Source organism: Sphaerochaeta associata (assembly GCF_022869165.1).
In the GTDB taxonomy this organism is placed as follows: Bacteria; Spirochaetota; Spirochaetia; order Sphaerochaetales; family Sphaerochaetaceae; genus Sphaerochaeta; species Sphaerochaeta associata.
Genome location: NZ_CP094929.1, coordinates 115,343 through 172,525 on the forward strand (window position 1 = coordinate 115,343; position 57,183 = coordinate 172,525).

Below are 57,183 nucleotides of genomic sequence, written 5' to 3' on the forward strand. Positions count from 1 at the left end.
CAAACTATGGATCTGAGCTTGGCAACCAGGCCGAGCAGGTCGAAATGGCCCGCACCGGGTCGTTGGAGATGGTCGTAGCAGCACCCGGTACCGGTCCCGGCACTTGGGTTCCTCAGCTGATGATGTTCGAGTTCCCGTACATCTTCAAGGACAACGACCACTATCGCAGAGTGCTCAAGGGTCTGGAAGGTGAAGTAAGCAAGCTGGTGCAGCCCTATGGTTTCATCGCTCTTGCCGGACAGAGCCAGGGTTCACGGCATATGCTGACCAAAAAGCCTGTAACCAAGCTTGAGGATCTGGCAAACATGAAGATGCGCGGCCCCAATGCCGTCTACATCAGCATGTTCAAGCACCTTGGTGCTGCCGGAACCACGATGGACTGGAACGAGATCTATACCGCTCTGCAGACCGGTGTCGTCGATGGGATGGAAGCCTCCCCGAGCATGATCAACTCGATGAAGTTCCAGGATGTTGCCAAGAACCTGACCATCACCGACCACATCATCGCCTGCACGTACTACTTCTTCAACGAGAAGTGGTTCAACTCCCTGCCTTCCGACCTGCAGGCAGTGGTGCGCGAGGCAGCCGATGAAGCAGCCGCTTATCAGGCCGTCATCGATGATGAGGACCAGAAGGCCTCCTTGGAGAAGATGAGAGCCGAGGGTGTTGCCATCCATGTTCCCGCCGACCGTGCAAAGTGGGTTGAAGCCTGCAGCCCGATGCTCGCCGAGTATCGTGCGAAGGGTGAAGGCTGGAACAGTTTCATCGACAAGATGCTTGCCATCCAGTAATGATTCCCATTGTGTTGAGGGTGTCCGTATGGGCACCCTCATCGTAGGTGGACTCATGATTATTGAAACAAAACAACCAAAGGAAACAGCTGCAGAATATGCCTTGCGTGTACTCAAGGAGAACATAATCTCTTTGGATCTTGCTCCGGGGAGTATGGTCAGCGAGAACGAGATAGCAGCCCAGCTGGGTATCTCACGCACTCCTGTGCGGGAAGCCCTGATCGAATTGAGCCGGGTGGGAATCGTTCAGATCATGCCGCAGAAGGGAAGCCGCATCAATCTCATCGACTACGGGATGGTGGAGGAATCGCGCTTCCTTCGCTTGGTTCTTGAGCGTGAAGTCGTCAAGCTTATCTGTATGAACGAGACGAGAGCCGACCTGTCCTCCTTGGAGGAGAATCTTCGGCTGCAGAACTTCTATGTGGAACATGCCAAGCCTGAGAAATTACTTGAGCTGGACAATCAGTTTCATGCATTGCTGTTTTTACTTGCCGACAAAGTACAGTGCTACGGGTGGATGATGGAGGGCCTTACCATCCATTTCGACCGGGTGCGCAGTATGAGCCTGAGTGCGGTAAAGGACATCAAGATAGTGGGCGACCACCAAGCGATTGTTCAGGCATTGAACGACCGGGATGCCGAATTGGCACAGCAGCTGATGGAGAAACACCTTTCCCGTTACAAGATCGATGAGCAGGCGATCAGGGAATTGTACCCAACCTACTTCTGCTAAAAGCCGTCTCTTGCTACACTCTGAACATGAATACTATTCTCTGTTATGGTGATTCCAATACCTTCGGCACCAACCCCGGCGGGGGAAGGTGGGACATCGATCAGCGCTGGACGGGCCTTCTGTCTGCCATGCTTGGTCCTTCGTACCGCATCATCGAGGAGGGCCTTGGCGGCCGGACCACGGTCTTTGACGACCCCCTGGAACCCAAACGCAATGGGTTGGAATACCTTCCGGTCTCCCTGCAAAGTCATCGTCCTTTGGACCTGGTCATACTCAGTCTGGGTACCAATGACTGCAAGAGCCTCAACAATGCCAATGAACGCATCATCGCCAAGGGTCTGGAAAAATTGGTTGCCATGGTAAGAAACCATCCCTATGGTCCTGGATATCCCATTCCCCAGGTTCTGGTCATCTCCCCGATTCATATCGGAGACGACATTGAATCTTCCATCTTTGCCTCATTCGACAAGAGCTCTGCCGCACTCAGCAAGCGTCTTGCCGATCCCATCAGGGTAATGGCAGAACAGCAGCATGTACATTTCTTCGATGCTGCAACGGTGGCTTCGAGCAGTCCCATCGACCAGCTTCATATGGACAAGGAGAGCCATGCTTCGCTTGCCCAAGCCCTTCTTCCACTCATTCTCGCCTGCTTTAGGGAGATGGCAAAACCTCACCTTTTAGGCGAAGGGGAGAAAGAGCTCTCTCGTTCAAAGCTGTTCGGTTTCCTAAGGCGTTAATCTAACCTATCTGTACATCCATATAATGTTTACTCTGCTTCTTAATTTTCTTCAGTTCACGGTTCTGTGAGCGTGCCCATTCTTTACGGCTGATCAAGGCTACCTGTTCGACCGGCCTTCCTCCGATGAACTGGATGATCGCGCACTCGGTCTCCTCTGTTCCTGTCGCCTTGGGATAGTTTATGAAACCGTGAACGGTTTTCTTGACCTCCAGGTATTTGACCGGGGTGTCCGCCGAAGCGAGGGCATCGGCATAGAGCATGCCGTCATCGTGCAAGGGGTCGAACTCGGCTCCGATGATCAGTGTCTGGGGAAGCCTGCTGTGGTCCTTGCCCAGAAGAGGAGAGAAGCTGGGATTGAGAATGTCCTTCGGTTCGCGCTGGTAGTTGTTGATGAAGAAGGCCATCTGCTTGTCGGTCAGCGTCGGAGAATCCTTGTACTTTTCGTAGCTCTGGGTGCGCATGCGCCCGTCGGTGACCGGATAGAGAAGGACTTGGCCTGCGATGGCCGGACCTTTGCGGTCGCGCGCCAATCGGCTTACCACTGCGGCAAGGTTCCCTCCGGCGCTGTCGCCCACCAGATAGATGCGGTCGGGATCGGTTTTCCAGTATCTGCATCCCGATGCAGCCCATAGCAGCGTGTCATAACAGTCCTCCACTGCGGTGGGGAACTTGTATTTGGGGGCCAGGCGGTAATCGACCGAGAGCACTGCCGCCCCGGTTATGTCGGCCAGATGTGCGCAGAGGAAGTTGTACAGGTCCATGTTACCCCAGACCCAGCCCCCGCCGTGGTAGAAGATGATCAGGGGGGTCAGGTCGCTGATGCCCCTCGAGCCTTGTCGTTCAAAGAAATATCCTGTGACCATCCCATCGGTGACGGGGATGATGAAGGTTTTGGTCGCAATGTTTCTCGCACTCTTGCCAAGAAGTTTGCGGATCAGGATATTGTTGGGAATCGATATATCGTTCAGCTCCTCGATGCGTTTGGGAGTCAGCCCTTCAGGATCGCTAATTGCGACCTTGTTTATCAGGGCGACCAGCCGTTTCATCCTCGGAGACAAGTCATAGTCAGCCATAGTGGACACATCGTAGTATATCCAGCTTCAGCGCGCAAGTCGCTTGCAGGGAACCAGCAGTGATTTTTGCATACAGTATGCATCCTTTGGTGCTGCACCTTCCAGCCGGTGGAAGCGTATTTTCATGGTTTACAAGGAGAAATCAAATATGTTATGTATGAATAAGTCTTGCATACACGAAAAATCCTGTCATGCCGGACCGACTTTTTTCAACGTCGGCTGGCCTTGATTTCTTGTGCAGGAGCATAGGTGTTGCTATACTTATGCAATGAATGACAAAGTAATCACCCTCGACCAAACACGGTTCGGCTACGATTTCATTACGGCTCCCTTTCTTCCCGCAGGAAAGGATGAGTACTACATCAGAGACCGACAAAACAAGCGCCTCAGCTCTTCATATCGGAAGCTGACCAAAACAGAAATCAAGAGCTTGGAGGAGAACCTCAACTCCTCACCGTGCTGGAACGATGTCCTGGTTACCGACCCCTTCGACCCTTCGTTGATTCGCAACAGCGAGTTCTACGGCCTGATCCGTATCGGGAAAATGGATAAGAGCATTGTAAGCTTTCATGATTTCAGTGTGCCGGTCGGTATTGCCAACAGCCGCATCGTCAGTTGCGATATCGGCGACCATTGCGCCATTCTCGATTGTGCCTACCTCAGCCACTACATCATCGACCATCATGTCATTCTCTACCGCATCGGGGAGATGCAGACCACCAACCATGCCAAGTTCGGCAGCGGCATTCTCAAGGAAGGCGAGGATGAGGATGTGCGCATCACCATCGATATCATGAATGAGGCGGGAGGCAGGACCATCCGCCCCTTCGATGGCATTCTTCCTTCCGATGCTTTTTTGTGGGGTACCTACCGTGACGACCAGGCTCTGATGCGCACATTCGAAGAGCTTACCGAGAAAACGATGGACAATCGCCGCGGATATTACGGGTATGTGGGGGAGCAGTCGGTCGTCAAGTCCTGCGATACCATCAAGGATGTCTGGATCGGCCCCGGTTCCTATATAAAAGGTGCGAATAAACTGAAGAATTTGATGCTGCGCTCCACACTTGCCGAACCGGTACAAATCGGAGAGGGCGTAGAGTTGGTGAACGGAATCATCGGTTCAGGGTCCCGCATCTTCTACGGTTGCAAGGCGATCCGCTTCATCATGGGGGATAACTGCAACCTCAAGTATGGAGCGCGCTTGATCCACTCCTTCCTTGGGGACAACTCGACGGTCAGTTGCTGCGAGCTCTTGAGCAATCTGGTGTTCTCCGGCCATGAACAGCACCACAACAACTCCTTCCTCATTGCCAGCCTGATTATGGGGCAGTCGAACATGGCCGCCGGGGCAAACATCGGCTCGAACCACAACAGCAGGGGAAACGACGGGGAGATGGTTGCCGGCAGGGGCTTCTGGCCGGCTCTTTCCAGTACCCTCAAGTACGACTGCAAATTTGCAAGTTATGTCCTGATAACCAAGGGAAACTATCCTCATGAGCTGAATATTGCGCTTCCATTCAGCCTGCTCAGTGCCGACACCAAGGAGAGCCGCCGCGTCGTGATGCCGGCCTACTGGTGGATGTACAACCTCTATGCCTTGGAGAGAAACAGTTACAAGTACCGCAAGCGGGACAAGCGCAAGGTCATCCGCCAGCACATCGAAACCGAGTATCTGGCACCCGATACGGTCAATGAGATCTTCCATGCGTGCGATCTGCTCTGCCTTTGGGTGGCCCAGAATTTCAACAGGGCCCATGCCTCCAACGAGGAACAGAAGAACCTGATTCGTATGGGAAAGGAGTTGATACTGAACAAAGCCTCTGAAGTAAGCTCGCTTCATGTCTATGCCTGGGGTCTTGAGAACAGCAATGAACCGGTGGAAATCCTAAAGGTGGTGGAAGCGTATCAAGCCTATCAGGAGATGTTGCTGTACTACGGGGTGAAGACTCTTTCGGCGTACTGTCTCGCCACAGGGCAAAGCATCGCCTCTTTCCAGGAAAAAGAGTCGATCCGGCGTGAGGATTGGTTGAATGTAGGCGGCCAGCTTGTTCCTGCAAGCCGGGTGGAGACATTGAAAGCCGACTTGAAAGCCAAGGTCGTCACCAGTTGGGATGAGGTTCACCAAATCTACGAGACTTGGTTTGCAAGCTATGAAGAGGATCGGGCAATTCATGCGCTGGCTACGCTCTACCAAGCCCTGGGCACGAAGCAGGTCAACAGCGGGCAGTGGGAGGACTTGGTAGAGGAAGTTGTAAGGATTCGGCTGCATATAGAGAATCAGGTGTTCAAGACCAAGGAGAAGGATTTCAACAATCGCTTCCGCGAGAGCACCTATCGAAACCTTGCCGAGCGTGATGCCGTCCTTGGCAGCTTGGATGACAATCCATTCATCCAGGAGTCTCGTCAGATCACCGAACAGGTGCTTTCCCAGATTCGTTCGGTCTCGTTCGCCTGAAGACGGTATAGGCATCATCGCCGAGGCTGATCAGGGTGAGGATCAGCAGCACGACGCATGCAGCCTTGACGATGATCTGCCATTGATTGATGTTGCCGGAAAAGAAGGCCAGGAAGTCGGGGTTGTAGATATGCCATCTGGTACTCAGGAAGATGAAGTAGCATAGTCCCAAGAGGTCTGCCACTGCACTGATGACGAACAGCTGCGTGCTCCAGACTTTTTTGGCGAACTTGATTACCGCAACGCAGAATGTCAGGATTGTGGTGATCATCCAACCGATGATATAGGGCTTGAGAGCGGAAGAGACGAAAAGGGGAATGGGGCCTGCTCCCTTGCGATAGATGGCGATAAGATCCGATCGGCTGTACAACACGATCAAGAGCACGAAGAAAATGGAGAGACCTACCATGTCACCGATGCTGTCGCTCTTCTTGATGCGCCGAGTGGGCGCTTGTTCAAGGGAGTGCAGGGCTTTGAGGTTCCACTCCTCCAATTCAGTATTGACCTGATAGTAAGACATGATGGCAAAGGTGATCGTGACCCAGAGGAATGCTCCTGAAAGGCCAGAGAATACCGATGCCAGCACCTTGGATATCATTACTCCGATGGAGGTTGGCTCGGAGGCGAAGAACAGCGAGACAAAGGTGATGACCATGGTGACCAGAGCGACCACCAGGCTTACAATCTTAAGGACCATAAGGTACAGATCGAAAGTTTCAGGACCGATGAGATAGCGTTCCTTGCCCCGATACTGCCTTGCAAGGGTTGCAGGAGAGCCGAGAGCGAGCAGTGTTTCTTCGATTTTCCCTGTTGAGTCATCGCCTGCAAGCATATCCTGAATATTCGCTTCAAGTTCCAACGCTACGTCTTCCCTCTCTTTGACAGGAAGATGCCGTACTGTTTCCTCTACATATCGTACAATGAGATCATGCATGTGATTCCTCCTCAAGTAGTGTGGCGATTTGTGAAGTCTGCTCCCTCCACGCGGCGGCGAGGTCGCTGAGCAAGGACCTTCCCTTGTCGCTCAATGCGTAGAATTTCCTCGGTCTGGCTTCGCTGGTGTCCCAGCTGCTTTGCAGAAGGCCTTGGCTTTCCAGCCGGCGAAGCAACGGGTAAAGCGTATTTGCCTCGATGGCAATCTGCTTGTCACAGAGCACCTGCAACAACGAATACCCATACTGGGGCTCTGTGAGCTGACTCAGTACACACAATGTCAGCGTTCCTCGCTTCAGTTCGGTGATCAGATTGGTGAGAATCGGGTCTTCTTTCATAATTCAACAATAATGTATGACACACACTATTGTCAAGAACAAAGCATACCCGACAGAAAGAAAAAATTGACGGGTCCTCCCTTCAGTGGTACGATGAGGTTGTGGTGGCGAAGAAGGGGAATAACCGAAGGAAACAACCCTGAGTAGCCAAGGAACCCTCCAGGGCGGAGGGTTTTATTATGCTTGATGACGTTTGCAGCAAAAGCTTCATAAAACAAGTACTAAAACATTTGTTGAAATAGAGTAACGGCCTATGATCAAAATCATATGATTGTATTGTGTTTCTCCGCTTGCTGTATGTTGAGATTCCCTTAACCATCCAGGTAGCTACAGGTGACATCGATGAGATGCCCGAGCCTGCCTCAGACGATGTTTTTAATGCACTCTAGCCTGCGGTTTGGGGTTCCACCAACGATTGGTGCATCCGGATCACCAGAAGCGTGGGGGATGCCTTTGGTGTGCGTATTGCAGCGCTTTCCCATACGTGGGACGATGCGGATGCATTGCAAGTCATACAGGACTTCGTGAGCTTAATGAGTAGAAAGTAGCACCATACAAGGACACCCGTCTTCCTGATTGGAAAACGGGTGTTCTCTGGAGCCAAAGGGACTCGAACCCTCCACCTACTGATTGCGAACCAGTCGCTCTACCAGATGAGCTATGGCCCCTGGATTTGCATACACAAACCTACAGCAGAGCGGCAAAACTGTCAACTCGTAAGGCCCAGTGAAGAAGCAATGAAAAGACTGAAAAGCGGATGCGGCCTGTTCGGTCGGCTCTTGAATTCCGGATGATACTGCACACCAACGAAGAACGGATGGTCTCTCAGTTCCACCGCCTCCACCAGTGTACCATCCGGGCTTGTACCGCTGATGACCAGGCCCTTGTCGGTCAGGCTTTGGCGGAAGTCGTTGTTGAACTCATAGCGGTGGCGGTGACGCTCAGCGATGATCCGCTCGCTGTGGTAGGCTTTGCTTAGGTTGGTATCATCGGAAATCACGCAGGGATATGTTCCCAGCCTCATCGTTCCCCCTTTGGGGATGTTTCCGCGTTGGTCGGGCATCAGGGCGATGACCGGATGGGTGGAGGCGGGATTGAACTCGCTGGAGTGTGCATCTCTATACCCCAGGATGCTGCGTGCATATTCAATGACCGCAATCTGCATACCTAGACAAATACCCAAATAGGGAATCTTATGCTCCCTGGCATAGCGGGCGGCAAGAATTTTGCCCTCGATGCCGCGGTCTCCGAATCCTCCGGGAACCAGGATGCCATCGGCCTTTGCAAGGAGGTCATGTGCCGAGTTTTCGTTGACCAGCTCACTGTCGATCCAGTCGATATGTACCTGGGAGCCCAAGGCCCACGAGGCGTGCTTGAGTGCTTCCATAACTGAAAGGTAGGCGTCATGCAGTTGGATGTATTTGCCGACCAAAGCAATTCTCACGTGGTTTTTTGCTGCTTTGATGGTAGTAAGCATAGCTTCCCATTCAATCAGGTCGGGCTCTTTGGTGGTGAGGTTGAGTTCCCTGCAGACAATGGTGTCCAACTGCTCGTCATGGAGCATGAGAGGAGCTTCATAGAGAACCGGAACTGTCTTGTTTTCGATGACACAGTCACGCTTCACATTGCAAAAGAGGGCGATTTTGTCCTTGATGCTCTGCTCCAACGGCTCATCGGAGCGGGTGACGATGATATCGGGGAAAATACCGGAAGCCATAAGTTCCTTGACCGAATGCTGGGTGGGCTTGCTCTTGTGCTCGGCGCTGCTCTTAAGGAAGGGAACCAAGGTAACGTGGATGAAGAGGCAGTTCGTACGTCCGACTTCGTGGCCGATCTGCCTGATCGCCTCCAAAAACGGTTGGCTTTCGATGTCACCGGTGGTTCCTCCGATCTCGGTTATCACCACATCGGCCTCTGTCTTCTTGGCCAATGAGTAGATGGCGTCCTTGATCTCACCGGTTACGTGCGGAATGATCTGCACCGTAGAGCCCAGGTATGCACCGCTGCGCTCCTTGGTCAAGACATTCCAGTACACCCTGCCGCTGGTCAGGTTGGAGAACTTGTTCAAATCCTCATCGATGAACCGCTCGTAGTGTCCCAAATCGAGGTCGGTCTCCGACCCGTCCTCGGTGACGAACACCTCCCCGTGCTGGTAGGGACTCATCGTTCCCGGGTCGATATTCATATAGGGATCGAGTTTCTGCGCCGCGATTTTCAGTCCCCTTGCCTTGAGCAGCCTTCCTAAGGATGCTGCCGTTATTCCCTTGCCAAGGCCCGAAACGACCCCGCCAGTCACAAAAACATGTTTGGCCATATGCTCTCTCCTCATACTCTCTTACATCTGATACGTTTTCAAAATCAGGGAAGCGACATCATATCTGCTCTTGCGCAGATCCATCGCCTGCTTCTCAATGTGGCGGTGCGCCTGATTCTCATCCATTCCCAAGTTCTCGATCAAAGCCCATTTGGCGCGGTCGATGAGCTTGATCTCTTCAATCTTGCGATGAAGCTTCTCGTTCTCGTTATGCATCGCAGAGATTCGTTTTCGCATTGACATGCCCAGGCTCAGGGCTTGGAAAAACATCTGGCGGATGACCGGTTTGGAAACCACCAGAATTCCTTGGTCGCAGTACAGCGATTGTTCCTGTTCAAAATACTCGGCTTTCACCACCAGAATCGAGGTGGCGAGACTCTGCTGCGTTACCATGACGGCAAGCTCTTCACCCGACTCATCGAGCAGGGGTGCATTGACTATGACCAAGTCCAATTCAGAGTCAAGAATGATGCGCCTCGCCTGGGATGCACTCTGGCATTTGGTGATGTCGACCCGTCTCTCATGTTCTACGATGAGATTACACAGGGATTCACATCCCTTTTCGGTCGGCGAAACCACCAGTACGCGCATCACTGAACCCCCTAGGTAGTCAAGAAGAAGGGGAAGCGGCTGGCAAGGTTTTTGTCGCCGGCATCCTCGTAAGCACGCCAGTCGGCGAGCTTGGCCTCCAAGAAATACTCGAGCAGTCGCTTGGGAACAATCGAAGAGACAAACTCGCTGTTCTTTGCCAGTTCGATGGCATCGAACAGCGTCTCCGGCAGTGTTTTTCCACTCTGTTTCTGATAAGCCGAACCCACATACTCCTCAGAAGGAACCATATGGTTCTGAATCCCTTCCAACGCCGCATTGAGCAGCAACGTGATGGCCAGATAGGGATTGCAGGCAGGGTCAGCCGAGCGGACCTCGATTCTCCGATATTCAGGACTTGATTGGGGAAGCCTGATCAGCAGTGAGCGGTTCGCCCTACCCCAGCCGATATAGCGTGGAGCCTCAAAGCAGCCCAGCCTCTCATATGAGTTGACCAGAGGATTGAGGAACAGGGAAATCTCATTGATGCGGTTCAGGATGCCGGCGGTCATCTGCTGCTCAAGGACCCTGCTTTGCTTTCCTTCCTGAGTGATGGAGAGATTGATATGCAGTCCGCTGCCGCTCTCTTGGGCGAGTGGTTTGGGCATGAACGAGGCAAACAACCCGCTTCGGTCGGCGATGGTTTTTACCACCGACTTGAAAGTGATGAAGTTGTCCGCCGCCTCCAAGGGCGAGCCGTACTTGAAGTCGATCTCATGCTGGCCCGGACCTGATTCATGGTGGCTTCGTTCGGTATAAAAGCCCATCTGCTCGAGGGTCAAACAGATTTCACGCCTGACGTTCTCCCCCTTGTCCAGAGGTGCCACATCCAGGTAGGAGCCCCTGTCCATCGGTTGGAACGAAGGATGCCCCTCGTCGTCCAGCTTGAACAGATAGAACTCGCACTCAGGCCCGACTCCAAACTGGTAGCCCTGGAGGGCGGCTTTCTGCACCGTCTCTGCAAGCAGGGACCTTCCATCCCCCTCGAAAGGAGTTCCATCGGGGCGCTTGATGGAGCAGAAGAAGCGTACAACCCGGCCCTGGGCCGGTCTCCAAGGGAGAATAGAGAGGGTGGAGGCGTCGGGAAAGAGCAGCAGGTCACTCTCATCCACCTGCAAAAATCCCTTTACAGCCGATGCATCGAAGGAGATGCCACTGGTAAAAGCCCGGTCCAATTCATCGGCGGAAATGGAAATATTCTTGATCTGACCAAAGATGTCACAGAACACAAGGCGCACGAAGCGTACATCCTGTTCCTTGATGAAGGTCATCACTTCGCTATGGGTATTGGTCATTTGTAACCTCCCTCTCTCAAACATGGGTGTATAACATCCTATAAGGTGTCGCAGAGTTCGCCTGCAGTATAAAAAAGTGGGACGCAAGCAGCTGCTGCTTGTCAAAGGAAAAAATCGCGCAATACTCATCCAGAAGTTCGCTCAGCACTTCCTTGTCGCCGTCCACCGCATCTCGGGCGGAAACCTGCTTGGGCAGGCTCACCGGAAGTGTATCACAGCGAAGATACATTATTCCACCGTGCATACCCGTTCCGCAGAAATATCCTACCGGAGGTTTTCCCTCCTGGTTACGTCCCAGTACAATAATCGTTCCCCCTGCCTGATATTCTCCCAGGAAGCTTCCCGCCCTGTCGCCGATGATCAGAAGCGGTTGTTTCTCCTGGTACGCTTTCATATGGATGCCCGAACGATAGCCCGAGCTGTCGCGGATGTAGATGGCACCTCCGCGCATCGCATAGCCCGTTCCATCACCACAACTGCCATGGATGATGATTTTACCATCATTCATGGTATCGCCGGTGGCATCCTGGCCATTCCCATGAACGGTGATCGTCCCCCCATCCAGAAAGCATCCCAGGGCGTTGCCGGCCGTTCCATTGATGAACAGCTGCTTGTCAGCGAGGGCCGAGCCGATATACCGCTGCCCGGTCGCCCTTTCGATTGTTATCTGGTCATCATCCGTGTCTCTGATGGCCTTGTTCAAGGCTTCGTACTCCATGAAGCCTGCAGGTATGGTTGTCATACTGGCCCTCCCAAGTGCAGTTGCCGTACATTCTTTGCGAAAGCCATCAAGAGAGGCTCCTCGCAAATAAGGGTGAAATCGAGTGAATCAAGTTCGACTCTATTGCGGATCATCGCCGTGTAGATACCGGCTCTCTTGCATGCTTCCCCTATCAAGATGCACCCGACCAGATGATTGTCCTTGACGAACAAGCGCTTGTATCCTTCCTGGCAGGCAATCAAGTGGGACGTTCCCTCGTACCGTCCTACGGTGATAAGGTGCAGACCCATAAGTGAAAGGGCATTCATGGCGACGGCCCTGTCAAAGGAAGCTTCGCCTCCGGCCATATTGGTTCCGGCAGTCTCTCCTTGGAGGTATGCATTGGGAAGCAGGGCAAGCACCGCCTTTTGGCCGCTTATCATCTCAGGCCCTTCGGTGCAGTCGCCTGCAGCAAAGACATCTGCATCGCTGGTTCTTCCCCCCTCGTCTACGAGAATGCCGCGATTGACATCGAGGCCTGCTTCTTTGGCCAGTTGGATGTTCGGCTTGACTCCCACGGCGATGACCAACAAGTCGAAACCAATGACGCTGCCGCTTTGCAGCAAGGCTTCGTTGGCGGTGCATTCACGGATGCTGTCGCCCAAAAAGAAGCGAAGACCCTGCTCTTGGAGGTGTTTTCGAACCTGCTCGGAGGCAGCATCATCGAGCACACTCATCAGAACCCTCGGTGCGAGATCCACCACACTGACCGAATGCACCTTGTCAATGATTGCCTCGGCACATTTAAGGCCGATGAGTCCTGCACCCAGAATGAGGACGCGGCTCTCTTTTCTCAAATGAGCCTGCAGGCGCTTGGCTTCATCAAGGGCGAGGAAGGTGAAGCAGTTCTTCACCTCCTCCAGTCCTTTGATCGGGGGGATGAAAGGAGAAGAGCCGGTTGCCAAGAGCAGTTTGTCATAGGCAAGGACTGCTTCGGAATCGAGAAGAACAGTCTTCTTCTCCTTGTCGATGCTTGTTGCACGAATACCCTGCAGTACCGTCACCGAGTTCTCTTCATAAAAGGCGGCGGCGCGATAGGCCAAACGGGCTTCATCGGTCTTTCCCTGCAATAAGTAGGAGATCAGGGGCCGGCTGTAGCACGGGTGGTTCTCCTCTCCGATTACAGTGATCGGTCCCTCCGTATCAATGGTCCTGATAGCCTCGATGCAGGCGGTGCTTGCTATGGAATTCCCTATCATTACGTAGTGCATATCAACGCTCCTCGAAGACGATGGCCTTGTTGGGACAGCCTTGGATGCAGGCAGGCTGTCCTTGTGAATTGGTGGTGCAAAGTTCGCACTTTTGCATCACTCCCTCCACAGCCGGTGTCAAAGCCCCGTAGGGGCAGGCCATGATGCAGGAATAACACAGGACGCAACGACTTTGGTCGATGACGATCACCCCGTCCTTGCTCGTTATCGCCCCGCCGATGCAACTTTTGACACACAGCGGCTCGGTGCAGTGACGGCAGTTGACGGCAAAGCTGATGGCCCCGCGTTGTTCGACGGTGATTCGGGCCTGGATTTGTTTGTCTTTCAATGCCTTGACCATATCCTTCACACCCGAATTGGCATACGCGCAGTAGTACTCGCACAGGTGGCAGCCCAGACACCACATTTCATTGACATAGATGCGTTTCATGGTTTGCCTCCTATTGGCCGGCATGTGCTATGCCGAGAATCTTCAGCTCGGTCTCGTTCAGGCCGATGCCTCTGAGCATCAGGCGATTGCCACGAAGCGCCTCGATGCTGTTGATGCCCATGCCTCCCATCATCTCCTTGATCTCATGGTTCCATGCGGTGAGGAGATTGACCAGATGATTGCTTCCCACCTCTGGGTTAAGTCGCTTCACCAGCTCGGGATTCTGCGTAGCGATACCCCAGTTGCACTTGCCGCTGTGGCACGTACGGCACAGATGGCAACCCAAGGCGATCAAGGCGCTGGTGGCGATGTAGATTGCATCGGCTCCCAGGGCGATGGCCTTGATGACATCGCTGCTGCTACGGATCGAGCCTCCCACGACCAAGCTGACGTTGCCCCTGATGCCCTCTTGGCGCAGTCTCTGGTCGACACTGGCCAGTGCCAATTCGATGGGGATGCCGACATTGTCACGAATCCGGGCCGGAGCAGCACCTGTGCCTCCGCGAAACCCATCGATGGCGATGATGTCCGCACCGCTGCGGGCGATGCCGCTGGCGATGGCCGAGATGTTATGCACCGCTGCTACTTTTACAATGACCGGCTTGGTGTAACGGGTCGCTTCCTTGAGGGCGTAGACGAGCTGTCTCAGGTCCTCGATGGAGTAGATGTCGTGATGGGGTGCAGGACTTATGGCATCGGCATGCAGGGGGATCATGCGGGTGGCGGAGATGTCCTCTCCAATCTTTGAACCCGGCAGGTGCCCTCCGATACCCGGCTTGGCTCCCTGTCCCATCTTGATCTCAATCGCCGCCCCGGCGTTCAGGTACTCGGGGTGTACACCGAAGCGGCCCGAGGCAACCTGGACGATGGTATTCTTTCCATAGTGATAGAAGTCCTTGTGCAGGCCCCCTTCGCCGGTGTTGTAGAAGGTGCCCAGTTCGCTGGCCGCCATGGCAAGACTCTTGTGGACGTTGTAGGAGATCGAGCCGTAGGACATGGCACTGAACATGATCGGGATATCGAGCTTCAATTGTCCTGACGAATTGGGTATGATTCGACCTTCTGCATCCCGGCTGATTTTGGAGCTCTTCCTTCCCAGGTAGGTCCGTGTTTCCATAGGTTCGCGCAGCGGGTCGATGGAAGGGTTGGTCACCTGACTCGCATTGATCAGCATCTTATCCCAGTACACCGGATAATCCTTTGGTGTTCCCATGGAGGCCAGCAGTACTCCTCCGGTTCCTGCCTGACGGTAGATGTCCTCGATGACCTCCGTCTTCCAGTTTGCATTCTCCTTGAAGATGTGGTCGGTCTTTACAATCTTCAGGGCCCGGGTGGGGCAGAGGGAGACACAGCGATGGCAGTTGACGCAGAGGCTCTCATCGGCAGTCATGCGTTTCTTATCCTCGTCGTAGTGATGCACCAAATTGGCACACTGCCGCTCGCAGACCCGACAGGTGATGCACCTGTCCTGGTTGCGCATAATCTCAAAGGGCGGATACAGGTAGTTGATGCCCATGTGCTTCTCCTTCTTGCATGCTGTCCAAGGTGACGATGACCGCTTTTCCTCCGCTGGGATACCAGAGTCGGTCGGGATCGGGTTCAATGACCCGGATTGCTGCTTCCTCACTGGCCAGGTAGACCCTGTCTCCCTTTTCGGCGGCCACCAGGCTGCGCAGCTTGAGTCGATCGTTGAGGGCCATGAGACCGCCGTTGAAACCAAGGATGATCGAGAAAGGCCCGGTGATGAGCATGCTGGCGAAAGTGTTGCGCAGGTATGAGTACTCTTCGCGCTCCTTGGGCTCCTTTTGTTCGATTGTCGACCAGAAGGGGGCGGCGAGTACGTGGGAGACCTCTTCGAGGGTGAGACCCATCCTGCGGTGAAGATAGTCGATCATGTAGGTGATGACCTCGGTATCGGTCTGCAGCGTGCATGAATAGCCGTACATTTCTATATGTCGGCGGTTTGCATCGTAACTTGAGATCTCACCATTGTGCACCACACTGTAGGAGAGCAGACTGAAAGGGTGGCTACCGCCCCACCAACCAGGAGTGTTGGTGGGGTAGCGGCCGTGAACTGTCCAACTATAGCCTTCGTATTCGTCAAGCATGTAGAACTCGCCTACATCCTCGGGGAATCCGACGGCCTTGAAGACCCCCATGTCCTTGCCCGAGGAGAAGACATAGGCACCTTCGATTTCCCGGTTTATACGGATGACGCACCGGGCGGTATACTCATCCTCGTCCAACTGGCTGAAGGAGAGCTTGGTGGGAAGTGCGGTTACAAAATACCGCCAAATGAGGGGCACATCGGTGATGGCCGGATGCTTCTTGGTAGGAATCTTGGAGAGATTGATCAAGTCGAAGTGTTCTTCCAGGAACTCCTCGCATGTGCGTTTTGCCTCGGATGAGTAGTAAAAGATGTGCAAGGCCGTATAGTCCTTGTACTCGGGATAAATCCCATATCCTGCAAATCCTCCTCCCAGTCCGTTGCTTCTGTCGTGCATGACCGAGATGGAGGTGATGGCCTCTCGTGCCGAGAAGCGCTTGCCGCTGCGGTCGATGATGCCGCTGATGGCGCATCCGCTTGGTATACGGACCTCTCCTTCCAAAGGCATTCGCTGGTGATAGCCGTCCATGGTGTGTACTCCCCGGGAATGAAAAAGGCGTCCACCATCGATAGCTTGCTCATGAAGCTACCGTTGGTGGACGCCTTTGTCCCTGTGGTAATTTTGCACAGTGTATCCAAGAAAAGGGAGTTTGTCACGGGGGTGGGAGAAATTTGTCCGATTGCAAAGCTACAGTGATGTATGGAATGGGTTTCCTACCTCTTCGAAGCCCGCTTTCCTACAGGCAATGCAAGGTCCTGCAATTTCCTTCCCAGAATGTCGTCCTTTGCGATGAGAAGAATATCATCCACCATTCCGATGGCAAGCAGGACCTGCACATAGGCACCCATCGAAACCGATGGGGATCCTTTTTCTACAGCCCAGAGTGTCGCTCTGCTGATGCCGGCACGCTCGGCTACCAGTTCAACAGGCAGACTTCTTCTGAGGCGGGCAAGTTTAATTTGATATCCCATTGTTTCAAGCTTGGCCGCGACGCTTGGAAGCAGGACGACTGTTTTCTGTCCCATGTGGGTAATATAGGGGTGATAGTATGTATACGCAAGTCTTATTGTTTATATTATTGAACAAAATAGTGAATAAGTCTTATAATTTAAACATTATCAACTAACAATCTATAGCTGTTGTTACGAGTCCATCCTCTTGAGGTGAAAATCCGACGCACCCTAGTTGACAGCAATCGGCTCTTGGGTGTACAAAGTGCCATCAGCAAAGGCGCTGTAGTCCGTTATGGGCTACAGCGCCTTTCTCTTTTTCCGGCATATATGTCGGAATTGGGTTGGTGGGCACCTCCTTTTCTGGCGGCCGAACGGTGACAAGGCCAGGAGGGGAGTGTGCCGAGAACCCGTGAGAACCACCACAGGAGGCAGTATATGACAGAACGTGTTGATCAGTATTTCGGGAGCATGGTGTTCGGCGATAGAATGATGCGCGAATATCTGGCTAAAGATACCTATCGTGAGTTGAAACAGACCATCCGCGAGGGCAAGGAGCTTGACATCACCATAGCCAACCAAGTCGCCCATGCCATGAAGGAGTGGGCATTGAGCAAAGGTGCAACCCATTTCACCCATTGGTTCCAGCCCATGACGGGAATCACCGCTGAGAAACACGAGAGCTTCATCTCCCCTGCAAAGGACGGCTCGGCCCTGCTTGAGTTCAGCGGCAAGGAGCTCATCAAGGGTGAGCCCGATGCTTCCTCCTTCCCCTCCGGAGGGCTCAGGGCCACCTTCGAAGCACGGGGATATACCGCCTGGGACCCCTCAAGCTATGCCTTCATCAAGGAAAACACCTTGTGCATCCCCACCGCCTTCTGTTCCTACAGCGGTGAAGTATTGGATAAGAAAACGCCGCTGTTGCGTTCCATGGAGGTCATCAGCACCCAGGCCTTGAGAATTCTCAAGCTTTTCGGAAAGACAGAAGTGAAACGGGTGGTGACCACCGTCGGACCCGAACAGGAGTACTTTCTCATCGATAAGAGCCTGTACCTCAAGCGCAAGGACTTGATTCATACCGGTCGAACCCTCCTCGGCGCACGGCCTCCCAAAGGACAGGAGCTGGAAGACCACTATTTCGGCAACCTCAAGAGCCGTGTTTCGGCCTTCATGCGTGAGTTGGATGAAGAACTGTGGAAGCTCGGCATCCTTGCAAAAACCGAGCATAACGAAGTCGCCCCCAGCCAGCATGAACTCGCCCCCATCTTCACCACCAGCAACCTCGCCGTCGACCACAACCAGCTGACCATGGAGATGATGAAAAAGACTGCCGACAAGCATGGCTTGGTCTGCCTGCTGCATGAAAAACCGTTTGCCGGGGTGAATGGATCAGGCAAGCACAACAACTGGTCCATCTCCACCGATACCGGGATCAACCTGCTGGAACCCGGGGACAATCCTAAGGACAATGCCCAGTTCCTGCTCTTTTTGGTCGCTGTCATTGCAGCGGTTGATGAGTATCAGGATCTGCTGAGGGTTTCTGTTGCCAGTGCCGGCAACGATCACCGACTCGGTGCCAACGAAGCACCGCCTGCAATCGTCTCCATGTTCCTGGGTGAAGAGCTCACCAACATCCTGGACTCCTTGGCCGACGGCACCGACTGCCCCTGCAAGGCTCCCTCGTCGATGTTGCTGGGAGTGAACCTGCTGCCTCCACTGCCCAAGGATACCACCGACCGAAACAGGACCAGCCCGTTCGCCTTTACCGGCAACAAGTTCGAGTTCAGGATGCTGGGCTCCTCCTTCTCCGTCAGCGGTCCGAACTTTGTGCTCAATACCATCATCGCCGACAAGCTCTCCCTCTTCGCAGATCAACTGGAGAACGAGCAGGATTTCTCCTGCGCCCTTTCCAAGCTGGTCAAGGAGACCTATCAGAAGCACCGCAGGATTGTCTTCAACGGGAACAACTATGCCCAGGCTTGGGTGGAGGAAGCCCAGAAACGGGGCTTGTCGAACCTCAAGTCCACCGTTGACGCCCTTCCGGCCTTCATCTCCAGAAAAAGCATCGACCTTTTCTCCAAGTTCGGCGTACTCAACGAGACGGAGATCCACAGCCGCTATGAGATTGTGCTTGAGAACTATTGCAAGACGATCAACATCGAGGCTCTTACCATGACCGACATGGTTCGCAAGCAGATTCTTCCCGCGCTCAGTTCCTTCAGCGGCAGTCTGGCCCGCTCTGCACAAGACAAACTGGCCCTGGTTCCTGCTCTCACCCTCTCGTACGAGAAGTCTACCGTTGCCTCTTTGAGCAGATTGGCCGACAGCCTCGACTCTGCTGTGGTTGAACTTGAGAAGCGGGTGGTCGATGCGCGTATGCTCAGTGAAGTACTGCAGGCCGCACGGTATTACCATGATGAAGTGCTGCCTGCCATGGCCGAAGTTCGGTCGCTCAGCGACTGTGCCGAGCTCTTAATGGGTGAAGCCTCCTATCCGATACCCACCTACGAACAACTGCTGTACTCCGTATAACCGAAAGGACTCCTCCTAGGTTTGGGAACCCCTCGCAAAATCGAGGGGTTCCCTGTTGTCGATGGGCAAATTCATGGTAGAGTATGGGTGTTCCCACCTTGGAGGCAGGATGTATCAGGAGAATCTTTCCGAGCTGCTTTACTCATTGTTCAACACCATTCCCGATCCATTTATGGTCATCGGCGAGGATGGTACGTACCTTGAGGTGTTCGGAGGAACCGAGCGAAGCCTTTATGATGATGGAAAACCGATGCAGGGTAAGAATATTTATGAGTTCATGCCCAAGGAGTTTGCCGATTTCTACATGCAGCAGGTACACCATACCCTGGAAATGAACTGCCTCAACTCGTTCGATTATCAACTTGAGACAGACAAGGTAATCCTCCCTGAATTCAATGGACCGGGAGGAACCCAGTGGTTTGAAACCAGGATGTTTCCGCTTAAAACACCATATAAGGGTCAGCGTGCGGTTACTGCACAAATCATCAACATCACCGAGCGACGAAACCTGCATAAAAAATTGCGAGAGCTCTCCTACGTCGACCCGCTGACAGGTCTTTACAACCGTCGATATTTTCTTGAACGGGTGAGAATCCATCTGATGGAGAAGGGCAGGGCCCACATCATGCTCTGTGACATCGACCGGTTCAAGGGGGTGAATGACCGGTATGGCCACCTCGCCGGTGATGCCGTTTTGAAGGAATTTGCCAATATTACCAAGCAAGTGTTGAAGCACAACCATGCCATTGCCCGCTTGGGAGGTGATGAGTTTGTCATGGCCCTGACAGACCTGACCGACGAGGAGGCGGTTGCGATGGGCGAACAGTTGAGAAAACAGGTGGAAGCGACGCCGTTCCATTACCAGACCCAGGTGCTTTCGATTCAGATCAGCGTCGGCATAGCAAAGCTCAGCTATGAGGACCTTGAGAAAAGCGAATTGATCGCCGATGCCGACCGCGCCCTCTATCAAGCGAAGGCTGGTGGAAAAAATCGGGTCTGCTTGTTCAACGATGGAACAAGGGGGTTGTGATGTTCAATATCCTGTTCAATATCGCCCTGCTTCTGGCTCTTACCATCTTCTTCGCAACCTATCCGTTTCGTGATCTGAAGCGCCTCACTTCCCATAAGGTATTGGTTGGTGTGACCATCGGCGTTGTTGGCATTCTGGTCATGCTCAATCCCCTTACGCTCTATGAAGGGGTTATCTTTGATTCGAGAACCATTCTGCTGACCGTCTCGGGTATGGTGTTCGGCCTTCTGCCGACAGCCATCGGAGCGGCTATGATGGCAATCTATCGGCTGATGATCGGCGGCGGGGGCATCTACACCGGCCTTACAACCATTCTTCTCAGTAGTGTGATAGGGGTGTGGTGGCACAAAAAGCGCTACCAGAAGGTACTGAAGAAGCATGAACACTTTGGGTTGGAGTACTATCTGATAGGTGTAATCACCCATGTGGGTATGCTGCTGGCCACGCTTCTCATGCCGTCTGATATACGCAGGACGGTAGTCGCAGTCATGGCTTTTCCCGTCTTGGTAATCTATCCGGTGGGAACCTACCTGCTCAGCCTGTTGCTCTTCAGCCAAGCTAGGCGCGTTGTCTCCTTAACCGAGCTTGAAAAGAGTGAACGATTGTTCAAGACCATGTTCGAGGAAGCTCCGATCGGCATGTCCCTCACCGACCTTGAGACCGGCAGGATCGAGAACATCAACCAAAGCTATTCCGATATGCTCGGATACACCAAAGAGGAGCTGCTGGGAAGAAAGTGGGAGGATTTCACCCATCCTGAAGATAAAGAACTCAGCAAAGCGGCTACTGCCAGTCTGCATGAGCAGACGAATGGTCCCCTTTCGCTGGACAAGCGATTCATCCGCAAGGATGGGCAGATACTCTGGGCCAACCTCTCCCTCTCAATTTTTACCACCAGGGATACGGAAAAGACCGAGTCCTTGTGTATGACCGTCGATATCACCGAACGCAAGCACTATGAGCAGAAGATTCTGTATGCCTCAAACCACGATGCCCTGACCGGCTTATACAATCGTGTTCACTTTGAGGAGTATGTGCGTGATATGCGAATCCCTGACGATCAGGTCCTGACAATTGCATTCGGGGATGTGAACGGACTGAGAATCCTCAACGAGGCGTTCGGCCGTGAAGAAGGCAACCGCCTGCTCGTTCGTATAGCACGGATTCTGCAGAGGCATCTGAGTCAGGACGACTACGTCAGCCGTGTGGGAGGCGATGAGTTCGCCTTGTTCTTCTTTCAACGCACTCCTGATCAGATTGAAACCATTCTTGGCAAGGTGGCCGTCGACATTGCCTCCCTTGAGATGATGGGGTCTGTCGTTCCCTCAATGAGCTTCGGGCTCTCTTCTTTGAGCGCCTCCCAGGGCAACATCAACGAAGCGATCAAGCAGGCGGAGAAGGACCTGGCTACGCGAAAACTTGTCGACAGTCCTCATACCCAAGGCAAGGCCGTCTATGCAATCATCAACACCCTTCATGAGAAGAACAAACGGGAGGAGAATCACTCTCGACGCGTAAGCGAGTTGTGTGAACGCCTTGCCAAGGCCTACGGAATGGGTGATATGGCTGCCAGTGAACTCAGGCTCGTAGGCCTTTTGCATGACATCGGCAAAATCGCCATTCCTGAATCCATACTCAACAAGGAGGGCAGACTGACCGCCGAGGAATGGAAGGAGATGAAACGCCACGCAGAGATCGGATACCGCATTCTCAACTCCGTCGAGGATATGGCAGGTCTTGCCCAGTATGTGCTGGCCCATCACGAGCATTACGACGGCAACGGCTATCCAAAGGGTCTCAAAGGAGAAGAGATTCCCCTGCAGTCGAGGATTATCTGCATAGCCGATGCATATGATGCCATGACGGCCTCCCGCCCGTACCGCAAGACGGTGACCGCCGAACAGGCGGCTTCTGAAATCAAGCGGTGCAGCCGGACCCAATTCGATCCAGCGCTTGTAAAGGTTTTCATCGAGGATGTGTTGGCTTTAGACTACGAGGGCGTGTAGGCAGTTTCCTTGACAGCTGGTAATTTCAAGTATACCATGAAAATACCAGAAGGGGGTGCCTATGGGAGTCATTACTGTTTCCCGTCAGATTGGCAGTGAGGGAACCTTCATTGCCAAACGGGTTGCCGAACAACTGGGTTTGTCCTGTATTGACAAGGAGGACATCGAGAAGGTCATGCATGCCTACGGCTTCAGTGCCTTCGAAGAAGTGTACAACACACGTCCCGGTTTTTGGGAACGCTTTGATTTGCAACGTACAGCGACGATTGACTTTCTTCTTACCGCCATGCGTGCCTTTGCAAAGGTTGGCAATGTGGTACTGCTCGGCCGCGGAGGATTCGGCCTGTTCCAGGGATATACCGACATTCTCAACATTCGCCTGAGGGCTCCGCTTGCAGTACGGCTTGAACGCAAGCAGAAGGAGTATGGATCAACCGACCAGGAGGCCCGAAAGGCTATGATCGAGCAAGAGCTGATCCGAACCAGCTTTGTGCAGACGGACCTGCAGTACAACCAGAATGATGCCGCACTTTTTGACCTTGTCATCGATACCTCCATCGTTCCTCCTGAAACTGCAAGCCTGTGGATTTGTGATGCCTATCGACAGTTGATGAAGAATCCCCGCATCGACGCAAAGCACACCCGTGCCGACCTGGTGGTGGACGATGTACTGCTTAAACTGGTGACCACCATGCTGGGAAGGAACGAGACATGAAAACGCAAGGCGGGGCAAAAGCATTTCTGCTGATAGGAACGCTGCTCTTGGCGATGGTCCGGCTTTCTCCCTTTGTATTCTCGGTGATATCGCTCATTGTCAATTCTGAACCCGTCTTCGATTACTTGATGACAGCAGAATTGGGCTTTGTCGCCATCATCGCCCTTTTGTTTCTCATGGTGGGAACCTTTTTGGCGAAAGGTCCTTTCATGCTCTTCGTCGTGAGTTCGGTTGTATCAGTCGTCTCATTGGTCATACTCATGCTGCTCTCCGACCCTCCCATGTTCCTCGCGGTTTCTGTGTTGATTCTCTACAACCTGTCGTTGGTTTCGCTGTTGTTGCATGGAGTCCTCAGCTTGAAGTGACAATCCTTGCGTGATTGTTGTAAACTGTGGAGCATGGATATCGTTTCATTCTTACAGGAAAAAGGGGAGATCACCTACATCGATCTCATCGAGCCGCTGCGCGAGGGGACTGCCGAGGTGCTCCTTGCCTCCGAAGCGGGAGTGTTGATTCGCATCAATGGCAATACGCTCTGCTCTGCCTTGTTCGACGAGTGCTCCCTCCCGGATTTTGCACGGCACATGATTGGCAGCAATCACGCCATCTGTGTGCATGATGGTCCTTTGGTTGGGTATCTGAAAGAGAAGGGCTTGGTCTATCACCTTGGCTGTGTCCAGGCGGTCTACACCAGCAAACAGAAATGTACGCTCTCCTCACAGTTCTCCATCCAGATAGTGGGGCCTGATGACCTGAACATTGTCCTTGAGCACTACAAGCATGCCGACAAAGAGTACATTACCGACCGGGTGGCCTCTGGTTGCATGAGAAAGGCGGTGGTCGACGGCCGGCTTGCCGCCTTCATCGGGCGGCATGCCGAAGGAACGATCGGCATGCTGCAGGTTTTGCCCGATTTCCGAAGAAGGCACATCGGAGAGGAGCTGGAAAAAGCCTACATCAACCTGTTGCTTGAGGAAGGTCGTACTCCCTACTGTCATGTGGATACGAATAATGCAGCCTCCCTTGCATTGCAGAAAAAGCTTGGAATGAGCTTCTCACAAGAGATTGTTCATTGGTTTAATTAATATTTATACATAATCTTCTGAAATTATATGCATAGATACTGGTCAAGCAAGGGAATTTCTGTATAATTATACCACTATTGTAAGAAGTGGAGGATGATATGCTGCAATGCGGAGTAATTGGTGCTACAGGATATGCAGGATCGGCCCTGGTGTCCCTGCTGGCCGCTCACCCCAAGGTTGAGATCACCTACCTGGCTTCCCACTCGTATGCAGGCAAGCGTTTTTCCGATATCTATCCATCGCTGAAAGGTGCATGCGACCTGGTTCTGCAAGAGGAGGATGTGCAGGAGGCGAGCAAGCTCTGTTCGGTTCTCTTTCTTGCGCTTCCCCATGGACTGGCAAGCAGCAAGATCACCGAGGAGATTCTCAGCCGATGCATCATCATCGATCTGGGGGCGGACTACCGCCTCAAGGACAGCAGCGTCTATGAGTCATGGTACAAGACGGAGCACGGCAGCAAGTCTCTCTTGGAGCAGAGTGTCTACGGCTTGTGCGAGCTGCATCGTGATGCGATAGTGAATGCCAACCTGATCGCCAACCCCGGTTGCTATACCACGTGCTCCATCCTCACCCTCGCCCCTCTTTTGGCTGAAGGCCTCGTCGATCCCACCAGCTTGATCATCGACAGTGCAAGTGGAGTAAGTGGAGCGGGACGCAGCGAAAAGATCGATTCGCTGTTCTGTGAATGCAACGAATCCTACAAGGCCTACGGGGTGACCAATCACCGTCATACCCCTGAGATCGAGCAGGAGCTGAGCTTGATTCTCGGATCCGATGTGTTGGTGCAGTTCACCCCCCACTTGGTTCCGATGAACCGAGGCATCCTGTCCACCTGTTATGCAAATCTCAAGGCCGGGGTGAGCGAAGCCGATATCGAATCTGCCTACCACAAGCACTATGGCAATGAGCCCTGCATCCGCCTCATGGGCTCCTCTCTTCCTGAGACCCGTTTTGTACGGGGGACCAACATCTGTGCGATCGGATGGAAGTTCGATGCAAGAACGAGGCGCGTCATCGCCATCGGATCGATTGACAATTTGATCAAGGGCGCCGCAGGTCAGGCGGTGCAGAACATGAATATTCGGTGTAATTTTGAGGAGACCCTCGGTCTTCCGCTCTTTGTGAGCAACCCCCTCTAGGAGGCGTGTATGCAGATTATCGACGGTTCGGTTACCGTAAGCAAGGGATTTTCAGCCAATGGCGTAGCCTGCGGCATCAAGAAGCGGAAGAAAGACATGGCCCTGGTGGTCAGTGAGGTTCAGTGCTCGTTTGCAGGTTCGTTCACCACCAATCTGGTGAAAGCCGCACCTGTGCTCTGGGACCAGAAACTGGTGGCAAGCCAGGACCACGTAAAGGCCATTGTCATCAACAGCGGCAATGCGAACGCCTGTACAGCCGAGCAAGGCCTGAAGGACACCGAGGCCACTGCAGCCTATGCAGGCTCTGTGTTGGGTTGCAAGGCCGAAGAGGTGTTGGTCTGCTCCACCGGTGTCATCGGCGTACCGCTTCCCATGGACAAGGTGAAGGAGGGCATCGAGCTGTGCAGCAAGGAGCTCTCCACAAGCCGTGAGGCTTCAGGCGAGGCTGCCTTGGCCATCTGTACAACCGACACCTTCAAGAAGGAAGTTGCGGTCAGTGTACAAATCGAGGGCAGGACGGTGCACATCGGAGGCATGGCCAAGGGTTCGGGTATGATTCATCCCAACATGGCCACCATGCTCAGCTTCATCACCACCGATGCAGCCATAGGCAAGCAGACGCTTCAAGCTCTTCTGGGCTCTTCAATCGTCGATACCTACAACATGATCAGTGTCGACGGCGATACATCGACCAATGACACGGTTCTGGTTCTTGCCAACGGCATGAGCGGGACAACGATGCTCGGTCCCGATCATCCTGAGTGGGAAACGTTCACCCAAGCCTTTCTCTATGTCCATACCGAGCTGGCCAAGGCAATCGTACGCGACGGCGAAGGTGCGGGTAAATTCCTCGAGGTGAAGGTGACCGGGGCCAAAGACAAGCAGACCGCCCAAACACTTGCACGCAGCGTCATCACCAGCAACCTGGTGAAGACCGCTTTTTTCGGCAGTGATGCCAACTGGGGAAGGATTCTCTGCGCCATGGGCTACAGCGGGGCCGATTTCAATCCATCCGCCCTGAATTTGTCCTTCTCCTCGGCAAAGGGAACCATCCAAGTGGTGGAGAATGGAGTGCCGCTTGCCTTTGACGAGCACCTTGCCAAGGGTATTCTTATGGAGCGGGAAATTACAACGCTGGCTCAACTCAAGGATGGCAACGGCGAAGGCACCGCCTGGGGTTGCGACCTCTCCTACGAGTATGTCAGGATCAATGGAGATTATAGAAGCTGATGAAACACCAAATGCAAACAGAAATACTCAAGGCCGAGGTGCTTATAGAGGCGATTCCCTATATCCGGCGCTTTGCCGGCAGCATCGTGGTAGTCAAGTACGGCGGTTCGGCCATGGTCGACGAGAACCTGAAGAAGTCCGTAATTCAGGACATCGCCATGCTCAAGTACATCGGGCTCAAGCCGGTGGTGGTACATGGCGGGGGCAAGGAGATCACCAGCCTGCTCGACCGCCTGGGCAAGAAAAGCGAGTTTCTCGACGGGCTTCGGGTCACCGACGAAGAGACAGCCCAAGTGGCTGAGATGGTCCTTTCCGGTTCCATCGCCAAGGCGTTGGTTGATGAACTGGAGGGTGTGGGCATCAAGGCTGTGGGCATCAGCGGCAAGGACGGCAGAACGATGCTTTGCAGCAGGAAGCTCGATGAGAAGGGCAGGGACCTTGGCTTTGTCGGCCAAATCGACAAGGTCGACACCTCCTTGCTCGACACCCTGCTTGCCAACAACTTCGTCCCGGTTGTATCACCGGTTGGAGTCGATGGAAAAGGAAACACCTATAACATCAATGCCGACTATGCAGCCAGCGCAGTCGCCGGAGCCCTCTCGGCCCAAAAACTGATGTTCCTCACCGATGTGGAGGGCATTCTCAAGGACAAGGACGACCCCTCTTCCATTCTCAGGACCCTCAGCAAAGCACAGGCGCTTTCCTACATCGCCGATGGGACGGTCAAGGGGGGTATGATCCCCAAGGTGCAATGCTGCATCGACGGACTTGAGAAAGGAGTGGAAAGTGTCCACGTCCTGGATGGACGGGTGAGCCACGCTATTCTGCTGGAAATCTTTACCACCAAGGGTATCGGTACCATGGTGACCGACAAGGAGATCGTATGAGTATGCAGTCAAGCATTGCAGTAGGCAGGCAGTACCTTCTGGATACCTATGCACAGGTGCCGGTGGTCTTCTCCGGCGGCCAGGGCATGTACCTGATCGACGAAGAGGGCAAAAGATACTTGGACTTTGTCGGAGGCATTGCCGTCAACGCACTTGGGTATCATGATGCAGGTCTCTCTCTGGCCATCACAGAAGTGGTCGACAAGGGTCTGCTCCACTGCTCCAATCTCTATTACAACACCCAGGCTGTAGCGGCAGCCAAGGCTCTGTGCACCCTTGCAGGGATGGACCGGGCTTTTTTCTGCAACAGCGGAGCCGAGGCGAATGAGGCGGCCCTCAAGCTGGCACGCAAGTTCGGGCACAGGAGCAGCCCGGCGCGCACCGACATCATTTCGATGGTCCACTCCTTCCACGGGCGCACCTACGGCGCCATCACAGCCACCGGACAGGACAAGTACCATGTGAACTTCGACCCGCTTCCCCAGGGATTCAGCTATGCACAGTTCAATGATTTGGAGAGTGTGAAAGCCTTGGTGAGTGAAAAGACATGTGCCATCATCGTCGAGCCCATTCAGGGAGAGGGCGGCATCATACCTGCGACATCCGCCTTCCTCCAGGGCTTGCGTGAATTGTGCGACCAGCAGGACTTGCTGCTCATCTACGATGAGGTGCAGTGCGGCATGGGTCGAAGCGGAAAGCCGTTCGCCTATCAGGTCTATGGCGTAAAGCCCGATATTCTGACTACAGCCAAGGCTCTTGCCGGAGGAATCCCGGCCGGTGCCATGCTTACCTGTGATAAGGCGAATGATGTGTTCACCCCCGGCGATCACGCCTCCACCTTCGGCGGCAATGCCCTGGCCATGGCCGGTGTCAATGAGATGGTCCGCCGCCTTATGGACAGTGAGTTCACCGACCATGTACAGCAGATGGGCTCCTACCTGCGCGAGAAGCTTGTACAATTGGCCTCACATTATCCCTCGTTGTGCGGTGAGGTGCGGGGTCTTGGCTTGATCAACGGCATGGTGTTGACCATCCCTCCGCGCAAGGTCGTCGATGCATGTTTTGAGCGCGGCCTGTTGGTTGCAAGCGCCGGCTACGATGTGCTTCGCTTCGTCCCGCCTCTGGTGGTACAGGAAAAAGACATCGACAAGGCACTATCAATTGTTGAACAGGCTCTTGCATCTTTGCTCTGAAGCGTCTAGTATCGACCCAAGAACAAAGACGTTCCTACCCTTGAAGGGATAGGCGCGTCTTTTTTTTTGGAGGTATAGGATGTGTGGATTTGTAGGTATGTTTGACATTCGCTCGTATACACCCCAGTTGCGCTCCCAAGTTCTGGCGATGTCCCGAAAGATTCGCCACCGGGGTCCGGACTGGTCCGGAGTGTTTGCATCTGAGAAGGCGGTCATCAGTCACGAACGACTGGCCATCGTCGACCCGTTGTCGGGAGGTCAACCGCTGTACAGCAAAGACAGGAATATCGTGTTGGCCGTGAACGGGGAGATTTACAATCATCAGCAGATCCGGAGGCGCTATGCCGATACCTATGAATTCCAGACACAGAGTGACTGCGAAGTCATCCTTGCACTGTATCAGGACAAGGGTCCAGATTTTCTGGAGGATTTGAACGGCATTTTCGCCTTTGCACTCTATGACCAAACAAAGGATGTGTTTCTCATCGCACGCGACCATATCGGCATCATCCCCCTCTATCAGGGGTGGGACGATGAGGGTCGCTACTACGTTGCCAGCGAATTGAAAGCCCTTGAAGGGGTTTGCTCCTCCATCGAGCTCTTTCTGCCCGGTCAGTATTTCTATAGTCCCGATGGAAAGCCCAAGCAGTGGTACTCACGTACGTGGACCAGTTACGATGTGGTCAAGGAGCATGGCGGCACCATCGAGGAGGTCAAGCATGCACTGGAGGCGGCGGTGAAACGACAGCTGATGAGCGACGTACCCTACGGGGTGTTGCTCTCAGGAGGGTTGGACAGCTCGATCATCGCCGCCGTAACCGCCAAGTACGCCCAAAAACGTGTGGAGAGCGATGACCAGGAGACTGCATGGTGGCCGAGGCTTCACTCATTCGCCATCGGTCTTGAGGGCTCGCCCGACTTGAAAGCCGCACGTATTGCAGCCGATTATCTGGGTACGGTGCATCATGAGGTGCACTTTACCATCCAGGAGGCCCTCGATGCCCTCTCCGATGTAATCTATCACTTGGAAACCAGCGACATCACCACCGTCAGGGCTGCCACCCCGATGTATCTCCTGGGGCGGGTGATAAAGTCGATGGGAATCAAGATGGTGCTCAGCGGCGAGGGAAGCGATGAGATTTTCGGCGGGTACCTGTACTTCCACAAGGCACCCAATGCGCGGGAGTTCCATGAGGAGACGGTGCGAAAGCTCTCCAAGCTCCACCTCTATGACTGCCTGAGGGCGAACAAGTCGCTTGCCGCCTGGGGTGTTGAAGGCAGGGTTCCCTTCCTGGACAAGGATTTCATGGACGTTGCAATGAACCTCAATCCCGACCTCAAGCTCTGTCCTATTGCAGGTGAGCATAAGAGGATCGAGAAATGGCTGCTCAGGGAGGCTTTCAAGGAGTATCTGCCGCCGGAAATCACCTGGAGGCAGAAGGAACAGTTCAGTGACGGTGTCGGGTACAACTGGATTGATACGCTCAAGCGTATGACCGCCGACCTTGTCACCGATGAGCAGTTCGCCCTGGCCGCCAAGCGCTTTCCCATTCATACCCCTGCCACCAAGGAGGAGTACTACTACCGATGCTTGTTCGCCTCACATTTTCCCAGTGAGAGTGCTGCACGTTGTGTACCCCGTGAGGACTCGGTCGCCTGTTCAACAGCGAAGGCGTTGGAGTGGGACGAGGCTTTCAGGAAGATGAACGAGCCCAGTGGAAGAGCGGTGAGCGGGGTGCATGAGTCTGCGTACTAAATAGTGGTCTGTACATCATCTTTCTTTCATTTTCTTCGGCACAAACGTCGCGTAGCTTTGTTCTCGTCGAATCGGATATCGGTGATATCTTTTCCTCCTCGGTCTTGTTACTCACCGTTTTTGCTCGAAGCTGATATGTTAGAAATAGTCTTTACTGCCCACTTAGGCTTGCCAGCTTTGCGAAGGTACCGTTTTCGCTGAGGATTACAAGTCCGAGCAGCAGAAAGACTACCGGAACAAGCACCGCTGAAAAGCGGGAAAGCAGGTTTTTTATGTGGCTCTGGTTGGCCAAGAGGTAGCCCAGGGCCCAGAAGAGCAGGATGAGGACCAGAAAGACAAGCATGGTGATAAGAAGGGATGATTCATCGAGGGTTGCAAACCAGGGTATGTAGATACCCAGGTTGTCCCCTCCGCTTGCAATCGTCACCAAGGTGACGGTTGCAAGCAGGCCCTTTCTTCCCTCGCCGACGGATTCGTTCTTCTCCTCATCCTTGCTCATCATCGCTTTGATGCCCAAAGCGATGGGAATGAATCCCAACAGGCCGATTACCCACCCTTCAAGCATCCTGCTCGCAAGGTATGAGCCAAGCAGGCTGATGCCCACCAATATCCCGATACCCCCGATTTGGCCTGCAAGAATCGATAGCCGTTGGGCGCGAGTCCTTGCTTGGCTGTGAAAGAGGATGAGAAGCACCAGATCGTCGATGCTGGTGGAGACGAAAACCACAATTGCTGAGAGAAGCACTGATTGCATGCCCATCATAGTCGAGAATTTTGAGGAGGAAAGTCAAGAGCCTTGACAAAAGGTAACCAATTACTTAATATAGGTAACCGGTTGCATAAAGGGGTGAATCCATGGATATCGATCAATTGAAAGCAGAGCTTTTTGGAACCTTGTTCGTGCTCGCAAACCGATTGCAGGTGCTGGGTGACCAGATGGACGACCAGATTACCACCAAGCAGTGGCTGCTGTTGGCCGTACTCTTCAAGGAGGGAGGGCGTGAGTGCACCCTCAGCCGGCTGGCGGAACTGACTGGATCGAGCAGGCAGAATGTGAAAAAAATGGCACAGATTCTCCAATCCAAAGGCTTTCTCACGCTTCGAAAGCCTGAAGAGGACAAACGATCCCTGCTCGTCTCTCCCACCAAGGCGTGCTTGGAACACCTGAGGACCCGGGAAGGAAAGGAAGAGGATTTTTTACGAAGGTTTTATCAAGGTTTTACAACTGAAGAACTGCTTGTGATGCGCAGAGGATTACTGCAGTGGATGCAGAACCTGCAGGATATGGAGCGCTTCTATGAAAAGGAAAACTAAGATGACGATTTTGATTCTTCTCTCGGTGGTGCTTGTCGCCTTTCTTGCCTTTCTGCTTGTTCCTTCTCGGGTGAAAGCCCGATTCGCTGCAATTGAGCGCACCTTCCTGGAAACAGTGCACCCATCGGATGCGGTGTTCACCGCCGAGGAACTGCAAGGCTATCCTCAGGCGGTTCGGAACTTCTATATCCAGGGCGGGTATATTGGAAAGCAGAAAATGAGCGGATTGAAAGCATATTTCCCTGACACCCCATTTTCGCTGGGAGTTGGAAAACCCATGGTCACCATTGATTACACCCAGCTCAACCGCGCCGACCGGCCTGAGCGTTATGCCAGGATCAGCAGCAGGATCTACGGTCTGCCGTTTGAGGGGTTGGACGCTTTTTCCGAGGGAAAGGGATCCATGGAAGGCTACCTTGCCAAGTTTTTCAGGTTGTTCAACCAACGAGGGGACTATATGGATAAGGCAAGTCTTGTCACCTATCTTGCCGAAGCCTTCTTCCTTCCTTCGGTCGCCTTGAGCGGGGCCGTCACCTATGAGGAGATTGATGAACTGCATGTGAAGGCAACCATGAAAGCGTATGGGATGGAGGTAAGCGGGATTTTTACTTTCCTCGAGAACGGGGAGATGGTTAGCTTCACCACCGACGACCGCATGGCGGCATCCTTCGATGGCAGGCTGGAACAAATACCTTGGACTGCACAGTGTAGTGATTACACCACAGTCGGGGGCATACGTCTTCCCGGAAGGTTGAAGGCCACCTGGCACTATCCAGAGGGGGATCTGCTCTATTTCGATGGAAAGGATGTTGAGATCACCCTTTTCTAGGACATGAGTCTTGCGGCAGACAGCCCGTGGATGAGATTCCTGTTTTCAGTGAGCACCAGGTTGTGGTCGATCCGGATGATGGGCAGGTCGACCTGTTGTTTTGACTCAAGGATTTTCTCCAAGCTCATTACGGTGTAATAGCCTTGCAGGGTCGGGCTCTGGTCGATGACAGCCGAGAGCAGCCGGGTCTTGAGATGGTAGAGGGCGGTGCTGTCCAAGTCATGGAGCACGGTGATGGTTTCGTGCACACCCACTGTCTCCAAGGCCTGGAGAAAGTCGGTGTTGAAGGCGGGAATAAGGTACATCGCCTGTACCTTGCCACGATACTCCCGGACCAGGTTGAGAATTTGGTTGTCCTTCTCCTCTGCCTGCAACTTGGTATCGAAATACTTTACATGGACCGTGATGGCCTCGAACGATTGATTCATCAGGTCCAAGAAGCCTTCAAGGCGCATGTTGTTGATATTCGGACCCTTTGCCTGGGTGAGGTCCTGCTCGGTGCACTGCAGGACCAAGACTTCTTTCTTCTCTGATAACTGGAGGGTCCTGGCAATGAAGTCGGCCGCCAGCCTGCCGCCGGCACTGTAGTCCGATCCTATGTAGGTACACCTCTTGGACTCCGGTGCATCAATGTTGAAGGTGACGTAGGGTAGGCCGGCCTGCTCGATTCTCCGTATGACGGCATCGATGTCGTACATTCGTTGGTTGACCAGGGCGACAGCCTCGACACCCTGTTCGATCTCCTGTTCAAGGAGGGCCAGATAGGCTTGTGTGTCGAGCTCGGGAACCCGGTGGTAGTGTACTTCGTAGTCGAAGGCTTTCAGCTGTTGGGCTGCAACCTGCACACCCTTGTTGATCTCATCCCAGAAGTAACGGGGAAGGGTGGACGAGAACAGGGCCAGCTTCCTGGTGCTGTTGCGCACGAGTACCTGGCTCGCCCGATGGGGTTCATACCCCATCTCCTTTGCATACTTCAGAATCTTTTGTTTCAATACATCGGAGACATATCCGTTGCTGTTCAGTGCACGGTTTACGGTCATGTACGAGATTCCCAGATTCTTTGCAATTTCTTTCTGTGTAATGCCCATACGCCCTCAACTCTGACAACAATATCGATTATCTTCTCATGAAAAGTATTTTGTTGACAACCGAATACCCATGTGTTATACGTATAACATACCATAGTATTTGCATAATGGCACAAAAAAAAGGAGAAATGTATGAAAAAAATGCTGTTCGTATTGTTGGCTCTTCTCATAGTTGCAAGCCCGCTTTTCGCAGCAGGACAACAGGAGAAGAAGGATGAACCCGTCACCCTTAATGTGTTGTTCTACAGCCCCGAGCTTGCAGAGCAGTATAACGACATGGTCGCCGAGTATAAGAAAGCAACCGGTGTCACCCTGGACATTACTGTATTGCAGACCGATTACCGCTCTGTATTGACCAGCCGCCTTAACTCCGGTGATGTCCCCGACATCTTCATGAGCAGCGCCTATGCAGACAACTCCACCTACAAGGACTATGTCTACGACCTGAGCAATGAGGATTTCATCAAGCAGATTGAACCCGGTGCCCTTCAGGGTGTCATCAGCGATGGAAAAGTGACCGGCTACCCGTTCCTGGTCCAGTCCCACTCCTTCATCTACAACAAGAAGGTATTCAGGGACAACGGGATTACCACGCTGCCCAAGACCCTTGCCGAGTTTGAGGCTGTTGCAAAGAAACTGCAGGCCAATGGTGTCCAACCCTTCGCCACCGGCTTCAAGGAGTTCTGGGTTCTTCCCCAGACTGCATGGCAGGCCATCGCCAACGTTCCGACTGAGAACTACGGCGGCTATGAGAAGTTCACAGGCATGCTCAACAGCGGCACCCTCAAGTTCAAGGATATTCCCCAGATGAGCCAGTTGTTCGACCTGCTGGACCTGATCAAGAAATACGGTGGACCGAAGCCGAATGAATCAGACTTCAACGACCAGACTTCCTCTTTGGCAACCGGCAAGGTTGCAATGATTCACCAGGGCAATTGGGCCGAGGACTCCATCCGCAAGACCAATCCTGAAGTCGAGATCGGCTTCCTCGCCGGTCCGACGGGAAACAATGCAGCAACCGCCGGTATCATGTTCGACTCCAACCAGACCATCCGCATTGCCAAGGACGGCAAGAATCGTCAGGCTGCCCTCGATTGGCTCAGATGGCTGACCACCAGCGAATATGGCAGGAATTGGATTCCCGGCAAGGTGAAGCAACTCTCTCCGATCATCGGCGCAGCAGCTCCAGACTCCTATATCGCCAAAGAGACCTCTGCCTTGCTTGCAAGCGGAGCCCCCGGCTATCCTTGGTTCTACCAGATGTTCCCCACCGGAACCGAGCAGCAGCTTGGTGCAATCCTGCAGGGTTATTGTGCAGGCCTCACCGACCGTGCTCAGACCCTCGAGGCCCTCGATGCAGCCTATGCAAAGATCGCCAAGGCGGCTCAGTAACTTGTATCACCTTCGATTGCGGCCGGAAACAATTCCGGCCGCCAGGGAAGCAACATGACTCAACTACGACGAAAACAACGGGATAGAGTGTTGGTTTTCCTGCTCTTCACGTTGCCGGCCTTTGCCGCCATCCTTGTCTCGGTTGAAATTCCCTTTCTGATGAGTGTGTTCTCCTCCTTCACCAAATGGAATGGTTTGGACAAGGCGCAGACGTTCATCGGGCTGGAGAATTACAAGGAACTCTTTCTCGACGACTTGGATATGTGGAAGGCCTTCGGCTTTACCTTGCGCTTGACGCTGGGTAGTGTGCTGGCGGTCAACCTTTGTGCCTTGCTGCTCGCCGTTCTCCTGGACAGCGACATCAAGGGAAAGAACGTCCTGCGTGCCGCCTTTTATGTTCCCAACATCATCAGCTTGATCATCATCGGCTACATCTGGCGGTTTATATTCTCTGCCGGCTTTGAGTCGTTTTATCAGAAGACCGGATGGGGAGTTTTCATGCTCAGCTGGCTGGGCGATGTGAAGATCATCTATTTCAGTGTGCTCATGGTATCGCTGTGGCACTCGCTGGGATTCTATCTGGTTGTCTACATTGCAGGCTTGCAGACTGTTCCGCGTGACCTGATCGAGGCCTCCATGATCGACGGCGCCAGCCGTGTACGGCAGTTTTTCAGCATCACGCTTCCTTTGATCATGCCTTCCATAACAGTCTGTGTCTTCCATTCTCTCTCCAATGGCCTCAAGGCCTTTGATGTTATCTTCAGCCTCACCAATGGAGGGCCGGGCAATACCACCACGACCATCGCCTTGGATATCTACCGCACCGCCTTTGTGATCAACCGGTTCGGCTATGGAACCGCAAAATCGGTTGTGCTCTTTCTTATGATTCTCATTCTCTCGATCATTCAGGTCAGAGTCTTCAAGCAACGGGAGGTGGAAGTATGAAAAAGCATTCTCTCCCTGCAACCATGGCGACAATCATTCTCTTCATACTTGCCATCGGGTACCTCTATCCGCTCTTTTTGGTGGTCATCAACTCTTTCAAGACCTTCAGTGAGATCACCAGTGATGTAATCGCCTTTCCCAAAAGACTGGTGTGGGAGAACTTTCAGAATGCATTCAAGATCATGAACTACCCCAGGTATTTTATGAACACCCTGCTTGCAACAACGGTGGGAGTCTGTGGTGTGGTGCTTGTCAGCTCCTTGGCCGGATACAAGCTCTCAAGGACCAAGACCCGGTACAGCTTCATTATGTTCATGATTCTCATCGCCCCGATGATGATTCCCTTCCACTCCTTCATGATTTCGTTGGTGAAGGTGGCCAAGGAACTACGCCTTATCGGCTCGCCGTTGGGTCTGGGTGTCCTGTATTGGGGATTGGGGGCTTCTCTTGCCCTCTTCATGTACCATGGTGCAGTCAAGTCGGTGCCCCAGGAACTCGATGACTGCGCCCTTATCGATGGTGCATCCCCGCTTCGAGCGTTTTTTCAGATTATTTTCCCACTCTTGCAGCCGGTGACCGTCTCGGTCGTCGTCATCAATACCATGTGGATGTGGAATGACTTTTTGCTGCCCCTGTTGGTGCTCAGCGGTTCGAAAAAATCCCTGACCCTCCAGCTGGCAGCCTACAACTTCTTTGGACTCTACAAGGTCGAATGGAACTTTGCCATGGCAGGGGTCCTGTTGACCATCCTCCCGGCGATTCTCTTCTACTTGAGCCTGCAACGCTACATCATCAAGGGAATGGTCGCCGGAGCGGTGAAAACATAATGGGAGAGAGATTATGAAATTCAGAGACGGCTATTGGAACATTCATAAGCATGTTCGTCATTTGCCGAAGGTTGACATCGTCGATGTGCACAAGGGAGAGGGAAAGCTCTCCATGTTCGCAGCTACCAAGAAAATCGTGCATCGCGGGTCGACGCTCAACACCCCGACGATTACCATGGAGATCACCTCTCCACTTGCCGATGTCCTGCATGTTCGATCCTATCATTTCAAGGGATCATTGAAGAGGGGACCATTTTTTGAATTGGCAGAGGATAAGCCGGAGCAGTTGTCTGTAACCAATACCCAGAACGGCTATACAGCCCAGTCCAAGGACTTGTGTGCACGGATGGTCGCCAGTGGGCCTGGGGATGTCCAGTTCTTTTACAAGGGCAAAAGCCTGACATCTTCGGCAGGGTTGCTCGGTGGCCATGCCATCGTCAATGACATGGAGCCCTACCAGGTGGAGTACCTGAACCTGGGCGTAGGGGAGACTATTTACGGCCTCGGCGAACGCTTCACTCCCTATGTGAAGAACGGGCAGGTGGTGGATATCTGGAACGAGGACGGCGGGACCAGCAGTGAGCAGGCTTACAAGAACATTCCGTTCTACCTCTCCTCCAAGGGATACGGAGTGCTCGTCGCCAATGCAGGCAGGGTCTCCTTCGAGGTGTGCTCGGAGGTGGTCACCGCGGTGCAGTTCTCCGTCCCGGGCCAGTGCCTGGACTATTACATCATCGGCGGTGACGACCTGAAGGCGGTGATGAGAAACTATGCACTGCTTACCGCCAAGCCCGCCTTGGTTCCCCCGTGGTCCTTCGGCTTGTGGCTTTCCACCTCCTTTGTAACCAACTATGACGAGAAGACGGTCAACAGTTTCATCGACGGGATGCAGGAGCATGAGATTCCTCTTCACGTCTTCCATTTCGACTGCTTTTGGATGCGTGAATTCCAGTGGGTCGACTTTTTGTGGGATCAGCGCCAGTTCCCCGATCCCAAGGCGATGTTGAAGCGGCTGCACGATCGTGGACTGAAAGTCTGTGTCTGGATCAACCCCTATGTTGCGCAGAAGTCGTACCTGTTCGACGAAGGTATGGAAAAGGGTTATCTGGTAAAGAATCCCGACGGCAGCATCTGGCAATGGGACCGCTGGCAGGCCGGCATGGGTCTGGTCGACTTCACCAATCCGGAGGCGGTGAAATGGTATCAGAGTAAGCTGGCTCTTCTGCTGGATATGGGTGTCGATACCTTCAAGACGGACTTCGGTGAGAGAATTCCCACCCAGGTCGAGTATTTCGACCACTCTGACCCGATGTTGATGCACAACTACTACACATACCTCTACAACCAGGCGGTGTTCACCCTGCTTGAGGAAAAAAGAGGCAGGGGCGAGGCGTTGGTCTTCGCCCGTTCTGCAACGGTAGGCGGGCAGAAGTTTCCCGTGCACTGGGGTGGCGACTGTTCGGCTACCTATGAGTCGATGGCCGAGAGCATCCGTGGCGGACTTTCGCTGTCCATGTGCGGATTCGGCTACTGGAGTCACGACATCGGAGGCTTTGAGAAGCTTGCGACACCGGACTTGTTCAAGCGATGGGTGGCCTTCGGCATGCTCTCCTCCCACAGCCGCCTGCACGGCAATGAGTCCTATCGTGTTCCCTGGGACTTCGATGAAGAGGCGTGCCGGGTACTGAGGGCCTTTGTCGAGCTTAAGTGCGCCCTGATGCCCTACCTGTTCGCCCAGGCGTGCAGGACCCATGAGACGGGCTTGCCGATGATGCGCTCCATGGTGCTTGAATTTCCTTCAGACCCGGTCTGTGCATATCTGGACAGGCAGTACCTGTTGGGTGAGAGCCTCTTGGTCGCCCCGATCTTCCAAGATGATGGAAAGGCCGTGTATTACCTGCCCAAAGGCAGGTGGACACATCTGCTTTCCAACAAGGAAGTGGAAGGCTGTTCCTATCAAGAGGAGGTGTATGACTACTTCAGTCTTCCGCTCTTTGTGAAGCCGAACACGCTTCTTCCGATCGGCAGCAACACGCAAAAACCTGATTATGCATACAACGACAAGACAACCTTCCACCTGTTCGCCCTGGATGACGCCAAGGAGGCGGAGGCGGCAGTGCATGCCCATGATGGTACGGTCGTTGCCGTCTGCAAGATCAGAAGAGAGGGAACCGTATACGAGGTGGAGTTGAAGGGAGAAATGAAGAGCTGGGCTGTGTGTCTGAGAAACATCGACAAAGTTGTCTCTGTCTCCAGCGGCTCACTTTCTGATTCACCCGAGGGTGCGATGATCACTTTCAGTGCACAAGAGAAGGGGTGCAGGATTGTGACTGCTTAAATCAAAGAGAATCTTCCATCAGGGCCTTCAATGTGAGGGCCCCTCAAGGATTTCCTGCTTAGCCGATTGTATTCTTCAATACTCCCGGACCTTCGATGATGGGAACAAACTTCGTTTTCTTGCTAATTGCAATGGCAAGTTCGGCCTCATAGTCAAGGTACTTGTAAATCGCCGGATTTTGGATGGCTTCATCGTAGGCCATGAAAGCGGCTGAGCCTGTTCATAGACTCTTTTTGTGTTTATACACATAAAAAGTACAAATACGCTTTACAAAGGTATGTACTTTATGATTGACTTGAACTGAAAGTGTGTGGATACACAAAAACGGAGTGTGTTTATGATAATACAAAGAGACAGATATCTGAAGAAGCTGATCGAAAGAAAAGAGAATGGACTCGTAAAGGTCATTACTGGCATACGCCGTTGTGGAAAAAGCGTTCTTCTGAATACTATCTATCATGACTATCTGTTGGACTCCGGGGTAAAAGAGTCCCAAATGATAATGCTGGCTTTGGATCAGGACATAAACGCCAAATACAGAAATCCACTTATACTAGGTGAGTATATAAGGAAGATGGCTTCACAATCAGATGAAATGCATTATGTTTTTCTTGATGAGATACAAAAAGTTGCTGAAATCAAAAACCCGTATCTTGAGTCCAATGAAGAAAAAATAACGTTCGTCGATACACTTCTAGGTCTTATGGCAATTAAAAACATCGACCTTTATGTTACTGGAAGCAATTCGAAAATGCTTTCTAGTGATATTCTGACAGCATTCCGTGGCAGAGGGGATGAGATACGCATGAATCCTCTGTCATACAGTGAGTTCTATTCTCAATATGGCGAAGACAAAAGGCATGCATGGAGGGACTATTTCACATATGGTGGCATGCCTTTTGTCCTTAGCAGAAGAAGCCATGAGGATAAAGCAAAATATCTCAGTGATCTGTTTTCAAAGATATATATAACTGATGTTGTTGAAGGGAACAGGATTTTGAATGACAGGGAGACACTGGAAGATCTTCTGGATTTTACTGCATCGGCAATTGGTTCCTTGACAAATCCAACCAGACTGGAGCATACGTTTCTTTCACTGAAAAAACAGAAAATTTCCCATGTAACAATCTCAAGGTATCTTGAGTACTTGGAAGATGCATTCATCTTGTCCAAAGCAAAAAGGTTTGACATCAAAGGTAAAAAATATATAGGCTCGCCTATGAAGTATTATTTCACGGATATCGGGCTCCGAAACGCCAGGTTGGGATTTCGTCAGATGGAAGAGTCACATATCATGGAGAATGTTATATACAACGAGCTTATGCATCGGGGATATAGTGTAGACGTGGGAAACATTGAGGTCTTTGAAAAGGATGCAGAAAATAAGACTCTAAGGAAGCAGCTTGAAGTTGATTTTGTCGCAAACGACGGATCACGTGTATATTACATCCAGTCTTCATTGTCGATTGATGACGAAAAGAAGAGAATCCAAGAGACAAGACCGTTTAGAAATATAAAGGATTCATTTAAAAAGATTGTCATTACCAAGGATGATGTTATTCCTTGGTATGACAATGCAGGGGTCTTGTATCTGGGGATAGAACAGTTTCTTTTGGATGAAAATTCAATCGGATTGTAGTACAGAATAAGAAATATGAGTGTTCCTTATGATGTCGAACAAGAGATCGCCAGTCTCTTGGCTGTCAAGGATCACCACCCGAAACTGGTAGTGACCCCTCAAGGATTTCCTGCTTAACCGATCGTATTCTTCAATACTCCCAGACCTTCGATGATGATCTCAACCGTATCCCCATGGTGCATTCCGCTGATGCCTCCCGGCGTTCCGGTAAGGATGATGTCCCCGGGCAGGAGCGTCATGACCTGTGAGAGGTAGCTCACCAGGAAAGGAACTGAAAAGATGAGGTTGCTGGAGTTTGACTTCTGCATGGTCCTGCCGTTCACCCGGCTTTCGATGGCCAGGTTGGAGGGATCGACCTCGTCGCTGATGAACGGTCCGAAGGGACAGAAGGTGTCAAAGCTCTTGGAAATGGTCCACTGGCCCTGCTTGGGCTGCAGATCGCGGGCGGTTACGTCGTTTGCACAGGTGTAACCGAGGATGTACTTGTTCACCTCGGTGATGGGGACGAACCTCGCTTTCTTGCCGATTACGATGGCAAGCTCGGCTTCATAGTCAAGGCGTTTGCACATCGCAGGGTATTGGATGACTCCTCCTTGGGCAAGGGCAGCGGTGGATGGCTTGATGAATACCACCGGTTCGGTGGGGATGGGAAGCTGGAACTCTTGGGCATGGTCCTTGTAGTTGAGGCCGATGCAGATGGCTTTGGAGTAGTCGCAGGGAGTGAGTACAGATACCTGTGCCAATGCGAGCTTTGTATCGGTAATCGTATATGATTCGAATGGCGAACCCTCGAGTACGCGTATAGTGTCGCCCTCGAGAAGCCCGTAGCTGATCGTGTCCTGATGTTTGAAGCGTAGGTATTTCATAGCACAAGCATAGCAAAGAGAGGTAGGAAAGACAATTGACAAAGCCTGCGTTTCCCACCACCGTGTAAGCTATGAAACGTTATGCAAAATGTCCCTTGGCCCGCACCTGCGGAGCCTGTCAATTGATGGATTACTCCTACCCTAACCAATTGGAGATGAAAATGCGCTATGTGGATGAGCTGCTCGGGCAGCTGGGTCCCATCGCTCCCATACAAGGTATGGATGATCCAACGCTGTATCGCACCAAAGTACAGGCAACCTTCGGCTATGACTGGAAAGGAAGTCTGGTAAGCGGCATCTATCAGGAGGGTACCCATCTGTTGGTGCCCATCCGTTCGTGCATGGTCCAGCATCCACTGGCTGATGAGATTCTCAAGAGTATCCGAAATCTGGCAACTCGCTTTCAGATAACCGCCTATGATGAGGATGAGGGGTATGGCCACCTTCGCCATGTTTTGATCAAGATCAGCCGCAAGACAGGTGAGGCCATCGTGGTGCTTGTCTGCGGTCAGTGGCCGATACCGTCATCGGACAACTTCATCGCTGCCCTGAAGCAGAAGCATCCCGAGATCACCACCATCGCATTGAACATGAACCGCGAGCACACCAGCATGGTGCTCAGCGAAATCCCCATCAAGGTACTCTGGGGCAAGGGCTATATTGAGGAGGAACTCTGCTCCCTCACCTTCCGCATCTCTCCTTCCTCCTTCTTCCAGGTCAATGTCGAGCAGGCCCAAGTGCTGTATTCGTTGGCCATGCGTATGGCCCGGATTGGTAAGGAAGACGTGGTTATCGATGCCTACTGCGGGACCGGAACGATTGCCTTGATAGCCGCCAAGGAGGGTGCAAGGTATGTTCTTGGTATTGAATCCAATGAACAGGCTGTCGAGGATGCCAAGCTGAATGCCGAGCGGAACAACCTGACCAATGCAGAGTTCATCTGTGCCGATGCCTCGGTGGAGTTGAAGGAGATGGCAAAAGCCAAGCGCGTTTGTGATGTATTGTTCCTCGATCCCCCGCGCAGCGGCAGTGACGAGCGCTTTCTGGCAGCGGCTATCAAGCTCGCTCCCAAGCGCATCGTCTACATCTCCTGCAACCCCAGGACGCTCGACCGGGACCTTCGCTACCTGCTCAGGTTCAGCGACTACCAAGTACGGGGAATACAGCCGGTGGATATGTTCCCGCATACCGAGCACCTTGAGACGGTGGTGCTTCTGACTAGTGAGTAAGTGAATAGTCCTGTCAGTGTGTGTTTCAATGGTAAGAATTTTCATGCTCGATGAAGTGAACCAAACAAGAATCTTTTGGTACATATTGTAATAACGTGTCCCATTTGTACGGAATAATGGGACATGTCTGAACTCCGGCTTTTTACACTTGCGGGCGCTCCTGTTGCAGTTGATTATACTTTGGATGCTGGATTATTGATTATCTTGATGCTTGCAATCGGGCTGACAACCTATATGGTTTCGATATTCATAACGCCACCACTTCGAGTAATTGGGATAGCTGTACTGGCACACAGCACCATGTCGGAGTAGATGCTGATACAATACTGCCATTTTAGTTTTATTCCCCAAAAATAAAAAATTATGGATTTTGGGGAATAAGATGTGTATAATGCATTAAGGATACTTGGTATGAAGCTGATTGAACGAGACGAATATCTAAAAGAAATGCGTGAAGTTGAAGGTACTCCCGATATAAAAGTTCTGACTGGGGTCCGGAGATCTGGTAAATCCAAACTAATGGATCGATTTGCTGAAGATTTGAAGAATCGTCACGAAAATGCCAACGTGATTCATATCAATTTCAACCTAATTGATTTTGAGGATCTGCAGGAATACCATAGACTTGAAGCGTATGTTGAAGACCACTATCAGGAGTCTTGCGATAATTTTGTATTGATTGATGAAATCCAAATGTGCAAAGGTTTTGAGAAAGCCATCAATAGTCTGCATGCAAGGGGAAAGTATGATATCTATGTGACTGGCTCAAATGCATTTCTGCAAAGCAGTGATTTGGCGACTCTATTCGTAGGAAGAACATATAGAATTGATGTTTTCCCATTTTCCTTCAGGGAGTACTCGACGTACTACGCTATTGATAATCCCTATAAAGGTTTGACACAATACCTGACAGAAGGTGGAATGGCTGGTTCCTACCTTTATCGAGCTCCGGAACAGAAGTATAAGTACATTAATGATGAAGTGCTTAAGGCCCTGATTGTACGTGATATAGTCAGAAAACAGAAAATCAGAAATGTTCAGCTTCTTGATAAGCTGATCGACTATTTAATGGACAATGTCGGCACTATCACCTCAGTTCGTTCAATCACTGATACATTGGAATCAAACAGGACAAAGGCAGATCACAAAACTATCGGCAAATATATCGATTATCTCTGTAATTCTTTTGCATTCTACAAAATCAGACGCTATGACATCAGGGGGAAAAAGTATCTGAGGTCAGATGACAAGTATTATCTATCTGACCAAAGCTTCCGATATGCACGTCTTGGAATTAAGAATATGGACTACGGGCATATTTTGGAAAACATTGTTGCTATAGAGTTGCTTCGCAGAGGATTTGAGACCTATATAGGGGTTCTCTATAAGAAAGAAGTTGATTTTATGACAATCCGTAACGGGAAAACAAACTACATCCAGGTTGCCTATGATATCTCTGAACCATCGACTCTTGAACGTGAATTATCACCTCTCAGGCAAATCAAAGATAATTATCCGAAAATTCTGCTTGCGCGAACCTATCAGCCGGAGTATGAGATAGATGGTGTATGTGTAATTGATGTGGCGGATTGGTTGCTTGGTAAGTGAAAACGAATTCCCCAATTTTCCTTGAAGTGTGAAAATGGGGAATAGCAAAACAGTGGTTTTCATTCAGTTGCATAACAAAACTATTGCTGGGACTGTGGTTCTTTTAGGTGGTGAATAAGTCGATGGGCATATCAATATTGATTTGGTGTTATCGAGAAGTTTGAAACCAAGTCAGTAAAGGCTGCATCTTCCCGATCAAATCTATAATAGTCTTTTCTACATCATGCAGAGGAATTTTATTCCTTACGTAGTGTTGGGATGTCTGCCACGGGTAACGTAACAAGGGACTGCCAAGACCTTGAAACTGCATTATGAAACGGCAAAAATGATACATAATTGCCGAAACATAAGAATGGAAGGTGTGCTTATGTTTGTCTAAAGTACTTATTCAGAACTCGCCTATGCTCCTTATCCTCGGTGAATAGAAGAATGAAGAAACCGTATCGTACCGAATGCCCGTTTTTCTCTGTATCGCTTAGTCTCTCATACTCTTCTTCATGATTCGGCCACCAAGCCTCGGATGGAAGAACAACCAGCGCGGATAGTTTTATGACCTTTCCCAAGCGCTCACGAGCCCGGTGGCGGCACTTTCCTCTGTAGGAGCTGTCATACTCAGTATGTTGATGCAATTGTATATTGTCGTCAGGAATATCGCTTTGACTAATGTTCATAAAATCAGGCCTCTGATTTATTGCAACCCATTGAGGAGGTGACGTACGCAATACTACCATGTTGATGTATTTTCAAAAGGTCCGCTTACAGGAAATGGATTGACCGTCTTGATTTGCAATCGATTTCCCACAACTGGGACAATGCTCAAGATTACCCAGGAAATGAAGCAGTATGAGACGATTTTCCTGAGAAAGACGGGGGACTGTGAATACAGGGCAAGAATTTTCACCAAGGATGAGGAACTGGACTTTGCCGGCCATCCAATCCTTGGCGCTGCTGCTGTAGTGCAGATGATGAGTGGGCGTGCCCGTCGGACTGAAATCCGGTTCCATCTGAATTGCAAGGATGTCATCGTTTGCAGTACTACCATCAATGACCGACGCGAGTATGTGTGCAGTATGAATCAGGGAAGCGCGCAGTCAATCGGACGTATCGCTCCATCCGACTACCCGAAGTTGATCGCTCCGCTTGGATTACATATGGGTGATCTTGCTTCATCATATCCATTGCAGGTTGTGACCACCGGGTTGCCATACCTGATCGTTCCCATCCGTAGCGGACTTGAACGGGCAGGAATAGTTTCAAATGATTACGAATCGCTGCTCCTCTCCTATGGTGCAAAGTTTGCCTATGTGTTTGATATTGCTGCAATGGAAGGGAGAACCTGGGATTTCAGCGGATTGGAAGACGTTGCTACCGGCAGTGCCGCCGGACCTGTGGGAGCCTATCTGTGCGAACACAGCGTCTGCCCTGAAGGCCAAGAGATGATCATCCATCAGGGGCGGTTCCTGGGAAGACCCAGTGAACTCCGTGTGCTGAAAGAGAAAGAGACAGGAAACATCTTTGTCAGCGGGAATGTATCCATCGTTGCCAAGGGAACATTCTATGACCGGTGAAATTGGGAAAAAGTGTCAACTGGAGTGCATGGGTAGCCGCAATCACAGTGCCTGATAGGATGTCTTGTGTGTAATACAGGACAGAAAAATGTATAAGGACGCAAAAATCATTCCTGAATGTATAAATCCAATGCTCTTCATCACCTGCATGCCTTTGCTATCTTTCTCATCTCCAGGATGCACCATCTCAAGAACGGAGTTCTGTTGACCTTTTTATATGGAGTGATGGTGTCGAGATACCGTATGCCAAGCGGACTGTTTACAGCCGGTACGACGGCATGGTTTTATCCGTAGGTCGTGACAGTGTACAGGACAGTGTTTTGCTGATTGCCCGCAATGGCAACTACATGGTTGTTTGCACCAATTCTGTTCCGGTGGTAAAAATGCTTGATGCAATCCAGTATGTACGCTATTATGTACATATGGAGATGTATATGTATACAATCAACGCAACTACATTCAGAAAGGACCTTTTCAATCTCATAGATAAAACTATCAAGTTCAACGAAGTCCTGATTATAAGTACGAAAGAGGGAAATGCAATACTTTTGAGCGAGGAAGAATATAACGGCCTCTTGGCAACTGCTGAGATTCTGTCGAATCGCGAGCTCTATACCAAGATCAGGGAAGGTCTTGATGAAGATCTTGAAGCCTGTGTTGCTGAAAATGAGGTAACCTGGTGAGGTATGCCATTGTCTATACAAAGGCAGCAAAGAAGGATATCCCAAAACTAAAAGCAGCAGGCCTTGATCAGAAGGCTCGTAATCTGGTTGCTCTGTTGATGGAGAATCCATTCCAGACGCCCCCCACCTATGAGAAACTTGTTGGAAACCTGAGTGAAGCATATGCAAGGAGAATAAGTATTCAGCATAGATTGGTGTATCAGGTCTATGAGGACGTCAAGACCGTGAAAATTGTCAGTATGTGGTCACACTATGAGTTCTGATTTGTTTCCAAAACTGAATTGTTTGTACTAGTCATGTAAGGTGTTATGGAGTCTTTTCATTTGGAAACCAATCAGTGCAATATCCAACGGATGATACTCGTCTGCCAGGAGTGCGGGAGAAGATTGAGGAGCCTGAGCAATGGATTGCGGTTGATGTTGTACACATATCGTGGTCGCTTGGCCTTCAGAATACGCAGGGCAAGCTCTCCGATCTTCTGTGGCGGTATGCTCTTGGCCTCCACCTTATCAACGATGGCTCGAAACCGAACGGCATTGCAGGTATACAGCTGGGTTGTCGCACAGAAAGTCTCCAAGCATTTGGTGGAAACTCCCAGAAGTCTGGTTTGTACGGCACCAGGACGGATGACTGATACGCTATATCCCAGAAGTTGGACTTCCATCCGAAGCGAATACGCATAGCTCTCAAGAGCAGTTTTTGTGGCTGCGTAGTGGCCGGTGAACGGAAGCGGGTCAAGCGGCGCCAACTCACTGGTCGTGATGATGATCCTTCCCTGCTTTTCCAACAGAGGGAGAAAGAGACGGTTGACTCGGTACACCCCGAAGAGATTGATATCGAATACACGAACAAACTCTTGTTCGGCGATCTCAACCAACGAGTTCAGGTCATACACCCCTGCAACGTGAAGAATGGCTTTGAGGGAACCCGCTTCCTCCTTGATGGTTTGGAAAGCAGCCTCCAATTGGGTGCCGTCTGTTACGTCGGCTGCAAGAAAACGGAAGGAAAACGGACCTTCTGGTTGCCGAACGTCCAGACCATACACTGTGTACCCACCCGCTGCCAGCACCTGACAGGTTGCAAATCCAATGCCTCCGCTTGCTCCGGTAACAAGAACGTTCATACTCATATGCCAATCAATATACTTGAACGTGAAGTACAAATCCACCTTGGTTCGTACTTGTACAATCCATCAATCCAATCCATGGACAGAGTAATGCATACCGGTCATAGTGAGGGAAAGGTGGGGGACATGGGGAAGGGCGCAATAACACTTGTTCCGGTTGTAAGAGAGTCCACACATGAGCACGGTGTGTTGAGAAATCTGCTGAAGATGTCCTGCTATGAATGGTCCCGGTATAATCAGCTTGAAGTGGATGCAGCCGGAACGTATGCACTTGAAGGACATGCGTCAGCGTATTGGACCAAAGAGGGGTATTACGCCTTTCTTATTTCGGTGGACGAGCAGTGGGCGGGCTTTGTCTTCTTTGACACCCACGATTTCATCGTGCATATAGACTATGATTATTCCATGGCTGAATTTTTTGTCATGCATGCATATCGACATCGCGGCATTGGAAGGTATGTCGCCACCCGCCTGTTTGAAAGGTTCGGGGGTGTATGGGAGATCGGATGCCATCCGAACGATCTGAGCTCCGTTCGTTTCTGGGAGAAGGTGGTTGGTGACTATACACTTGGGAACTGTGAGCTGATGTTCTCATGCCCCGAATTGAAGTACCATGACGGGACATTAGGAAACGTCATCTCCTTTCATACTGATACGCGTTAATTATCGTGGGAGTCGAGTATGCAAAAAAAGTTGAGAACGGTTCACAAGATTCTCTTGGGTATATTGGTGGTTGCAATCCTTTTGGTTGGAGCCTTTTTGCTCTATGTTTCCGACTATTATCATGCAGCAGTGGATTCCCAGGAGCGGGCCATGTTCTCAGATATCCGTGTGCTTGATGCAAACGATGCCCTCATCGCTGATCCAGGCAATGCAATAACCGCCCTGATTCTCTATCCGGGTGGAAAGGTCGACCATCGTGCCTATGAGATGTTGGCTCTTCGGATCGCTGATGAAGGCATCCTGTGCATTGTACCAAAAATGCCCTTCAACCTGGCGGTATTCGGCATCGATCGGGCCGAACGCTTCATCACAGCTCATCCTGAGATCGAGCACTGGTATGTGGGAGGGCATTCACTGGGAGGCAGCATGGCTGCCGGCTTTGCTGCAAAGCAGAAGCCCATGGTGGAAGGCTTGGTCCTGCTTGCCTCTTATTCCGTTGATGATCTTTCAACTCACATGCTGCGTATATTGAGCATCACGGCAGGCAACGACACCGTCCTGAGCAGGGAGTCCTATGAGAAGTACAAGACGAATCTGCCAGAAGGAGTCACAGAGCTTGTGATTGAAGGTGGGAATCATGCAGGATTTGCTTCGTACGGGACTCAGAAAGGTGACGGAATCGCCACGCTTTCTGCAGCTGAGCAGCAAGCAGCTGCTGCTGAGGCGATAGCTGAATTTTGTCTGACCCAATGATACAGCTATCGTATGTAAGGTGTACCGCGTTCAAAAAAAACTGCTTAGGAATTGCTGTATGGATGCTCCTTCTCGGCTGCAGACAGATGATTTTCATCAGGAGGAATCTGAGGTTGCCCATATTCTCGGAGCATGGCCTCTCTTGTAATCACCCACTGTTTGCCGTATTTACAGCAATCACGTCCTGGAATCAACTTCCCATATGAGATGGCTTTTCTCAGCGTACTTTCACTGAGCCCCCATTGGGATGTTGCAGTTCCGAATGAGAGTAGATTGTTGCATGGAGAATTTTCAGTTTGACCGTTGTACCATAGTTCGTTGGAATCCAAATCAAGCTCAGTATTCCATACAATCCCGTAACCCCCTGTGTCCACATGGGCAGAAAAGAATACCTCAGGCTTGGTTTCGAACACACAGAAGGCTCTTGCTATCTCTCTTCAAACCGGCATACTGTCAATGCACATTGCAAAATGTATGGTTTGAACGGTGTCTTACTGTACATAGTGACTATGTATTGTGTTGAAGTTTGATACACACCCAGGAGCACGTGAGTGAATATGAAGAAATCCAGGAGTCGGAGAAAAACCATCATACTCGGTCTTGTAATAGGGCTTCTTGTTGTAGTGGTAGCTCTCATTGCATTGTCATTCTACGGCAAGACAATGATGAAAAAGATACCGGCTCTGAGTTTCGCTGAGGCCCTGGACTATACGCTCAAGGATAATCCAGAAGCAATTATTACCGTAGGGTTTGTGAAAGACGGGCAAGCCTCATATACCGTCTACGGCAACAACAGTGCCCTTCTGGCCCCTGTGCCTCACACCTATGAGATCGGCTCGCTGACTAAAACCATTACATCCGCCATGGTGGCCAAAGCGGTCCAGGAAGGCAAAGTAAGGTTGGATGACACTATCGATGCGTATATTGCCTTGCCGTCGGGCAACACCTATCCAACCATTGGTGAGTTGGTAACCCACACTTCCTCCTACAAGCCCCATTACTTCGAATGGCCTATGGTAGGTAACTTCTTTAGCAGAGATAACGACTTCTACGGTATAACAACCGCCATGCTGGCAAGGCGATTGTCTTCTCTCTCTGTTTCCAGCAAGCGAGGAACGTATGAATACTCAAACTTCGGGTATGCTGTGTTGGGTCTTGTACTTCAAGAGATCTATGATACGGAGTATGCAACACTGGTTGATGCATTCGTGCGTGATGATTTCTCTCTGCGACATACCTACATCTCCACTATGAGCGGAGACTTGGATAACGCTTGGGATTGGAAGAGAGGCGATGCATACCTGAGTGCAGGCGGCTTGGTGTCGAATATCGAGGACATGCTGGCCTATGCCCAGCTACAGCTCGCTGGACAAGGCTTCATTGGGGCAAGCCAGGAAAGCCTGAAGCAAATTGATGCTGCAACACAACAGTTTGAGCTGTTGGACATTCATCCGGACGCTATAGCCATGGCTTGGATGTGGGATGAACAGAACGGTATGTTCTGGCACAACGGTGCCACCTCGCACTACAACAGCTACCTGGCTTTCGATCCTGTACGTCAGATGGCGGTTGTGATTCTTTCAAACTTATCCCCGAATTCCCGCATTCCTGCAACGGTGCTTGGCATTAAGCTGATGAAAGAACTGCAATTGTTTTGATATTCTTAGACAATTGAACTTCTATGTCTATGCAAAATACTCGAAGTAAGATAGATTAGACTCAGAGTCCAATATATTGGAAGGTGAGTCTATGACGAAGTCCATTCGGAAACAAAAAGACATTGAAAACAGGCGAAATGAGATATTGGATGCTGTAGAACGCATCTATGAAAAGAGCTTCTTTGACAGTGTAACGATGGATGACATCGCCAAGGAAGCGGAGTTTACCAAGCAGACACTCTATGCCTACTTCAAGGGTAAAGATGAGATAATGGCTTCAATCTATGTCCGTGCCGCCAATCGGATCAATTCCATGATCAAGAGCAAGCTCGATGAGAAAGAGGGTATGACCGGCTATGAGAAACTCGATCTGATGCGCATTGTTTTCACCGAGATAGCCATAAGCAAGCCATTCTATACCAAGATGATGTCGATTTATCAGCTGAAAGATTTGCGCGAGTTCAAGGATCTGGGAATCTATGACGAAATACTTGCCAAGAATGCAAACCTGACCAACTATATGACCGATTGCATCCTCCGCGGCAAGCAGGACGGTAGTATCGCTCTTACGGTCGATGCCCAAAGCGGGGTCCTGTTTCTCAAGGCTTTGATTTTGGGGACGGTCTCGATGGTGGTCTACAACGAGCAGTATATACGCCAGGAACTGGGCCTTTCGCCGTTTGAATCGCTGAAAACCATATTTGAGTTCAGTATGCGAGCTTTTACAGCGAAGTAACAGAATACTCAATACACCCTATCCGTTTGTATGCAACCAGGCTGTAAAGCTGGTAAAGATTCGTGTGCTCCACGTATGCCGTAAGGAAAGAGAAAACAGTATGTTTTGGAAAATTGTCATCAATGATTTCAAGAGAAAGAAAGCGATCACCCTGACTGTGTTCATCCTGCTGACCATGGCTGTTGTATTGGGCGGCAGTGCGACAACCATTGTTGCAAACCTGATGCAGTCTATGGCGGACCTGAAAGAACAAGCAGTTCCCGCCGACATTGCGCAGATGCATGCAGGAGCGTATTCGCAGGCTGATATCGATGCGTTTACCGCACGACAGCAGCAACACATCGCCGCGCAAGAGACAATGGTCCTTCTTCCTGTAGAGCCGGCCAATGTCGGCTATGGTGAGGGTAAAACCTTGGCTGGAACGATACAGGACATTTTCTTTGTGGTGCAAAACAAGAAATTCGATTTCCTGTTGGATCTCAGCAATGAGAAACTTGCTGTCAAGCAAGGGGAGGTCGCCGTTCCCATCCACTTCATGGTGGAGCATGACCTGCATATCGGCGATACCCTTACCGTGACAACCGAAGGGTATACGAAAGCCTTCACTATTTCTGACTATGTGCGTGACTATGAGATGAATGCAGCCATTGCCTCCTCCAAGCGTTTTGTCGTCAACCAAGCTGACTTTGATGCCATGCTTGAGAAGCAAACCGGTGAATTGGAATACATCATTGAATTCAGGCTGACCGAGGGCGGCAGTGCCCAGGCAGTACAGACTGCCTACATCGAGTCAGGGCTTCCTTCGAACGGCCCAACTGTCACTTCCATGGTCTTCATGCTGTTCAACGCGATGAGCGATGCAGCCATAGCCATGGTGGTTGTCTTGATCGGAGCCTTGCTCATCGTCATAGCGGCTCTCAGCATCAAACTTACCTTCCTGGCAACCATGGATGAGGACTTGAGGGAAATCGGGGTGATGAAGGCGATGGGGCTGTCGAAAAAGGATATCAAGAACGTCTACCTTACCAAATATAGAGTGATGTCACTGGCTGCAGGCCTGCTCGGCTATGGGCTCTCGTTTGGAGCAGTACAGCTTTTCAGCGGCAATATGCGGCTGTTTCTCTCCTCTGAACTGAATGGGAGCCTCAAATATCTTCTGTCTTTGATCGCGCCCATCTTTGTCTATCTCATGATCATCCTGTACTGCAAGAAAGTGCTGAGAAGCATAGACTCCATCTCAGCCGTCCAGGCATTGCGCCTTGAGAGTGTGGATGCAAGAGAGGGCCGAAGAAATAGATTCCCCTTGATGCGAAACACATACTTGAACACCAAAATCTATTTGGCGCTTCGGGATGTCGCTCTGCGTTTCAGGTTGTACCGGTTGCTGCTGGTAATATTCGTGGTAAGCACGTTCATCGTGATTCTTCCGCTGAACGTGTACAACACGATGAACTCCCCTGATTTCTCCACCTACATGGGAATCGGGAAATCGGATATGAGAATCGACCTGAGAAAAACAAGCACCATCGATTATGATTTTCAGAGATTGCAGGAAAAGCTCTCCAGCGATCCTGACATTGCAAGGTATGCAGCCTACATAACCTGTTACTACCAAATTCAGAATGCCGAGGGCTCCTGGGATTATGTCTCGCTTGAGACCGGCGATTTCTCTGCCTTCCCTTTGCACTATCTTGAGGGAAGAGCACCAGTGGGGAGCGGAGAAATAGCGCTTTCCTACGCAAATGCCGCTGCTGATGGGTTGAACAAGCAAATCGGGGACGAGGTTGTGGTCAAGGTCAATGGAAGCGATACAACACTGAAGGTATCAGGCATCTATCAGGACATAACCAACGGTGGAAAAACGGCAAAAGCAGACACAAGCCTTGGATTGAACGAAGACGCCATCCTTTGGTACATCGTAAATATCGATGTACTGCCGCACATCAATGTCAGCGAGAAGATGGAGTACTATCAGCGTGCGTTTCCAACGGCTCAGGTAAACGACATCCGAGAGTACACAAGGCAGACCCTCGGAAACCTCATCGATCAGATGAAGGTGGTGGTAATCGGCGGGGGCGCTGTGGCAATTCTCATCGTAGTACTTATCACCGCTCTATTTCTGAAGATGCTACTCTCAAAAGACATGTCCCAGATTGCAATTATGAGAAGTGTCGGGATGAACTGTAGACACATCAGAGACCACTATATGACGGGAACCATAGCGATTCTGATCCTTGGCATCATCGCCGGTGTCGTAGCATCCCATTACCTTGGGAGCATGATCGTAAGCATGGCAATGTCATCAATGGGCATCGCTCGGATAGAGCTCATCGAGGTTGCCTGGCAGACCTGGCTTATCTGCCCGCTCATTCTGATGGTGGTGGTCGGCTTTACCGTATCGGTGAGCTGCAACGCAACCATCGATGATGACATCTCAGTGGTCCTGAGAAGCTAGTACTGTGAATAATCGGAGGAAGAACTGATGCAAGCAATAGTGGAAGCAAAAAACCTGAATAAGAAGGTTCTGTTGGGCAAACAGAATGAACTTCACATTCTCAAGGGAGTCAACTTGGCCGTTGAAGAGGGCGAGTTCGTATCGGTCATGGGACCGTCGGGGAGCGGAAAGTCTACGCTTCTGTACACCCTGAGCGGGATGGATGGAATTAGCAGTGGAAGTGTCACCATACAAGGTCGGGAGATCGGGGGCCTCAAGGAGGAGGATTTGGCGAAAATCCGACTCACTACCATGGGCTTCATTTTTCAGGATATCAATCTCTTGAAGAACCTCTCTGTGATCGACAATGTAATGTTCCCAGCTCTTGTAGCAAAGGGTGCAGATACCCATGCGGTTCATGAGAAGGCAAAAAAGCTTTTACAAATGACCGGCATTGAGTCTCTTGCAGATAATGCAATCACCCAGGCATCCGGGGGGCAGCTGCAACGGGCGGGTATCTGCCGGGCCTTGATCAACGATCCTGCCATTATCTTCGGTGATGAACCGACAGGGGCTTTGGATTCAAAATCGGCAGCCGAGATTATGGCCCTTCTAGCAGACATCAACCAGAAAGGAACGACTGTAGTGCTTGTCACCCATGACGCAAAGGTGGCTGCGAAAACCGAGCGGATTGTGTATATGCTCGACGGCCGTATTGTTGCACAAAAGCACATGGGGCCATTCGATGCACATCGAGACACTATCAAGGAACGAGAAGAACAGGTGATGAAGTGGTTGGTGGAGAACGGAATGTAGGTTTGAGTGTATAAAGAAAGGATGCTGTGAAATGAAACACGTGGTTGTACGAGAGTGTGGTGACTTCGACTTTCCTTGCGGGTATGAACTTGATTTGAACAAGACGGAGCTTAAGGATTGCCTTGGATGCTGGTCCTGCTGGTTGAAAACCCCGGGGCGATGTGTCCATTCCGATTTGAATGAGTTCTATAAGGCCTATCTGGCTGCCGACAAGGTAGTGATTTTTTCAAAGGTGTCGCATGGGTTTGTCAGCGGTAATCTGAAAACGCTGTTTGACCGGATAATCCCGCTCTACCTTCCGTACTTGACCTTCAAGAGCGGGGAGTCGATGCACGTTCCGCGCTATGAATCGTATCCTGAGGTGGAGGTGTACTATGAGGGGGAGTTTTCCACCCCGGAGGACCAAACCCTCTATGTGGAGTACATCCATAGGGTTTTTTATCAGTTTTATAGCACCTGCAAGGTCGTGAAACCCCTATCCGAATTTCCTGTAGAAGAGAGGCTGGGATGAAAACAATCATTATCAACGGCTCACCGAAGGCGGCCCATGGGAATACCGAAGTCTTCATCACACAGTTCTTGAAGGGGATGACCAATCAGAGCGAAGTTGCCTACGTTGCGAAGACCGACCGTCATCAGCTTGCCCGATACATCCGAAGCTTTGACACCGTCCTGTTTGTCATGCCCCTCTACATTCATGCAATGCCCGGCATTGTGATGAAGCTGATCGAGTGCATGGAAAGCGCAACAGGGCCTGGAAAGTCTATGGGCTTTCTGGTGCAATCGGGATTCATGGAGTCGGCGCAGTCCCAATACCTTGAGCGCTATCTTCGCGCAATCACCAAGGATTTGAACTACACCTACCTTGGAACGGTGATTCGAGGAGGATCTGCCGGTATTTCCATGATGCCGGAGTCGATGAACAAGAAGCTGTTCAAGCAACTGAATCAGCTGGGAGCCTGCTTTGAGTGCAATGGTACGTTTGATCGGGACATAGTCAAAGCCCTTGGCTCTGTCCAATCGCTTTCCAAAGGCAGGTGCTTCCTCTTTGAAGCATTGGGAAAAGTCGGCCTCTCGGATGCAATTTTCTGGAATGGCATGCTCAAAAACAACAAGGCCTTCGAGAGGAGATTCGATAGGCCCTTTGTCTAGGCTTGGATGCCTGAGAGCACCGGTTTCAGTGGCCGCTTGCTTTTGCCAACCGAATATGCAACAACTCGAGATAAGAAACCATTGTTTGGATGGCAACATACCTGCAAGTGAGGAGCATAGACGATGAAGCACATCACCATCACCAACTTTACCGATCCTGTATGCATTTGGTGCTGGGGAACCGAGCCAATATTCAGAGCTTTGGAAACCCACTACCCGGACCTTGTCGAATTTCGGTATGTCATGGGCGGCTTGGTCGATGACATCAACAACTTTGCCGACCCGGGCAACGGCATCGATGCCGGAGCAGAGGGCGCGAATGAGCAGATCGTCGAGCATTGGATCGAGGCGGTAGAAGTTCATGGAATGCCGGTCAAGCCGGAAGGCTTTCACTTGTTTTCCAACGAGTTTCCCTCGACATATCCCCAAAATATTGCCTATAAAGCCGCCCAAATCGTGGACCCGGGTAAAGCGGATGCGTATCTGCGTAGAATCCGGGAAGCCACCCTCACCGAAGCCAAGGTTACCGGCGATGTGGATGTGTTGATCGAGCTTGCCTGTGAGGTTGGTCTTGAGCGTGCTGTTTTCAGCAAGGCTCTGAAGAGCAAAAAAGCCGAGCAAGCATTCCATGCGGACCTGAGACTAAACCATGAGGCCGGGGTGGAGGTGTTTCCAAGCTTTCTTGTAGAAGCTGATGGAGAGGGGGAGCCGGTGCTTTTACGGGGATTTATCACTTATGAAGAGTTCAAGGATGTTATCAGGAGCCTGACTCAAGGGACTCTGCTTCCGACTGCAGCATCCCCCTCGATGGAAGCGATTCATGCACTTTTGGCCAAGCATCAAAAACTTGCATTCGAAGAAGTGTACAAGGCTTTTGATTTTGCCTCCCGAGAGCAAGCGCATCACTTTCTGGAGGACTTGATCGGCAAACAGATTCTGATAAAGGAAGAGGTCGGACCCAGCTATTTTGTCAGAATGGGGCTGTGACACTGCTTGAAGGTGCATGATGAGAGGGAATTATTGTTCGAAGGAGCAATGATTTCCTCTCTTCAATTTCCAGCTTGACAGAAGCAAATGTAATCAATATACTACAAATGTAGTCATTTGTATTTATTGGTAGTTATTTGTATATAAGGAGGAGATAATGGCAAACTCATTGATTCAACTTCGAGTTGATGAAAACCTTCGATTGGAGGCAGTAGAAATTTTCGATAAGCTAGGCATT

General features: G+C 51.5%; 54 protein-coding genes, 1 tRNA gene and 1 pseudogene (2 of these 56 only partly in view). 37 read left to right on the forward strand and 19 right to left on the reverse strand.

Annotation, left to right across the window (positions count from 1 at the left end; translation table 11 throughout):
• The 3 genes in view from MUG09_RS00480 to MUG09_RS00490 are tightly spaced (at most 55 nt apart) and all read left to right on the forward strand, a layout consistent with a single transcriptional unit that may run on beyond the window.
• Positions 1-791: the 3' portion of a TRAP transporter substrate-binding protein gene (locus MUG09_RS00480; protein WP_244772621.1), read on the forward strand. It extends 205 nt beyond the left edge of the window; 791 of the gene's 996 nt are visible here — the last part of the coding sequence; its start codon lies off the left edge, out of view; it ends in the stop codon at positions 789-791.
• Positions 792-846: 55 nt separating this feature from the next.
• Positions 847-1,524, forward strand: a complete 678-nt coding sequence (locus MUG09_RS00485; protein WP_244772622.1) for a GntR family transcriptional regulator — start codon at positions 847-849, stop codon at positions 1,522-1,524.
• A 26-nt stretch (positions 1,525-1,550) separates the two neighbouring features.
• Positions 1,551-2,261, forward strand: a complete 711-nt coding sequence (locus tag MUG09_RS00490; RefSeq protein WP_244772623.1) for an SGNH/GDSL hydrolase family protein — start codon at positions 1,551-1,553, stop codon at positions 2,259-2,261.
• A gap of 1 nt (position 2,262) precedes the next feature.
• Here MUG09_RS00490 and MUG09_RS00495 read toward each other — a convergent pair whose 3' ends face one another.
• Positions 2,263-3,336 carry an alpha/beta hydrolase gene (locus MUG09_RS00495; protein WP_244772624.1) on the reverse strand — a complete coding sequence of 358 codons (1,074 nt, stop codon included), beginning with the start codon at positions 3,334-3,336 and terminating at the stop codon, positions 2,263-2,265.
• A 268-nt stretch (positions 3,337-3,604) separates the two neighbouring features.
• Here MUG09_RS00495 and MUG09_RS00500 point away from each other — a divergent pair, with 268 nt between their 5' ends.
• A complete protein-coding gene (locus tag MUG09_RS00500; protein ID WP_244772625.1) occupies positions 3,605-5,794 on the forward strand; it encodes a DUF4954 family protein in 2,190 nt (729 codons plus the stop codon).
• Here the strand turns inward: MUG09_RS00500 and MUG09_RS00505 are convergent.
• The 12 genes from MUG09_RS00505 to MUG09_RS00560 form a co-directional block, all read right to left on the reverse strand.
• Positions 5,748-6,728 carry an HAAS signaling domain-containing protein gene (locus MUG09_RS00505; RefSeq protein WP_244772626.1) on the reverse strand — a complete coding sequence of 327 codons (981 nt, stop codon included), beginning with the start codon at positions 6,726-6,728 and terminating at the stop codon, positions 5,748-5,750. The genes MUG09_RS00500 and MUG09_RS00505 overlap by 47 nt on opposite strands.
• A complete protein-coding gene (locus MUG09_RS00510) occupies positions 6,721-7,065 on the reverse strand; it encodes a PadR family transcriptional regulator (protein WP_244772627.1) in 345 nt (114 codons plus the stop codon). The genes MUG09_RS00505 and MUG09_RS00510 overlap by 8 nt, the downstream gene beginning before the upstream one ends.
• A 595-nt stretch (positions 7,066-7,660) precedes the next feature.
• A tRNA-Ala gene (locus MUG09_RS00515) sits at positions 7,661-7,733 on the reverse strand.
• Between the two features lie 41 nt (positions 7,734-7,774).
• Positions 7,775-9,379 carry a CTP synthase gene (locus MUG09_RS00520; RefSeq protein WP_244772628.1) on the reverse strand — a complete coding sequence of 535 codons (1,605 nt, stop codon included), beginning with the start codon at positions 9,377-9,379 and terminating at the stop codon, positions 7,775-7,777.
• Positions 9,380-9,400: 21 nt separating this feature from the next.
• Positions 9,401-9,970 (reverse strand): ANTAR domain-containing response regulator, encoded by a 570-nt coding sequence (locus MUG09_RS00525; protein WP_244772629.1) that lies wholly within the window; start codon positions 9,968-9,970, stop codon positions 9,401-9,403.
• Between the two features lie 11 nt (positions 9,971-9,981).
• Complete coding sequence (locus MUG09_RS00530; RefSeq protein WP_244772630.1) at positions 9,982-11,262, reverse strand: glutamine synthetase family protein; 1,281 nt, start codon at positions 11,260-11,262, stop codon at positions 9,982-9,984.
• 16 nt (positions 11,263-11,278) lie between these two features.
• Positions 11,279-12,004 (reverse strand): GltB/FmdC/FwdC-like GXGXG domain-containing protein, encoded by a 726-nt coding sequence (locus MUG09_RS00535; RefSeq protein WP_244772631.1) that lies wholly within the window; start codon positions 12,002-12,004, stop codon positions 11,279-11,281.
• Positions 12,001-13,233, reverse strand: coding sequence for an NAD(P)/FAD-dependent oxidoreductase (locus MUG09_RS00540; protein ID WP_244772632.1), 1,233 nt, complete (start codon positions 13,231-13,233; stop codon positions 12,001-12,003). The genes MUG09_RS00535 and MUG09_RS00540 overlap by 4 nt, the downstream gene beginning before the upstream one ends.
• A gap of 1 nt (position 13,234) precedes the next feature.
• Entirely contained in the window at positions 13,235-13,663 is a 429-nt protein-coding gene (locus tag MUG09_RS00545; RefSeq protein WP_244772633.1) for a 4Fe-4S dicluster domain-containing protein, read from the reverse strand.
• Between the two features lie 10 nt (positions 13,664-13,673).
• Positions 13,674-15,179, reverse strand: coding sequence for a glutamate synthase-related protein (locus MUG09_RS00550; RefSeq protein ID WP_244772634.1), 1,506 nt, complete (start codon positions 15,177-15,179; stop codon positions 13,674-13,676).
• Complete coding sequence (locus MUG09_RS00555) at positions 15,148-16,299, reverse strand: class II glutamine amidotransferase (RefSeq protein WP_244772635.1); 1,152 nt, start codon at positions 16,297-16,299, stop codon at positions 15,148-15,150. The genes MUG09_RS00550 and MUG09_RS00555 overlap by 32 nt, the downstream gene beginning before the upstream one ends.
• A 185-nt stretch (positions 16,300-16,484) precedes the next feature.
• The gene (locus MUG09_RS00560; protein ID WP_244772636.1) at positions 16,485-16,796 is read right to left on the reverse strand and encodes a helix-turn-helix domain-containing protein; all 312 of its coding nucleotides are present in this window, start codon (positions 16,794-16,796) and stop codon (positions 16,485-16,487) included.
• Positions 16,797-17,159: 363 nt separating this feature from the next.
• On the opposite strand from MUG09_RS00560, the gene MUG09_RS00565 reads away from it, so the two are divergent.
• The 11 genes from MUG09_RS00565 to asnB all read left to right on the forward strand — a co-directional run bounded on the left by MUG09_RS00565 (position 17,160) and on the right by asnB (position 30,294).
• The gene (locus tag MUG09_RS00565) at positions 17,160-19,253 is read left to right on the forward strand and encodes a glutamine synthetase III family protein (protein WP_244772637.1); all 2,094 of its coding nucleotides are present in this window, start codon (positions 17,160-17,162) and stop codon (positions 19,251-19,253) included.
• Between the two features lie 61 nt (positions 19,254-19,314).
• The gene (locus tag MUG09_RS00570) at positions 19,315-20,283 is read left to right on the forward strand and encodes a sensor domain-containing diguanylate cyclase (RefSeq protein WP_244772638.1); all 969 of its coding nucleotides are present in this window, start codon (positions 19,315-19,317) and stop codon (positions 20,281-20,283) included.
• Entirely contained in the window at positions 20,283-22,289 is a 2,007-nt protein-coding gene (locus MUG09_RS00575) for an HD domain-containing phosphohydrolase (RefSeq protein WP_244772639.1), read from the forward strand. Before MUG09_RS00570 ends, MUG09_RS00575 begins: the two co-directional genes overlap by 1 nt.
• 61 nt (positions 22,290-22,350) lie before the next feature.
• On the forward strand, positions 22,351-23,004 hold the full coding sequence (locus MUG09_RS00580; protein ID WP_244772640.1) for a cytidylate kinase-like family protein: 654 nt from the start codon (positions 22,351-22,353) through the stop codon (positions 23,002-23,004).
• On the forward strand, positions 23,001-23,369 hold the full coding sequence (locus tag MUG09_RS00585; RefSeq protein WP_244772641.1) for a hypothetical protein: 369 nt from the start codon (positions 23,001-23,003) through the stop codon (positions 23,367-23,369). Before MUG09_RS00580 ends, MUG09_RS00585 begins: the two co-directional genes overlap by 4 nt.
• A gap of 33 nt (positions 23,370-23,402) precedes the next feature.
• A complete protein-coding gene (locus MUG09_RS00590) occupies positions 23,403-24,089 on the forward strand; it encodes a GNAT family N-acetyltransferase (protein WP_244772642.1) in 687 nt (228 codons plus the stop codon).
• A gap of 98 nt (positions 24,090-24,187) precedes the next feature.
• Positions 24,188-25,228 carry an N-acetyl-gamma-glutamyl-phosphate reductase gene (gene argC / locus MUG09_RS00595; RefSeq protein WP_244772643.1) on the forward strand — a complete coding sequence of 347 codons (1,041 nt, stop codon included), beginning with the start codon at positions 24,188-24,190 and terminating at the stop codon, positions 25,226-25,228.
• Positions 25,229-25,237: 9 nt separating this feature from the next.
• Entirely contained in the window at positions 25,238-26,458 is a 1,221-nt protein-coding gene (argJ, locus tag MUG09_RS00600) for a bifunctional ornithine acetyltransferase/N-acetylglutamate synthase (protein ID WP_244772644.1), read from the forward strand.
• Positions 26,458-27,345, forward strand: coding sequence for an acetylglutamate kinase (gene argB, locus MUG09_RS00605; RefSeq protein ID WP_244772645.1), 888 nt, complete (start codon positions 26,458-26,460; stop codon positions 27,343-27,345). Before argJ ends, argB begins: the two co-directional genes overlap by 1 nt.
• A complete protein-coding gene (locus MUG09_RS00610) occupies positions 27,342-28,538 on the forward strand; it encodes an aspartate aminotransferase family protein (RefSeq protein WP_244772646.1) in 1,197 nt (398 codons plus the stop codon). Before argB ends, MUG09_RS00610 begins: the two co-directional genes overlap by 4 nt.
• Before the next feature lie 79 nt (positions 28,539-28,617).
• Positions 28,618-30,294, forward strand: a complete 1,677-nt coding sequence (asnB, locus tag MUG09_RS00615) for an asparagine synthase B (RefSeq protein WP_244772647.1) — start codon at positions 28,618-28,620, stop codon at positions 30,292-30,294.
• 151 nt (positions 30,295-30,445) lie between these two features.
• On the opposite strand, the gene MUG09_RS00620 is transcribed toward asnB, so the two are convergent.
• Positions 30,446-31,048, reverse strand: a complete 603-nt coding sequence (locus tag MUG09_RS00620; protein WP_244772648.1) for a cadmium resistance transporter — start codon at positions 31,046-31,048, stop codon at positions 30,446-30,448.
• Positions 31,049-31,149: 101 nt separating this feature from the next.
• Between MUG09_RS00620 and MUG09_RS00625 the strand changes: the two genes are divergently transcribed.
• Both MUG09_RS00625 and MUG09_RS00630 read left to right on the forward strand, forming a co-directional pair.
• On the forward strand, positions 31,150-31,608 hold the full coding sequence (locus tag MUG09_RS00625) for a MarR family winged helix-turn-helix transcriptional regulator (protein WP_244772649.1): 459 nt from the start codon (positions 31,150-31,152) through the stop codon (positions 31,606-31,608).
• Positions 31,592-32,437 (forward strand): DUF6544 family protein, encoded by an 846-nt coding sequence (locus MUG09_RS00630; RefSeq protein WP_244772650.1) that lies wholly within the window; start codon positions 31,592-31,594, stop codon positions 32,435-32,437. Before MUG09_RS00625 ends, MUG09_RS00630 begins: the two co-directional genes overlap by 17 nt.
• On the opposite strand, the gene MUG09_RS00635 is transcribed toward MUG09_RS00630, so the two are convergent.
• Positions 32,434-33,525, reverse strand: coding sequence for a substrate-binding domain-containing protein (locus MUG09_RS00635; RefSeq protein WP_244772651.1), 1,092 nt, complete (start codon positions 33,523-33,525; stop codon positions 32,434-32,436). The genes MUG09_RS00630 and MUG09_RS00635 overlap by 4 nt on opposite strands.
• A gap of 132 nt (positions 33,526-33,657) precedes the next feature.
• Here MUG09_RS00635 and MUG09_RS00640 point away from each other — a divergent pair, with 132 nt between their 5' ends.
• From MUG09_RS00640 to yicI, 4 genes are read left to right on the forward strand one after another with little or no spacing between them, the layout of a single operon-like run.
• On the forward strand, positions 33,658-34,917 hold the full coding sequence (locus tag MUG09_RS00640) for an ABC transporter substrate-binding protein (RefSeq protein WP_244772652.1): 1,260 nt from the start codon (positions 33,658-33,660) through the stop codon (positions 34,915-34,917).
• A gap of 54 nt (positions 34,918-34,971) precedes the next feature.
• Positions 34,972-35,862, forward strand: a complete 891-nt coding sequence (locus MUG09_RS00645) for a carbohydrate ABC transporter permease (protein WP_244772653.1) — start codon at positions 34,972-34,974, stop codon at positions 35,860-35,862.
• Positions 35,859-36,689 carry a carbohydrate ABC transporter permease gene (locus tag MUG09_RS00650; RefSeq protein ID WP_244772654.1) on the forward strand — a complete coding sequence of 277 codons (831 nt, stop codon included), beginning with the start codon at positions 35,859-35,861 and terminating at the stop codon, positions 36,687-36,689. Before MUG09_RS00645 ends, MUG09_RS00650 begins: the two co-directional genes overlap by 4 nt.
• A 13-nt stretch (positions 36,690-36,702) precedes the next feature.
• On the forward strand, positions 36,703-39,027 hold the full coding sequence (yicI, locus tag MUG09_RS00655; RefSeq protein WP_244772655.1) for an alpha-xylosidase: 2,325 nt from the start codon (positions 36,703-36,705) through the stop codon (positions 39,025-39,027).
• Between the two features lie 58 nt (positions 39,028-39,085).
• Here yicI and MUG09_RS00660 read toward each other — a convergent pair whose 3' ends face one another.
• Positions 39,086-39,229, reverse strand: coding sequence for a fumarylacetoacetate hydrolase family protein (locus tag MUG09_RS00660; protein WP_244772656.1), 144 nt, complete (start codon positions 39,227-39,229; stop codon positions 39,086-39,088).
• 135 nt (positions 39,230-39,364) lie between these two features.
• On the opposite strand from MUG09_RS00660, the gene MUG09_RS00665 reads away from it, so the two are divergent.
• Positions 39,365-40,666: an ATP-binding protein gene (locus MUG09_RS00665; protein ID WP_244772657.1), complete on the forward strand. Its 1,302-nt coding sequence runs from the start codon at positions 39,365-39,367 to the stop codon at positions 40,664-40,666.
• Positions 40,667-40,779: 113 nt separating this feature from the next.
• On the opposite strand, the gene MUG09_RS00670 is transcribed toward MUG09_RS00665, so the two are convergent.
• Positions 40,780-41,532, reverse strand: coding sequence for a fumarylacetoacetate hydrolase family protein (locus MUG09_RS00670; protein ID WP_244772658.1), 753 nt, complete (start codon positions 41,530-41,532; stop codon positions 40,780-40,782).
• A gap of 71 nt (positions 41,533-41,603) precedes the next feature.
• On the opposite strand from MUG09_RS00670, the gene rlmD reads away from it, so the two are divergent.
• The 5 genes and pseudogenes from rlmD (at position 41,604) to MUG09_RS00695 (ending at position 46,883) form a co-directional block, all read left to right on the forward strand.
• Positions 41,604-42,761, forward strand: a complete 1,158-nt coding sequence (gene rlmD, locus MUG09_RS00675) for a 23S rRNA (uracil(1939)-C(5))-methyltransferase RlmD (RefSeq protein WP_244772659.1) — start codon at positions 41,604-41,606, stop codon at positions 42,759-42,761.
• 411 nt (positions 42,762-43,172) lie between these two features.
• Complete coding sequence (locus tag MUG09_RS00680) at positions 43,173-44,369, forward strand: ATP-binding protein (RefSeq protein ID WP_244772660.1); 1,197 nt, start codon at positions 43,173-43,175, stop codon at positions 44,367-44,369.
• Between the two features lie 728 nt (positions 44,370-45,097).
• Positions 45,098-45,937 (forward strand): annotated as a pseudogene (locus MUG09_RS00685) (PhzF family phenazine biosynthesis protein); the annotation flags it as partial.
• 278 nt (positions 45,938-46,215) lie between these two features.
• The gene (locus MUG09_RS00690) at positions 46,216-46,620 is read left to right on the forward strand and encodes a type II toxin-antitoxin system Phd/YefM family antitoxin (protein ID WP_244772661.1); all 405 of its coding nucleotides are present in this window, start codon (positions 46,216-46,218) and stop codon (positions 46,618-46,620) included.
• Positions 46,617-46,883, forward strand: a complete 267-nt coding sequence (locus MUG09_RS00695) for a Txe/YoeB family addiction module toxin (protein ID WP_244772662.1) — start codon at positions 46,617-46,619, stop codon at positions 46,881-46,883. The genes MUG09_RS00690 and MUG09_RS00695 overlap by 4 nt, the downstream gene beginning before the upstream one ends.
• A 71-nt stretch (positions 46,884-46,954) precedes the next feature.
• Here MUG09_RS00695 and MUG09_RS00700 read toward each other — a convergent pair whose 3' ends face one another.
• Positions 46,955-47,749: an SDR family oxidoreductase gene (locus MUG09_RS00700; RefSeq protein WP_244772663.1), complete on the reverse strand. Its 795-nt coding sequence runs from the start codon at positions 47,747-47,749 to the stop codon at positions 46,955-46,957.
• Here MUG09_RS00700 and MUG09_RS00705 point away from each other — a divergent pair, their 5' ends adjacent.
• Entirely contained in the window at positions 47,750-48,409 is a 660-nt protein-coding gene (locus MUG09_RS00705) for a GNAT family N-acetyltransferase (protein ID WP_244772664.1), read from the forward strand. It abuts the gene before it with no gap.
• An 18-nt stretch (positions 48,410-48,427) separates the two neighbouring features.
• Positions 48,428-49,162, forward strand: coding sequence for an alpha/beta hydrolase (locus tag MUG09_RS00710; RefSeq protein WP_244772665.1), 735 nt, complete (start codon positions 48,428-48,430; stop codon positions 49,160-49,162).
• 44 nt (positions 49,163-49,206) lie between these two features.
• On the opposite strand, the gene MUG09_RS00715 is transcribed toward MUG09_RS00710, so the two are convergent.
• Positions 49,207-49,575 (reverse strand): helix-turn-helix domain-containing protein, encoded by a 369-nt coding sequence (locus tag MUG09_RS00715; protein WP_342345918.1) that lies wholly within the window; start codon positions 49,573-49,575, stop codon positions 49,207-49,209.
• Between the two features lie 144 nt (positions 49,576-49,719).
• On the opposite strand from MUG09_RS00715, the gene MUG09_RS00720 reads away from it, so the two are divergent.
• From MUG09_RS00720 to MUG09_RS00755, 8 genes are all read left to right on the forward strand, one after another.
• Positions 49,720-50,820: a serine hydrolase domain-containing protein gene (locus MUG09_RS00720; RefSeq protein ID WP_244772666.1), complete on the forward strand. Its 1,101-nt coding sequence runs from the start codon at positions 49,720-49,722 to the stop codon at positions 50,818-50,820.
• Positions 50,821-50,911: 91 nt separating this feature from the next.
• On the forward strand, positions 50,912-51,556 hold the full coding sequence (locus MUG09_RS00725; protein WP_244772667.1) for a TetR/AcrR family transcriptional regulator: 645 nt from the start codon (positions 50,912-50,914) through the stop codon (positions 51,554-51,556).
• 100 nt (positions 51,557-51,656) lie between these two features.
• Positions 51,657-54,011: an ABC transporter permease gene (locus tag MUG09_RS00730; protein ID WP_244772668.1), complete on the forward strand. Its 2,355-nt coding sequence runs from the start codon at positions 51,657-51,659 to the stop codon at positions 54,009-54,011.
• Positions 54,012-54,038: 27 nt separating this feature from the next.
• The gene (locus MUG09_RS00735) at positions 54,039-54,806 is read left to right on the forward strand and encodes an ABC transporter ATP-binding protein (RefSeq protein ID WP_244772669.1); all 768 of its coding nucleotides are present in this window, start codon (positions 54,039-54,041) and stop codon (positions 54,804-54,806) included.
• 31 nt (positions 54,807-54,837) lie between these two features.
• A complete protein-coding gene (locus tag MUG09_RS00740) occupies positions 54,838-55,317 on the forward strand; it encodes a flavodoxin family protein (protein WP_244772670.1) in 480 nt (159 codons plus the stop codon).
• On the forward strand, positions 55,314-55,958 hold the full coding sequence (locus tag MUG09_RS00745) for an NAD(P)H-dependent oxidoreductase (RefSeq protein WP_244772671.1): 645 nt from the start codon (positions 55,314-55,316) through the stop codon (positions 55,956-55,958). Before MUG09_RS00740 ends, MUG09_RS00745 begins: the two co-directional genes overlap by 4 nt.
• A 123-nt stretch (positions 55,959-56,081) precedes the next feature.
• Positions 56,082-56,945 (forward strand): DsbA family protein, encoded by an 864-nt coding sequence (locus MUG09_RS00750; RefSeq protein ID WP_244772672.1) that lies wholly within the window; start codon positions 56,082-56,084, stop codon positions 56,943-56,945.
• Between the two features lie 157 nt (positions 56,946-57,102).
• Positions 57,103-57,183 carry the 5' portion of a type II toxin-antitoxin system RelB/DinJ family antitoxin gene (locus MUG09_RS00755; protein ID WP_244772673.1) on the forward strand. It continues 204 nt past the right edge of the window, so 81 of the gene's 285 nt are visible here — the first part of the coding sequence; its start codon is at positions 57,103-57,105; its stop codon lies off the right edge, out of view.

What these genes read in the sequence shown, in the direction of transcription:
- MUG09_RS00660 (WP_244772656.1), bottom strand. Translation starts at nt 39,229, where the DNA reads ATGGCCTACGATGAAGCCATCCAAAATCCGGCGATTTACAAGTACCTT.
- MUG09_RS00625 (WP_244772649.1), top strand. Translation starts at nt 31,150, where the DNA reads ATGGATATCGATCAATTGAAAGCAGAGCTTTTTGGAACCTTGTTCGTG.
- MUG09_RS00630 (WP_244772650.1), top strand. Translation starts at nt 31,592, where the DNA reads ATGAAAAGGAAAACTAAGATGACGATTTTGATTCTTCTCTCGGTGGTG.
- MUG09_RS00540 (WP_244772632.1), bottom strand. Translation starts at nt 13,233, where the DNA reads ATGCACTACGTAATGATAGGGAATTCCATAGCAAGCACCGCCTGCATC.
- MUG09_RS00490 (WP_244772623.1), top strand. Translation starts at nt 1,551, where the DNA reads ATGAATACTATTCTCTGTTATGGTGATTCCAATACCTTCGGCACCAAC.
- MUG09_RS00580 (WP_244772640.1), top strand. Translation starts at nt 22,351, where the DNA reads ATGGGAGTCATTACTGTTTCCCGTCAGATTGGCAGTGAGGGAACCTTC.
- MUG09_RS00665 (WP_244772657.1), top strand. Translation starts at nt 39,365, where the DNA reads ATGATAATACAAAGAGACAGATATCTGAAGAAGCTGATCGAAAGAAAA.
- MUG09_RS00530 (WP_244772630.1), bottom strand. Translation starts at nt 11,262, where the DNA reads ATGACCAATACCCATAGCGAAGTGATGACCTTCATCAAGGAACAGGAT.
- MUG09_RS00635 (WP_244772651.1), bottom strand. Translation starts at nt 33,525, where the DNA reads ATGGGCATTACACAGAAAGAAATTGCAAAGAATCTGGGAATCTCGTAC.
- MUG09_RS00725 (WP_244772667.1), top strand. Translation starts at nt 50,912, where the DNA reads ATGACGAAGTCCATTCGGAAACAAAAAGACATTGAAAACAGGCGAAAT.
- MUG09_RS00510 (WP_244772627.1), bottom strand. Translation starts at nt 7,065, where the DNA reads ATGAAAGAAGACCCGATTCTCACCAATCTGATCACCGAACTGAAGCGA.
- asnB (WP_244772647.1), top strand. Translation starts at nt 28,618, where the DNA reads ATGTGTGGATTTGTAGGTATGTTTGACATTCGCTCGTATACACCCCAG.
- MUG09_RS00720 (WP_244772666.1), top strand. Translation starts at nt 49,720, where the DNA reads ATGAAGAAATCCAGGAGTCGGAGAAAAACCATCATACTCGGTCTTGTA.
- MUG09_RS00535 (WP_244772631.1), bottom strand. Translation starts at nt 12,004, where the DNA reads ATGACAACCATACCTGCAGGCTTCATGGAGTACGAAGCCTTGAACAAG.
- MUG09_RS00740 (WP_244772670.1), top strand. Translation starts at nt 54,838, where the DNA reads ATGAAACACGTGGTTGTACGAGAGTGTGGTGACTTCGACTTTCCTTGC.
- MUG09_RS00735 (WP_244772669.1), top strand. Translation starts at nt 54,039, where the DNA reads ATGCAAGCAATAGTGGAAGCAAAAAACCTGAATAAGAAGGTTCTGTTG.
- MUG09_RS00500 (WP_244772625.1), top strand. Translation starts at nt 3,605, where the DNA reads ATGAATGACAAAGTAATCACCCTCGACCAAACACGGTTCGGCTACGAT.
- MUG09_RS00705 (WP_244772664.1), top strand. Translation starts at nt 47,750, where the DNA reads ATGCCAATCAATATACTTGAACGTGAAGTACAAATCCACCTTGGTTCG.
- MUG09_RS00550 (WP_244772634.1), bottom strand. Translation starts at nt 15,179, where the DNA reads ATGGGCATCAACTACCTGTATCCGCCCTTTGAGATTATGCGCAACCAG.
- rlmD (WP_244772659.1), top strand. Translation starts at nt 41,604, where the DNA reads ATGAAACGTTATGCAAAATGTCCCTTGGCCCGCACCTGCGGAGCCTGT.
- argB (WP_244772645.1), top strand. Translation starts at nt 26,458, where the DNA reads ATGAAACACCAAATGCAAACAGAAATACTCAAGGCCGAGGTGCTTATA.
- argC (WP_244772643.1), top strand. Translation starts at nt 24,188, where the DNA reads ATGCTGCAATGCGGAGTAATTGGTGCTACAGGATATGCAGGATCGGCC.
- MUG09_RS00575 (WP_244772639.1), top strand. Translation starts at nt 20,283, where the DNA reads ATGTTCAATATCCTGTTCAATATCGCCCTGCTTCTGGCTCTTACCATC.
- MUG09_RS00670 (WP_244772658.1), bottom strand. Translation starts at nt 41,532, where the DNA reads ATGAAATACCTACGCTTCAAACATCAGGACACGATCAGCTACGGGCTT.
- MUG09_RS00700 (WP_244772663.1), bottom strand. Translation starts at nt 47,749, where the DNA reads ATGAGTATGAACGTTCTTGTTACCGGAGCAAGCGGAGGCATTGGATTT.
- argJ (WP_244772644.1), top strand. Translation starts at nt 25,238, where the DNA reads ATGCAGATTATCGACGGTTCGGTTACCGTAAGCAAGGGATTTTCAGCC.
- MUG09_RS00545 (WP_244772633.1), bottom strand. Translation starts at nt 13,663, where the DNA reads ATGAAACGCATCTATGTCAATGAAATGTGGTGTCTGGGCTGCCACCTG.
- MUG09_RS00640 (WP_244772652.1), top strand. Translation starts at nt 33,658, where the DNA reads ATGAAAAAAATGCTGTTCGTATTGTTGGCTCTTCTCATAGTTGCAAGC.
- MUG09_RS00750 (WP_244772672.1), top strand. Translation starts at nt 56,082, where the DNA reads ATGAAGCACATCACCATCACCAACTTTACCGATCCTGTATGCATTTGG.
- MUG09_RS00620 (WP_244772648.1), bottom strand. Translation starts at nt 31,048, where the DNA reads ATGCAATCAGTGCTTCTCTCAGCAATTGTGGTTTTCGTCTCCACCAGC.
- MUG09_RS00745 (WP_244772671.1), top strand. Translation starts at nt 55,314, where the DNA reads ATGAAAACAATCATTATCAACGGCTCACCGAAGGCGGCCCATGGGAAT.
- MUG09_RS00485 (WP_244772622.1), top strand. Translation starts at nt 847, where the DNA reads ATGATTATTGAAACAAAACAACCAAAGGAAACAGCTGCAGAATATGCC.
- MUG09_RS00525 (WP_244772629.1), bottom strand. Translation starts at nt 9,970, where the DNA reads ATGCGCGTACTGGTGGTTTCGCCGACCGAAAAGGGATGTGAATCCCTG.
- MUG09_RS00555 (WP_244772635.1), bottom strand. Translation starts at nt 16,299, where the DNA reads ATGGACGGCTATCACCAGCGAATGCCTTTGGAAGGAGAGGTCCGTATA.
- MUG09_RS00680 (WP_244772660.1), top strand. Translation starts at nt 43,173, where the DNA reads ATGAAGCTGATTGAACGAGACGAATATCTAAAAGAAATGCGTGAAGTT.
- MUG09_RS00590 (WP_244772642.1), top strand. Translation starts at nt 23,403, where the DNA reads ATGGATATCGTTTCATTCTTACAGGAAAAAGGGGAGATCACCTACATC.
- yicI (WP_244772655.1), top strand. Translation starts at nt 36,703, where the DNA reads ATGAAATTCAGAGACGGCTATTGGAACATTCATAAGCATGTTCGTCAT.
- MUG09_RS00565 (WP_244772637.1), top strand. Translation starts at nt 17,160, where the DNA reads ATGACAGAACGTGTTGATCAGTATTTCGGGAGCATGGTGTTCGGCGAT.
- MUG09_RS00560 (WP_244772636.1), bottom strand. Translation starts at nt 16,796, where the DNA reads ATGGGACAGAAAACAGTCGTCCTGCTTCCAAGCGTCGCGGCCAAGCTT.
- MUG09_RS00495 (WP_244772624.1), bottom strand. Translation starts at nt 3,336, where the DNA reads ATGGCTGACTATGACTTGTCTCCGAGGATGAAACGGCTGGTCGCCCTG.
- MUG09_RS00610 (WP_244772646.1), top strand. Translation starts at nt 27,342, where the DNA reads ATGAGTATGCAGTCAAGCATTGCAGTAGGCAGGCAGTACCTTCTGGAT.
- MUG09_RS00710 (WP_244772665.1), top strand. Translation starts at nt 48,428, where the DNA reads ATGCAAAAAAAGTTGAGAACGGTTCACAAGATTCTCTTGGGTATATTG.
- MUG09_RS00505 (WP_244772626.1), bottom strand. Translation starts at nt 6,728, where the DNA reads ATGCATGATCTCATTGTACGATATGTAGAGGAAACAGTACGGCATCTT.
- MUG09_RS00645 (WP_244772653.1), top strand. Translation starts at nt 34,972, where the DNA reads ATGACTCAACTACGACGAAAACAACGGGATAGAGTGTTGGTTTTCCTG.
- MUG09_RS00730 (WP_244772668.1), top strand. Translation starts at nt 51,657, where the DNA reads ATGTTTTGGAAAATTGTCATCAATGATTTCAAGAGAAAGAAAGCGATC.
- MUG09_RS00690 (WP_244772661.1), top strand. Translation starts at nt 46,216, where the DNA reads ATGGTTTTATCCGTAGGTCGTGACAGTGTACAGGACAGTGTTTTGCTG.
- MUG09_RS00585 (WP_244772641.1), top strand. Translation starts at nt 23,001, where the DNA reads ATGAAAACGCAAGGCGGGGCAAAAGCATTTCTGCTGATAGGAACGCTG.
- MUG09_RS00650 (WP_244772654.1), top strand. Translation starts at nt 35,859, where the DNA reads ATGAAAAAGCATTCTCTCCCTGCAACCATGGCGACAATCATTCTCTTC.
- MUG09_RS00520 (WP_244772628.1), bottom strand. Translation starts at nt 9,379, where the DNA reads ATGGCCAAACATGTTTTTGTGACTGGCGGGGTCGTTTCGGGCCTTGGC.
- MUG09_RS00570 (WP_244772638.1), top strand. Translation starts at nt 19,315, where the DNA reads ATGGGCAAATTCATGGTAGAGTATGGGTGTTCCCACCTTGGAGGCAGG.